Source organism: Enterobacter sp. EC_64, assembly GCF_019584165.1.
GTDB lineage: Bacteria > Pseudomonadota > Gammaproteobacteria > Enterobacterales > Enterobacteriaceae > Enterobacter > Enterobacter roggenkampii.
The window spans coordinates 172,669-229,903 of record NZ_VDAS01000001.1 but is presented as its reverse complement, the minus strand read 5'-3'; the positions used below and the strand labels follow the sequence as shown (position 1 = coordinate 229,903).

Here is a 57,235-nt window from a genome sequence, read left to right as displayed (position 1 = left end):
CGGGTGACAGCGAAGAGTAATGTCGTGATATCCCCCTCTGTCCGGAGGGGGAATTTCAATAAAATTTCCCGTAAAATCGTTGTTAATTCGTGCGTTGCGATTAACAATACGCGCTCGTAATAAAGTCCTTACCTGGCCACAGGTGAAGTATAATTGTCAGCTGTCAGGGCTTCAGAGGTCGCTATGCTATATATTGTTCGTCTTATTCTTACCGTTATCTACTGTATTCTGGTCTGTATTTTCGGCTCTATTTACTGCCTGTTCAGCCCGCGTAATCCGAAGCATGTTGCCACCTTTGGCCATATGTTCGGGCGTCTTGCGCCGCTGTTTGGTCTGAAAGTTGAAAAACGCCTGCCGGAAGGAGCGGAGAATTTCGGTAACGCCATCTATATCGCCAACCATCAGAACAACTACGATATGGTGACGGCCTCCAATATCGTGCTTCCACCGACCGTGACGGTGGGCAAAAAAAGCCTGCTGTGGATCCCGTTTTTTGGTCAGCTGTACTGGCTTACCGGTAACCTGCTGATTGACCGTAATAACCGTGCAAAAGCGCACGGCACCATTGCAGAAGTGGTGAATCATTTTAAAAAGCGCAGGATCTCAATCTGGATGTTTCCGGAAGGGACGCGCAGCCGCGGCCGCGGCCTGCTGCCGTTTAAAACCGGTGCGTTTCATGCCGCAATTGCGGCAGGTGTTCCAATTATTCCTGTGTGCGTTTCCAATACTTCGAATAAGATTAATCTTAACCGCCTGAATAACGGGCTGGTGATTGTCGAAATGCTGCCACCCGTCGATACCAGCAAATACGGTAAAGATCAGGTGCGCGAGCTGGCAGCGCACTGCCGTGATCTGATGGCTGAGCATATTGCGCTGCTCGACAAAGAAGTCGCAGAGAGAGAAGCCGCCGGTAAGATCTAACCCGGCGTTGAAGGGAAAACGAATTCCCGCGTTGTTAGTCGTTTCAGATGGAGCTTATATGTCACTCAGTCGGCGTCAGTTTATTCAGGCTTCGGGGATCGCCCTTTGTGCGGGTGCGATGCCGCTGACAGCCAGCGCCGCCGGGCAGCAACAGCCGCTGCCTATTCCGCCACTCATTGAATCCCGTCGCGGCCAGCCGCTTTTCCTGACGCTGCAGCGCAGCCACTGGTCCTTTACCCAGGGGACGCGTGCGCCGGTCTGGGGCATTAACGGACGTTACCTTGGGCCGACCATACGCGTGTGGAATGGCGATGACGTAAAGCTCATCTACAGTAACCGTACCCCTGAAAATGTCGCCATGACCATCAGCGGCCTGCAGGTGCCTGGCCCGCTGATTGGCGGCGCGGCGCGCATGATGTCGCCCAGCGCCGACTGGGCGCCCGTTCTGCCAATTCGCCAGAGCGCGGCAACCCTGTGGTATCACGCCAACACCCCTAACCGCACGGCGCAGCAGGTCTATAACGGCCTGGCCGGCATGTGGCTGGTGGAAGATGAAGTCAGCAAATCCCTGCCGATCCCGAACCACTACGGCGTGGATGACTTCCCGATTATCATCCAGGACAAACGTCTGGATAATTTCGGTACGCCGGAATACAGCGAACCGGGGAGCGGTGGCTTCGTTGGCGATACGCTGCTGGTTAACGGCGCGCAGAGCCCGTATGTCGAAGTGTCCCGTGGCTGGGTGCGCCTGCGCCTGCTCAACGCGTCTAACTCGCGCCGCTATCAGCTGCAAATGAGCGATGGCCGTCCGCTGCACGTCATCTCCGGCGATCAGGGTTTTTTACCGGCACCGGTGTCCGTCAAACAGCTGGCGCTCGCGCCGGGTGAGCGTCGCGAAATTCTCATTGATATGACCAACGGGGATGAAGTCTCTGTGACCTGCGGCGAAGCGGCAAGCATTGTTGACCGTATTCGCGGGTTCTTTGAACCGTCGAGCATTCTTGTCTCGACCCTGGTGCTGACCCTGCGTCCAACCGGCCTGCTGCCGCTGGTGACCGATAGCCTGCCCATGCGCCTGCTGCCGCAGGAGATCATGAGCGGCTCCCCGGTGCGCAGCCGTGATATCAGCCTGGGCGACGATCCGGGCATCAACGGTGCGCTGTGGGACGTCAACCGTATCGACATCACCGCGCAGCAGGGCACCTGGGAGCGCTGGACGGTGCGTTCAGATATGCCGCAGTCCTTCCATATTGAAGGGGTAAGCTTCCTGATCCGCAACGTTAACGGCGCGATGCCGTTCCCGGAAGATCGCGGCTGGAAAGACACCGTCTGGGTGGACGGTCAGGTTGAACTGCTCGTCTACTACGGCCAGCCTTCGTGGCCGCACTTCCCGTTCCTGTTCCACAGCCAGACGCTGGAGATGATGGACAGGGGCTCCGTAGGGCAGATGCTGATCAACCCCGCGCCATAACCTCTGACATTCCCGGTTCGCCGGGAATGGTTTATGCCCGCCAGAAAAAGCGCGAGAACAGAATCAGCACCGGGTAAATTTCCAGACGCCCTAAGATCATTGCCGCGCACATCAACAGCTTAGCCCCTTCTGTTAACGTGCCGAACGTCGACGCCGTCTCGCCAAATCCCAGCCCCATGTTGTTGATACAGGCGGCGACCGTCGCGAATGACGTAAACAGATCGTAGCCCATCAGATTAAGCGCCCAGACAAAAAAGCCCGTGATCATCACGTAGAGAAAGAAGAAGCTCCAGACCGAGCGCAGGACGCGTTCATTCACCACGCTTTTGCCCACCTTAATGCTCAGCAGCGCGCGCGGATGCGCCAGCTGGTTCATCTCCTGAATACTCTGCTTGAACATAATCAAAAAACGCAGGGCTTTGATCCCGCCGCAGGTCGAGCCTACGCAGCCGCCAAAAAAGCTGGCGCTCAACAGCAGGAAGATGGTGTGGGTGGGCCATTGGGCGTAGTCGGCGGTCGACAGGCCGTTATCGGTCATCATCGAACTGGCAAGGAAGAAGGCGTGCACCAGGCTATCCGTGGGGCTGTACATGCCTGCATGCCAGACCTGCCAGGCGGTGATGAGGATAATCGCCGCAGCGGCGCTCAGGAAGAATTTAACCTCCGGGCTGCGACGAATCGGCTTCAGGGTGCGTCGGACAATGGCGACGTACCAGAGGGTGAAGTTAAACGCGGAGAGCAGCGAAAACGCCCCGGCAACCAGCTCGATTGCGTGGCTGTCATAAAAACCAATGCTCTCGCTGCGGGTGGAGAAGCCGCCCAGTGACACGGTCGAAAGCCCGTGACAGACGGCGTCAAAAAAGGACATTCCCGCCAGCCAGTAGGCCAGAGTGCAGGCCACGCCCAGCGCGAAGTAGGTCACCCACAGCGTGCGCGCGGTATCGGCAAGGCGGGGCGTCAGACGCTCCTCCTTGAACGGCCCCGGCATCTCTGACTGATAGAGCTTCATGCCGCCAATGCCCAGCAGCGGCAGGACCGCGACGGCCAGCACGATGACGCCTAACCCGCCAATGAAATTCAGCTGAGCGCGGTAATAGAGGTACGACTTAGGCAGGGCGCTGACGTCCCCGATCACCGTCGCTCCGGTAGTGGTGATCCCGGAAACCCCTTCAAAGAGCGCGTCAGCAAAGGAGAGCTGAAGCCCGTCATCCATCCAGAGCGGCATGGCGCTAATCAATGAAAAAAGCAGCCAGAACAGCACGATAATCACGAAACCGTCGCGGGTGCGCAGCTGGATGCCGGCGTGGCGGGTTGCCCGCCAGGTTAAGCCTCCGAGACTAAAAAAGGTTAAAAAAGTGGTCAGGAAGGCAAAGTAGGTCCGCTCTTTGTTCAGCAGGGCGATAACCATCGGCGGAAGCATGGAAAGGCTGTACAGCAGCACAAGGAAACCGCAGAGGTGCAGGACAACCCGCAGCTGGGAGACATGTAACGAATCGTTGGGCTTCACAACTGAGCTCCGCACAAACACGCATTCCGGGGCAAATCACCGGAAAATAGAGTGAATATTATGATCCAAAATTATCAGGGCGGCGTATTTTAACGACTTCCGTGAATATCTGCCTGCTTCCTGCATCCTTTTCTTCAAATCTGGCAGATGAACAGCGTATAATCCCGCTCCTTTTGTTTATTTTTTCTTCGGAAGCATTATGAGCGCAATTTCCCTGATCCAGCCGGATCGTGACCTCTTCTCCTGGCCCCAGTACTGGGCGGCCTGCTTTGGACCGGCGCCGTTCCTGCCGATGTCCCGGGAAGAGATGGACCAACTGGGCTGGGACAGCTGCGATATCATTCTGGTCACGGGCGATGCCTACGTTGACCACCCGAGCTTCGGCATGGCCATCTGTGGCCGTATGCTTGAGGCGCAGGGCTTCCGCGTGGGGATCATCTCCCAGCCTGACTGGAACAGCAAAGACGACTTTATGCGTCTGGGTAAACCGAACCTGTTCTTCGGCGTGACCGCGGGCAACATGGACTCGATGATCAACCGTTATACCGCCGACCGTAAGCTGCGCCATGACGACGCCTACACGCCGGATAACGTGGCGGGCAAACGTCCGGACCGCGCAACCCTCGTCTATACCCAGCGCTGCAAAGAAGCCTGGAAAGACGTGCCGGTGATCCTGGGCGGCATCGAGGCGAGCCTGCGCCGTACCGCACACTACGACTACTGGTCAGATACCGTGCGCCGCTCGGTGCTGGTGGATTCCAAGGCCGACATGCTGATTTACGGAAACGGCGAGCGTCCGCTGGTGGAAGTGGCGCACCGCCTGTCGCAGGGCGAGCCGGTGAGCAGCATCCGCGACGTGCGCAATACCGCCATTATGGTGAAAGAGGCGCTGCCGGGCTGGCGCGGGGTAGATTCCCGCATCATCGATATGCCGGGCAAAATCGACCCGATCCCACATCCGTACGGCGACGATCTGCCGTGTGCCGATAACAAACCGGTAGAGCCAAAGAAGGCGGAAGCGAAGGCGATCGTCGTGCAGCCGCCGCGCCCGAAGCCGTGGGAAAAGACCTACGTACTGCTACCGTCCTACGAGAAGGTGAAAGCCGACAAGGTGCTCTACGCGCACGCGTCCCGTATTCTGCACCATGAAACCAACCCGGGCTGCGCCCGCGCGCTGATGCAGAAGCACGGCGAGCGCTTTATCTGGATCAACCCGCCGGCGATCCCGCTCTCCACCGAAGAGATGGACAGCGTCTTTGCGCTGCCGTACAAGCGCGTGCCGCACCCGGCGTACGGCAACGCCCGCATCCCGGCGTATGAGATGATCCGCTTCTCGATCAACATCATGCGCGGCTGCTTCGGTGGCTGTTCCTTCTGCTCCATTACCGAGCACGAAGGGCGCATTATTCAGAGCCGCTCTGAAGATTCGATCATCAATGAGATCGAAGCCATTCGCGACTCCGTGCCGGGCTTTACCGGCGTGATTTCCGATCTTGGCGGCCCAACCGCCAACATGTATATGCTGCGCTGCAAATCACCGCGCGCGGAACAAACCTGTCGTCGCCTCTCCTGCGTCTATCCGAGCATTTGTGAGCACATGGACACCAACCACGAGCCGACGATCAACCTCTACCGCCGCGCGCGCGATCTGAAGGGCATCAAGAAGATCCTCATCGCGTCCGGGGTGCGTTATGACATTGCCGTGGAAGATCCGCGCTACATCAAAGAGCTGGCGACGCACCACGTGGGTGGCTATCTGAAGATTGCGCCGGAGCACACCGAAGAAGGCCCGCTGTCGAAGATGATGAAGCCGGGCATGGGCAGCTACGATCGCTTTAAGCAGCTGTTCGACACCTACTCGAAGCAGGCGGGCAAAGAGCAGTATCTGATCCCGTACTTCATCTCCGCCCACCCGGGCACGCGTGATGAGGACATGGTGAACCTGGCGCTGTGGCTGAAGCAGCGCCGCTTCCGCCTGGATCAGGTGCAGAACTTCTATCCGTCACCGCTCGCCAACTCGACGACCATGTACTACACCGGCAAGAACCCGCTGAGTAAGATTGGCTATAAGAGTGAAGACGTGGTGGTGCCGAAAGGGGATAAACAGCGTCGTCTGCACAAAGCGCTGCTGCGCTACCACGATCCGGCCAACTGGCCGCTGATCCGCCAGGCGCTGGAAGAGATGGGCAAAAAGCATCTGATCGGCTCGCGCCGCGACTGTCTGGTACCGGCCCCGACGCTGGAGGAGATGCGCGAAGCGCGTCGCCAGAACCGCAATACGCGCCCGGCGCTGACGAAGCACACGCCGATTGTGCATCAGCGTTCGAACGGTGGAGCGGGAACGAAGAAGACCGTAAAACGTAAGATCGGTTAAACCTGTAACAAAGCCCGGTGGCGCTAGCGCTTACCGGGCCTACAGGTCAGCGCGTAGGCCGGGTAAGGTGAAGCCGCCACCCGGCTTTTTTACGCGATTATCCGCCAAACTGATCCGGGTCTGGCCCAAGCCGCTTGCCCTTATCCAGCTTCGCAATTTCCCCCAGCTCATCTTTGTCCAGACGGAAATCCCAGACGTCGAAGTTCTCGGCGATGCGCGATGGCGTGACCGATTTCGGGATCACCACCAGGCCGTTGTCCAGATGCCAGCGAATGACGATCTGCGCCGGGGTTTTGCCGTATTTATCCGCCAGGTCGCGGATAATTTTCTGATCGAATACCCCTTCACCGCCCTGAGCCAGCGGGCTCCAGGATTCGGTCTGAATCTTATGCGTGGCGTTCCAGGCGTGAAGCTGGCGCTGCTGCAACAGCGGGTGCAGTTCGATCTGGTTAATCACAGGCGCGACGCCCGTCTCGTCAATCAGCCGCTGCAGGTGATGAACCTGGAAGTTACAGACGCCGATGCTTTTCACCAGCCCCGCTTTTTGCAGTTCAATCATCCCTTTCCAGGCATCAACGTAATGGTCGATGGCCGGAACCGGCCAGTGCATGAGATACAGGTCGACGAAATCGAGCTGGAGCTTCTCCAGACTCTCCTGCAGGGCTTCGCGGGGACGTTTTTGATCGTCATTCCACAGTTTCGTGGTGATGAATAACTCATCGCGGGGGACACCGGCGCTGGCCAGTGCGGTCCCCACGCCGTCCTCGTTTTTGTACGCGGCGGCGGTGTCAATTGACCGGTAGCCGACTTCCAGGGCTTTATGAATGGCGGAGACGACCTCGTCGTTACCGGCTTTCCATACACCTAGCCCCAACTGGGGCATCACGTTGCCGTCCTGCAGCTTGATTACGGTTTGGTTTGCCATTTTTCCTCCTTCAGGTGCGCATCGCCGGAGGGAGACTCCGGCGATGGGGTGTGCATTAAGTCTGGACGAAATGTCAAAAAACGAAAGTCGGGGGGACAAAAACGCTTAGCGTGCCGCCTCGTAAATACGGCGGCTGACGTCCAGGGTGATGTCGCCGTGCTCGCCCAGATGGGTCATGCCGTGCTCTTCGAGTTTCGCCAGCAGGGCAGGGATAGAGCTGCCGTCCAGACCGTAGCCAGACAGACGCGTTGGCACGCCCAGACCTTCAAAGAAGCTGCGGGTCGCTTCGATAGCGGCATCAATACGCGCATCGTCAGAACCCTCGGTGATGTTCCACACGCGCTCAGCGTACTGCAGCAGTTTGGCGCGTTTGGTATCACGTTTTTCATTCCACAGCGCAGGCAGCACAACGGCCAGCGTCTGCGCATGATCCAGACCGTGCATCGCCGTCAGTTCGTGGCCCAGCATGTGGGTCGCCCAGTCCTGCGGCACGCCAGCACCGATCAGGCCATTCAGCGCCTGGGTGGCGGCCCACATCACGTTGGCGCGAACGTCATAGTTTTCCGGCTCTTTCAGCGCTTTCGGACCTTCTTCAATCAGCGTCAGCAGAATGCCTTCCGCAAAACGATCCTGGATTTTGGCATTCACCGGATACGTGACGTACTGCTCAACGGTATGAACAAAGGCATCGACCACGCCGTTCGCGACCTGACGCGCAGGCAGGGTGTAGGTGTAGACCGGGTCCAGGATGGCGAAGACAGGCTGAACGTGTTCGTTCATGAAGGCCTGCTTGTCGCCGGTGGTTTTACGGGAGATCACCGCGCCCTTGTTGGATTCAGAACCGGTGGCCGGGAGGGTCAGCACGGAGCCCATCGGGATGGCGCTTTTGATGTCGCTGCCGCGGGTTTCCAGAATGTGCCACGGATCGATGCCGTCAGCATAGTGCGCTGCCGCCGCGATGAATTTGGTGCCGTCCAGCACGGAGCCGCCGCCGACGGCCAGCAGGAAGGTGATGTTTTCTTCGCGGGCGATTTTCACCGCGTTCATCAGCGTTTCGTAGGACGGGTTTGGCTCAATGCCGCCGAACTCACGCACGTCCAGACCGTCCAGCGCGCTGTAAACCTGATCCAGCACGCCGGTTTTTTTCACGCTGCCGCCACCGTAGGTGATCAGCACGCGGGCGTCAGCAGGGATCTGTGCGCGCAGGTCAGCGATAGCGTCTTTACCAAACAGAATGCGGGTTGGGGTGTGAAGATTAAAGTTGTTCATTGCTCGTTCCCTTTAGTGGGTGAAAAACCGTGGTGCGCAGAGGGCGACCTGATGCTGCTCATTGTGGCCGTCCGGGGCTACGCCCTCAATGCACATTCCTGCCGATGTCTTGCCCATTTCTACAGAGCGCTGGAGAAAGCGCGGAAAACAACGCACACTGTCAACGTCGAAAACCGCACCCGGAGTAACGCAAGATGAACCGTGAGGCTATCTGCCAGCAGCTCACTGCGCAGATTAAGAGATTGATAGATAATGAAAATCGTGCCAGCGATCTGCTGCCGGACATTCGCCTGCTCTACGGCACGCAGCCCGGAACGCGCACGCCGGTCATGTACCAGCCGGGCATCGTTTTTCTCTTTTCAGGCCATAAAATTGGCTATATCAACGAGCGCGTGTTCCGCTACGACACTAATGAATATCTGCTGCTGACAGTACCTTTACCCTTCGAATGTGAAACCTTCGCGACAGAGGCGGTTCCGCTGGCAGGGATCCGCGTCAATGTTGATATCCTCCAGCTGCAGGAGCTGCTGATGGAGATTGGCGAAGACGAACTCTTCCAGCCTTCGATGGCCTCAAGTGGGATCAACTCGGCGACGCTGTCGGAAGAGATCCTTTGCGCCATTGAGCGTCTGCTGGACGTCATGGAGAGGCCGCTGGATGCGCGCATACTGGGCAAGCAGATTATCCGAGAAATTATGTTCCACGTGCTGCTGGGCCCGGGCGGCGGCGCGTTACTTGCCCTGGTGAGCCGACAGACCCACTTCAGCCTGATAAGCCGCGTGCTGAAGCGTATCGAAAGCCAGTACACGGAAAACCTCAGCGTCGACCAGCTGGCGGCGGAAGCCAATATGAGCGTCTCGGCGTTTCACCATAACTTTAAATCGGTGACCAGCACCTCGCCGCTGCAGTACCTCAAAACCTACCGGCTGCATAAGGCGCGGATGCTGATGATCCACGACGGCATGAAGGCCAGCGCGGCGGCGATGCGGGTGGGCTATGAAAGTGCGTCGCAGTTCAGTCGGGAGTTTAAGCGCTATTTCGGCGTCACGCCGGGAGAGGATGCGTCGCGTATAAGAACGATGCAGGGAGCCTGAGGGGAAACGTAGGCCGGGTAAGGCGTAGCCGCCACCCGGCAATTTTTTATCACGCGCTGCAGTACTTCTTCTTAATCACTACCGCGATGGTTCCCACCAGACCCGCCACCAGCAGGAACATCGGCAGCACCATCAGGAAGGTCATCACCTGATCTTCGTGGTGTTTCACGAAGGGGATCATATTCAGCGCGTAGCCGAATGTCGTCACCACGCCAACCCAAAGCAGGGCGCTCAGCCAGTTGAAGAACTGGAAGCGGCGGTTCGACAAACCGGAAATGCCCGCCATCGTCGGCAGAAGGGTGCGAACGAACGCCAGAAAACGTCCGGCCAGCAGCGCAAGCAGGCCGTGTCGGTCAAACATGCAGGTTGCACGCTGATGGTATTTATGGGGTAACTGCGCCAGCCAGCTTTTGACCACGCGCGTGTTGCCGAGCCAGCGGCCCTGCAGATAGCTCAGCCAGCAGCCCAGGCTGGCTGCGGAAGTGAGGATAACCATCGTGGGCGTAAAGTCCATGACGCCTTTGCCGATCAACGCCCCGGCAAGCAAAAGCAGACTGTCACCGGGTAAAAACGAGGCTGGCAGTAATCCATTTTCCAGAAACAGCGTTGCGAACATCACGAAATAGACGACGCCTATGACGTGAGGATCCGCCAGGGCGGCAAAATCATGTTGCCAGAGCGCCGCGATAATATCTTGAATAACAGCCATGGACTTTCCTGTGGAACAGCAGATATAGCGCTATTGTACTCCCTAATTCGCCCGTCGGGTTTGATCCCGGGCGCAACTCATGCAGACTTTTCTGCTTGCGGTGTCCACAAAAGCGTCCAGAGAGTACATTTTCAGCCAGCACTCTACACGATACGCTCGAACCCTGCTGCTAAATCCGCAATCAGATCGTCAACATTTTCTAAACCGATATGCAGTCGTATTAGGGTACCGCTGAAGTCCACTTCACCACCTGGGCGCAGGGCCGCGATCTGCTCCGGCTGGTTAGCCAGGATCAGGGATTCAAAACCGCCCCAGGAGTAGGCCATGCTGAAGAGGCTAAAATTATCCAGATAGCTTGCCAGCTCGTCATTATTCAGCCGTTTTTTCAGCACAAACGAGAACAAACCGCTGCTGCCCGTAAAGTCACGTTGCCAGAATTCATGCCCCTTACTGCCCGGCAGCGCCGGATGGTTTACGCGCTCAACCTGCGGATGCTGCGCCAGCCATTCGGCCACCTTCAGGCTGCTTTCGTGGTGCTGACGCAGGCGAACGCCCAGCGTGCGGATTCCGCGGCTGGTCATGTACGCCGTGTCGGCATCCACCATCTGGCCCATCAGATAGGCGTTTTCACGCAGCTGATCCCAGCAGCGCGCGTTGGAAACCGCAGTACCAATCATGCCGTCAGAGTGGCCAATCAGGTATTTCGTCGCCGCCTGGATGGAAATATCAATGTCGAATTCCAGCGCTTTGAACAGCACGCCTGCCGCCCAGGTGTTGTCGATCATAATGATCGCCTCTGGCGCTTTGCTGCGCACGGCCTTGACGATAGCCGGCACGTCGTGAACTTCCATGGTGAGCGACCCCGGCGATTCCAGGAACACAATGCGCGTGTTTGGCTGAATAAGTTCGGCAATACCTTCACCAATCAGCGGGTCGAACCAGCCGGTCGTCACGCCGAGCTTGCTGAGGATTTTGGTACAGAAGTCCTGGCTGGGTTCATAGGCGGTGTTGGTCATCAGGATATGGTCGCCCTGTTCCACAAACGCCAGAATGGTGTTGGCGACCGCCGCCGCGCCGCACGGGAACAGCGCGCAGCCTGCGCCGCCTTCCAGCTCGCACATCGCTTCCTGTAAAGAAAAATGGGTTAGCGTGCCGCGACGGCCATAAAACAGCCCGCCTTTTGCGCGGTTGCGCGTGGCGTTTTTTTTCTCCTCAACGGTGTCAAACACCAGCGAGGAGGCGCGTTGAATCACGCTGTTGACCGATCCCTGAGTATATTTTTTGCTGCGTCCTGCCTGTACCAGCGTGGTATCAAGATGCTTCGTTGTCATGTTCGCTAACCCTGTTTTTATACGTCTGGACGTCCAGACTACCACGATTGGAAAAAACTGCACCCGCAGGCTTATCGAATAAGCAGAAAATATTAGCAAAAAAGCGCATAAGAAATTTTTACTGCGTAAGCGCAAGGAAAGTGAACGAAAATTGCGGCACTATGCAAATACTAATGAGAACTACTATCAATTCGACGATGTTTTGATATTATTACGTTCAGATTTTGTGATTTGCGTCCTGGAGATACAGAGTGGGTAATAATTTGATGCAGGCGGATCTCTCCGTTTGGGGCATGTATCAGCATGCTGACATCGTGGTTAAGATTGTGATGATCGGCCTGATTCTGGCGTCCGTTGTCACCTGGGCTATCTTCTTCAGCAAGAGCGCCGAGCTGCTTTCGCAGAAGCGTCGCCTCAAGCGGGAACAGCAGCAGTTGGCAGAAGCCCGCTCTCTGGATCAGGCCTTAGATATGACCTCATCCTTCCACGCGAAAAGCCTGACTACCCTGCTCGTGAATGAAGCACAGAACGAGCTGGAACTCTCCGCGGGCAGTGAAGATAACGAAGGCATCAAGGAGCGTACCGGTTTCCGTCTGGAACGTCGCGTGGCGGCCGTTGGCCGACACATGGGGCGCGGCAATGGTTATCTGGCCACCATCGGCGCGATTTCGCCGTTCATCGGTCTTTTCGGTACGGTCTGGGGCATCATGAACAGCTTTATCGGTATCGCGCAGACCCAAACCACCAACCTGGCGGTCGTTGCGCCGGGTATCGCAGAAGCGCTGCTGGCGACGGCGATTGGTCTGGTCGCGGCGATTCCGGCGGTGGTTATCTACAACATCTTCGCGCGGATGATTGGCAGCTACAAAGCCACCCTCGGTGACGTTGCCGCGCAGGTTCTGCTGCTGCAGAGCCGCGATCTCGACCTGAATGCCAGCGCCGTTAAGCCGGTGCACGCGGCGTCCAAACTGCGCGTGGGTTGATATTATGGCGATGCGTCTAAACGAAAATCTGGACGATAACGGCGAAATGCATGAGATCAACGTGACGCCGTTTATCGACGTCATGCTGGTTCTGCTGATCATCTTCATGGTGGCCGCGCCGCTGGCGACGGTGGACGTGAAGGTGAATCTGCCAGCCTCGTCCAGCCAGCCGCAGCCGCGCCCGGAAAAGCCTGTCTATCTGTCCGTGAAGGCCGATAAATCGATGTTCCTCGGGAACGACCCGGTAACGGCCGACTCTGTTATCCCGGCGCTGGATCAGCTTACCGGCGGTAAAAAAGATACCACGGTCTTCTTCCGTGCGGATAAAACCGTGGATTATGAAACCATGATGAAGGTAATGGACACGCTGCATCAGGCGGGTTATCTGAAGATTGGGCTGGTCGGCGAAGAGAAAGCGGCCGCGAAGTGATAAAGAAGCTGGCGAAAGCCGGCTTTTTTTATGCCTGTTGGGTTTATGCGTTCTTATTTTCCGTCGGTGCGGTAGAGGGGGTTGCCAGCGCGTCCTCATCAAGCGCAACGCAGGTGACGTTTGAGGTACGGTACTCGCCGTCTGACAGTTTGCGCGTCAGACGCAGGGTGGCGATCTCTCTGGCAAGCAGATACTGGTAGTTGGCCTCAAGGCGTCCCAGAAGCTTCTCTTTTAGCTCTGGCCGCTGTTCCATGATGGCGTTCATCACGGCACCGTAAATTTCTTCTTTGACCTGCAGCGGATAAATCTCACGGCGATTCTGCCATTTCAGCCGCACCAGCGTCGCCGGAATCGATACCAGGTCCTGTGTAATGCGCGTCATCCCGTCATTTTTTGTGTTTCGCAGCGCGTCGAGATTTTGCTTTAAGATAAATTCATCACTTTTTTTATCATCCAAAGTCAAATAAACGTCGTTATTTTTAACTTCCTTCACGTTAATCCTCCCCCAGGCTATAAAAAATTGGGTTGTTTTTTTCGCGCGTAATTAAGTTAAGCCAAATTTCATTGCCCGCTTCGTTAATTTCTTTGGTTTTTTCGGCCAATATTTGACTTAGTTTCTGGGCATCTATTTCACCTTCGGCCTGCAGATCATTCAGCAGGTGGACAAAGGCTTCAATTTTTATGGCGCGAAATAAGCGGTCTTTTATATGACGATCGTGCTCTTCCAGCAACATATTACGGGATTTGCCGGTACGGGAAACACCAATTAATATATCAGGCTCGAAATCAGAGAGCTTTCTTTTCCCCTGAGTGAAACTGACCTCTTTTTCTGCTTCCGTCGGTTGCTGTTCCACAGGCGTAATGTGGTACTTAGCCGGGACGAGATAGTCGGGCAGCATTTTTAATTTCCTTTAATTTCAACAGGGTGGGGTTGGTAAAGGCGTGAGATTCGTTGACAATATCATGAGGCAAATTTAAAATCAAAAAAAATGGAGCCTACCCATGAACAGCATCTTTTTTACGGTCATCACATTACTATTACTGACCGCTGGTGTGCTTTTATTGATGCAGGAGTTCAATAAAACGAAAGTGTCGAAAGACACCAGTGAACCGCCGCAACCGGAACTCATGACAAAAGAGGAAGGGGAAGACCATTTCTCTGTATTGATGAACTCCGTTACGCCTGTCTGGTACTGGCGGGTGAACCATGAATATATCGACTTTTTACACGCGACAATTAAGCGCATGAAAATGTCGGAAATTAATGACACGCCCGGACTGTTTGAAGCGCAGCGTCGCTGTAGCGATCTCAATTCAGCCGTGTATAAATATTATGACAATATCAAAAAACGCTGCCTTAACGGCGAGAAGGTCTCTTATTCCGATCTGGACGTATTAAATTTGCGTCAGTGTTTTCGTGAGTTCAGCCTGGAAGCCTACCCGGAGCTGGTGGTGCTGGTCTGGCCGGAATACGCCCGTCCCGAGGTTAACCCCGACAACGTCTGAGTGACCATACTGGTGAGCTATTGCAAACAGTCAGCGCCATTGGGATATACTGGGCGCTGGTTTCTTTTGCAAACAGGACTTTATGGAACGCTTTTTTGAAAATGCCATGTACGCCTCTCGCTGGATACTGGCCCCCGTCTATTTTGGCCTTTCGCTGGCGCTTATCGCGCTGACGATTAAGTTCTTTCAGGAAATCCTGCACGTTCTGCCGAATATCTTTTCCATTGCCGAGGCGGATTTGATTCTGGTTCTGCTGTCGCTGGTGGATATGACCCTGGTGGGCGGGCTGCTGGTAATGGTGATGTTCTCCGGCTACGAGAATTTCGTCTCTCAGCTGGATATCGACGAGCGCAAAGAGAAGCTCAGCTGGTTGGGCAAAATGGATGCCTCGTCGCTGAAGAATAAAGTGGCCGCGTCGATTGTGGCGATCTCTTCTATCCACCTGCTACGCGTGTTTATGGACGCGAAGAACGTGCCGGATAACAAACTGATGTGGTACGTCATTATCCATCTGACGTTTGTGCTGTCTGCGTTTGTGATGGGGTATCTGGATAAGATCAGTAAGAAGTAAAGTACGCCTTACCCCTCACCCTAACCCTCTCCCCAAAGGGGAGAGGGGACTGCTCGGTGCGGCCTTATTTATCAGACGACGCCTGCCACAGGTTCAACTCCCCATCCGCAACATGCTGCTCAATCCGCTTGAGTTCGTCCTCACTGAAGTACACGTTATCCAGCGCCCGAACGTTCTCCTCAATCTGTTCCGGGCGGCTTGCGCCAATCAGCACTGACGTCACGCGCGCGTCTTTCAGCAGCCAGCTCAACGCCATCTGCGCCATAGTCTGACCCCGCGCCTGCGCCATTTCACTCAGCAAACGCAGGCTGTTCAGGTTGGCTTCGGTCAGCATTTTTTCGTTCAGACCGCGGACTTTCTTGCCTTCACGCTGCATGCGTGAATCTTCAGGAATACCGTTCAGGTATTTTCCGGTCAGCAGCCCCTGCGCCAGCGGGGTAAAGGCGATGCACCCGGTACCGTTGGCCGCCAGCGCATCCAGCAAACCGGTCTTATCGACCCAGCGGTTGAGCAGGTTATAGGACGGCTGGTGGATCAGCAGGGGGATCTTCCACTCGCGCAGCAGCTCGGCCATTTTTTGCGTGCGCTCGGTTGAATAGGAGGAAATGCCTACATACAGCGCTTTGCCGCTCTGCACGGCGTGGGCAAGCGCAGAGGCCGTCTCTTCCATCGGCGTGGTTTCATCCACGCGGTGGGAATAGAAAATATCCACGTATTCGACGCCCAGGCGTTTCAGGCTCTGATCGAGGCTGGCGAGCAGATATTTGCGCGATCCGCCTGAGCCGTATGGCCCGGCCCACATGTCGTAACCCGCCTTGGTGGAGATAACCAGCTCGTCGCGATACGCGGCAAAGTCCTCCCGCAGCAGACGGCCAAAATTCTCTTCTGCGCTGCCTGCTGGCGGGCCGTAGTTGTTGGCAAGGTCGAAATGGGTAATGCCGAGGTCAAAGGCTTTACGCAGCAGCGCCCGCTGGGCATCAAGAGGCTGAATATGGCCGAAGCTATGCCACAGGCCAAGCGACAGCGCGGGCAGGCGAAGGCCGCTTTTGCCACAGTGGCGGTACTGCATATTCTCGTAGCGGTCAGGGGCAGGGTACCAGGACATGATGTCTCCTTTTCTTATCGATGAATTTTTGAAACGGCGTTTTCATTCTGTCCTTATCAAAACACAAATCCCGGGGAGAAGCGATGGCAGAACTCCCTGCCAGCAATTTTCCCCGGGATGCGTCAGACGTTGAGTCCCGCACTGCCCGGTACACGCAGGTCACCGGGCAATCAGACGACAATCAGAAGCTATAGCTCATCCCCGCCTGTACGCTGGCATCGTTATCCACATCGCCAGTACCGACATAGACGCCGGTAGTCAGGGTGAAGTTATGGGCGATGGTGGCGTTGATACCTGCCCCAAAGATGCCCATGGTGTTGTTGTGACCGGAGGTGTTGTGATAATCCGCCGCCTGAATGTCGGTGTCATCGCTGAACTCTTTCTGGAAGCGAGCGTCGATCCACGGCATCACCTTCACGTTCTTGTTCAAATCGCGAAGGGTGGTGGTGAGCCTCACGCCCGCACCGCCGTTCCAGGAAGAGACCTGGCTGTCGGCAAAGGTGACTTCGCTGTCAGAGAAGCCGTTCGCTTTGGTCTGATCCCAGCCAAGAGTGGCGTAGGGTTGCAGCAGCGTTTCGCCTGGCAGCAACACGTTCACCCCGGTGCGGGCCTGCGCCAGATACAGACTGCCATCGGTGGAGCCGTGCAGCGCTTCCGTCATGCCGCTGGTATCGCCCGTCACGTTGTTGGCAGACAGCGAGTAACGCATATCGCCGTAGCTGAAGCTGCCGTCAGCAAACAGACCCCAGGTTCGGCCGTTCAGCGCCTGCTGCCAGCCGCCATACAGGCTGTAGTAGTTACCGTAAACGCTGTCTTTGAAGCTATCCGCGCCGTCGCTGGTGTCCTGCACGCGGCTGCGCGTCCACGCCAGCGCGATACCGCCGGTGACGCTGTCGCCGTTGTCCAGATGTGCCGTCCAGTCTACGCCGCCCTGCGCACCCTGAGTGATGCTTTTATAGTCGACGTCGTTGCTGAAATTACCGTTCTGATAAAGGAAATCGCCCCAGACCTGCGCACCGTCCTGCTGTTCTCCCAGCAGGTTTGCCAGATGCACCTGGTTCATGTGGTTGCTGATGTCATCCGCTACCTGATGCCCGGCCTGTTCCGCTGCATCCAGGCCGGCTACCAGCCCCTGAACGTCGCTCGCAAGGTTGCCCTTCTGGCTGTTAAATTCAATATTCCAGCTCTGGCTATTATCTGCAGTCAGCTGAGCCTGAGGCGCGCTGTCGGCCGCAACAATATTCAGACTGTTGTTGTAGTTATACGCGCCGCTACGGTTCTCCACGGTCTGGTCGCCGTTGGTAAACGTGGCTGCTGCATAATTCTGCGGCGCACTGCTGCCCGACGTGGTGAAGGTCCCCAGGACTATTCCCTGCTGATTTTGCGCTGACGGCGTAATGCTGTTCACCACCACGGCGTTATTGGCGCCGGTAATATTACCGAAATTCACGTAGCTGTCGGTGCTCATGGTAACCAGCGCATTGCTGCCGGTGGTGTTGGCAATCAGGGTTGAACCGTTTTGCAAACTCCAGCTGGTTGCATCGTTAATTTTATCAATGGCAATGCTGTTATCACTGGTGGTATTTACCGTTTCAAACTGGCTTATTTGTCCGGATATAGAACTGCCCGCATCCATTGACAGGGTATCGCTGCCGTCACCACCGTTAACATTGCCATTGACATGTGAATCATTGGTCAGCACGACCGTATCATCACCTGCACCCGTTGTAATATCACCGTTGACGGTCGCGTTGTTCTGCAGCGTAATTGTGCTATTGCCCGTACTCTGGCTGGTATTTATCTCGCCATTCACGGTGCTGTTATCCACCAGAACGGAATTTGCGGCGTTACCATCGACGGTCACATTGCCATTTACCACGCTGTTATTGGTCAATGAAATCAGCGTGGTGCCGTTTTCGTTAAAGGCCCCAATGTCGCCGGTGACCGTACTGTTATCCAGCGCCAGCGAATCAGCCTTCGTTCCGTACATCGCGATGGCGACATCGCCAAAGGCATCCAGGTTGATGTCGCTGAATGGCTTGTATCCGCTCAGTTTTACCGCCAGCGTGTCGATGTTCTGCGCGATTTCGCTCTGCGAGGCATCCACGGAAGCGTTAGTCAGCGTAATATTGGTATCAGATTTATCGCTACCCGCGTAAATACCGCCTTTATCCATCGTGCTGTTGCTGATGGCAATATTTTGTGCACCGGCTCCCGCACTGAGAATACTGCCGTGCAGCATGCTGCCGTCCTCAACGTTGACGGTGTGGTAACCTTTATCCATGGGGTCGAGATAAATGGCGGAACCCATCATATAGGCTTTCTTGCCCTCGTAGCTTCCGGCGTCATTTTCGCCATTCAGCGTGGCGTCATCGATGGTCACCGTCGTATTGGTGGTTGCACCGGTATTGCCCACTTCGATCATATCGACGGTGGCGCCGTTATTCACCGTAATATTAGCCGTCCCCCCGTTGCTGCCCTGAATATAATGGCCGGACATGTCGGTACCAGAAACGGTTAATGACTGGGTATCCCCTGATTCACGGCTTCCATCCATAAAGATATTATTTGCGGTGGTGTCGGCCATAATGGCATTAGTCACGCCGGGATCTTCATAAAAACTATTATCTACATATTTCGTTAAGCCGCAGGTCTGCGATGTCACGCCCGGCTGGCAGGGCGTAGCGGGTGTTACGTTAGCCTGGGCGCCAAATGACGTTAAAGCCACTAATACACATTGCGAAAGCAATGTACGATTCATTAATTTGCGCATTTGAAGTTCTCTGGATGAGTCGAAAATTGTCCGGCTCTTTTTAAATGAATTTATTTAAAATAAGAACTTCCTCAGCAGGTAAGGATGTAATGAAATCTAAAAAAATATCCTGCACAATAATTAGCGTTTAAATAATTAAATCTGATTAATAAATTTAATTTAATTCATGAGCTAAATGCTTTGGAATGATTTGCATACAAATTAAAGGGTTTCTTGACCGGTCGTGCGGTTCTTTGACCGGCTCATTCATCAGGGTATTCATCCTTTCGGGTTGTGAGGTTAATTAACTGTTTGTCTGTTTTACATTTCGACGGCTGCTGAAATATGAAAACATGTATTGAGCAGTAAGATTTTCCCCGCAGTGATTATCCTTTTCCGGCGAACGGCAGGGTAGCGAAGATTTTTATAAAATTACGCGCGAAATAGTATAACTTCGTCAGTTTCTGCCGATAACGAGGGTAAGACTCGCCTCTGGGCGAATTCACCCTCACGGCAAGGAAGACTTATGAATATGCTCCGTAATTTCACGATCCGTTTCGTCATGCTGGCGATTCTCGGGATCTTTTGTTTAATGTGGGCGGGTGTTGGGCTGTACAGCTCCTGGTCTCTGTCTCGCGTTTCAGATGGCAACGAGGTGGACCGCCAGCTGGTCAAGCAGATGACGGTGCTCAGCCAGGGCAACGATCAGTATTTCCGCTTTGTGACCCGTCTGAGCCGCGCAATGGAAGTCAAAGCCGCAGGCGGCACGCCGGATCTGGCCTCTGCCCAGCAGGCGCTGGATAACATGGGCAAGAAGCTGGCAGAGATGAAAGCGATCTCCCCAGGCCCAATGGACCCCCAGGTCTCTTCCCGGGTGATCGGTGCCTGGCAGGCGCTGCTCGAACAGGGCGTGACGCCGCAAATGCAGCAGGCGAAACTGGGCGCGCTGGACGGCTATCGTCAGCAGGCTAATAACGTCACGCCAACGCTGAGCCGCGCGTTCGGCGCGGCGGCTGAAGAGTTCAACAATGCTGCCGCGAAGTCGCTCGACAGCACCCGCGTGGTGGTGGACGGCCTGACCAGCATGACCCGTACGGTGATTATCGTCGCCACGATCGTCGGTCTGCTGATCCTGCTCTTCACCGACCGTTACCTGGTCGCGATGCTGGTCAAACCGCTCGACCGCATTCGCCAGCAGTTCCGCCAGATTGCTCAGGGCGATCTCAGCCAGCCCATTGAACCGTTCGGCCGCAACTGCGTGGGACAGCTGGTGCCGCTGCTGAGCGCCATGCAGGACAGCCTGCGCGAGGCGGTCAGCACGATCCGCTCCGGCAGTGAAAATATCTGGCGCGGGGCGACGGAGATTTCCAGCGGTAACAACGATCTCTCCTCCCGTACCGAAGAGCAGGCGGCGGCGCTGGAAGAGACGGCAGCCAGCATGGAACAGCTGACCGCTACGGTGAAACTGAACGCGGAGAGCGCCCGTCAGGCAAGCCAGCTGGCCGATGTGGCCTCAACCACCGCCAGCCGCGGCGGTTCGCTGGTGGAAGAGGTGGTAAGCACCATGAGCGGTATTTCGGAAAGCTCGAAGAAAATTGCTGAAATCACCAACGTCATTAACAGCATTGCCTTCCAGACCAATATTCTGGCACTTAACGCGGCGGTTGAAGCAGCGCGCGCGGGCGAACAGGGGCGCGGCTTCGCCGTCGTCGCGGGCGAGGTCCGCAACCTGGCAAGCCGCAGCGCCAACGCGGCGAAAGAGATTGAGGGGCTGATTACCGATTCCGTTTCGCGCGTCGAGCAGGGGGCAAAGCTGGTAAGCGACACGGGTACGACCATGGATGCGATTTTGCGGGACGTGACGGAAGTGACGACCATTATGAAGCAAATCGCCTCTGCCTCTGAGGAGCAGAGTAAGGGCATTTCGCAGGTCGGTATCGCCATTACCCAGATGGACGGCGTCACCCAGCAAAACGCCTCGCTGGTGGAGGAGGTTTCCGCGGCGGCTTCGGCGCTGGAGCGTCAGACCGAAGATCTTCAGCGCTCGGTGCAGAAGTTCCGCCTGACGGCATAACGCAACGTGATAAGGCCGCCTTGAGCGGCCTTACATTATTAACGCCTTCCCCATTCCGCGTGCTCTGAAACTGCTATTCTTTTGCTAACCCCTGACGTTCTGGACTCTCTTCTACGAGGTGTTGCTATGAACAGATCGTTATCTTTTATCCCTGTCCTTTCTCTCATTTTTCTGACGCTTTTCTCGGTTTCCACCAGTGCGACCCAGCAGGCGCAGGAGCGGCGCGTGGCGCGTGATGTCAGGCAGGAAACCCGCGACGCGTCACGGCAGGTGAAACAGACCTGCGTGGCGAACAATAACCAGAGTAATCACGACTGCCGCCAGGACAAGCGTCAGATGAAACAGGCCGGACGGCAAAAAGCGCGGAATATAAAGTATTAACATAACAGGCGAGGCGGCATGCGAGCATGTTTCTTGCCGCCTTTCTAAAAAGCGTAAGTCAATATATTTCAAATATTAAAATATTCGCTTGTAACAATATATTTGGCATTTTCTGCACATTTCAGAACATGAAAATTAATATTGTCTTAAGATTCAGTCGACATAATGAATTATCTTCTTGATACAGGAAATAATTCAATTTATGAAAAACCGTATTATTTTATTTGCTGCCCTGGCAGGTTTTGCCGTGGTCAATACAGCGATGGCCCAGAGCGTCACGGTCGATGTTCCTGCCGGGTATAAGGTCGTGATTGTTCCGCAGTCAGCCACGGTTCCTGAGGCGGTAAGCGTTGCGCCTGCACCTGTACAAACAACGTATGCCGCCCCTGCTCCGGTCTATCATCCGCGTGCACGCCATGTGGCGAGCGTGGCGGAAGGAATGGTGATTGAGCATCAGTATGACGATCACCATTGATGTATTGCCCGGGTCGCATATCCGGGCCTATTTTGGAGTGGCTCTCACGCTGTTGTGTTTAATCCTGCTGTTGCAATTCGGGATATTGGGTATCCCGTTGCAGATGCCACTTCGGCGATACGCTTAAATGAGGGATTACCGTTTGGTGAAAGTGATTTGTAGAGTGATTCGCGAGAAATGCCTGCGCGTTTTGCAATGACAGTCATCCCGCCGGAGGCTTCTATAACATGTCGTAAAGCCAGCATGAATGCCTCATAGCCTCCGGGCTCGTCAATTTCAATGAAAGCCTGATGAAGATATACGGGCGCGAAATCCGGAGAATCTTTCAGGAGTTGTACCATTGCGTCATCATGGAGTACTGATTTAGCCATTGCGATTTCCTTTTATATCCTGCGCTTGTAGTCGTTGAGGTACTCAACGGCTCTTTCAATATCTGCACTTTGCTTTTTTTTCGTTCCAGTCAGTAGCACCAGACTCACTGCGCCATCTGCCGGATCGGAGACTTCGCTGAAATAGACACGGTAACCCGGCCCCTGGTTAATTCTGAGCTCTGAAACGCTCTCTCTGCATGGTTTACAATCACCATAGTTACCCGTTGACATTCTGGCGACACGCGTGGCAATCATGGCTTTTGCTATGGGATCTTTCACACTTCTTAGATATGCATCAAAAGGGTCATACCCATCAGCTGTGATGTAGTGTTTAACCTTAGCCATTATTGTAGCCTGTAGTTTACGATAAGCAAATGCATTGTAATCTTCAGGCTACGACTGGCAATTGTTAACATCGCTGCGACAGAGGGGAAATGCTATTTCGAAAAGCGGCTCGCAAAAATGCGAGATTGGGTGCGGGGTTATTACTGAACAGCCATGAGGCCGGGCACGCGCTGCGACGCCCGGCGAAGTTTATCAGTGCGTCGCTTCACCAATCAGCGCGCCCGTACCCGCGCCAACGGCTGCACCTTTCAGCACGCTCTTGCCGGTAACCGCCGCGGCGCCTGCACCCACGGCAGCCCCTACGGCGCCGCCTTTACGCGCGGCTTTACCTTTGTCGCCGTTTTTGAACATGGCACCCGTGCCTGCGCCAACAACGGCACCGCCAACAGTGGATTTCAGATCTTTGCCCGTGGCCGCGCCAATGGCAGCGCCTGCTACCGCGCCAGCGGCGGTTTTATCGATGGCCATTCCCGAGGTGGAAAAAATGAGGGCGCTGATAACCAGCGTTGTTTTAATCAGTTTCATAACAGATCCTTTGTGACTGCTGTCGGTTGATACGTCGCTTCTCACTCTGAGGTGAGAAAAACGCACAGATAGTGCCAGCAATACCGGCTCAACCTTTAGGCCAATCATGCCCTGCGAAAGGATCTCGGTTGCCGGGCGGCGATCCGCCCGGCAGAACATTACGCCTGACGCTTATCTTCCGTATTGGTCTCGAAGTCGCTCGCCGCGTGGCGTTCGTGAAGCTGCTCGTTCAGCTCGCCGCTGGTGCGGTTAACGATGCGTCCGCGCTTAACGGCATGGCGGTTCGCCACGTCTTTCGCCCAGCGCTGCACGTTGGTGTACTTTTCTGCGTCGAGGAACTCAGCGGCGTTGTACACGTTGCCCAGCGCCACGCAGCCGAACCATGGCCAGATGGCGATATCGGCAATGGTGTACTCCTCACCCGCCACGTAGCGACCGCGCGCCAGCTGTTTATCCAGCACGTCGAACAGGCGTTTGGCTTCCATGGTAAAGCGGTCAATCGCGTACTCAATTTTCACCGGGGCATAGTTATAGAAGTGGCCAAAGCCGCCGCCGAGGAACGGCGCCGCGCCCTGCAGCCAGAACAGCCAGTTCAGCGTCTCGGTGCGTCCCGCCGGATCTTTCGGCAGGAAGTGGCCGAATTTCTCCGCCAGATAGAGCAGGATATTGCCGGATTCAAAGACGCGCGTTGGCGGGTTCGTGGAGTGGTCACGCAGCGCCGGGATTTTCGAGTTCGGGTTCACCTCAACGAAGCCGCTGGAGAACTGGTCGCCCTCGCCGATGCGGATCAACCACGCGTCGTACTCCGCGCCCGTTACGCCCAGCGCCAGCAGCTCTTCGAGCATGATCGTCACTTTCTGTCCGTTCGGTGTGCCCAGCGAGTAGAGCTGCAGCGGGTGCGAACCGACAGGAAGATCTTTCTCATGGGTCGCGCCGGAAATGGGGCGGTTGATGTTGGCAAACGCGCCGCCGTTGTTCTTTTTCCATTCCCACACTTTGGGTGGCTGATACGTGTTGTCTGACATGTTGGCCTGCCTTTTGAGTGATGTGTTGAGGCAGTGTAGCAGGAGATTTGTGAAGCGTTTAACGAACTGAGCGTAATCGATCTGCCGCTATTCCTTCCGGCGCTTATATATATCAAATCAGGTATAAGCTTAATCGAAAATCGCATTTTCATAATTAATGCGTAAACGGATAAAGCTGCATATGATGCTTCAACATAAATAAAAGATGCAGTCATAAACACTTTATAAGGCAAGGAGTTAGTGAGATGCGCAAGCTTCTGTTATCGGCAGTGGTTGTTTCGCTCGCGTTAGGCCTGGCGGGCTGTGATGATGCGAAAAATAAAGAGACAAATACGCCCTCAGCGGCAAAAAGCGATGCGCCAAAAGCGGGCGGTTCGCTGATTATCGGTATTACCTCCGGCGACCCGTTAGCTGTAAATCCGCTCTACGCCAGCGACCGTACCACGTTGACGATCATGCAGGCGCTCTATGCCCCGCTCTATAGCTTCAACAACGGTAAGATCGAATGGGGCCTGGCGGAAAGCCTGACGCCCTCCGCCGACAACCTGAGCTACACCCTGACGTTAAAACCCAACCTGAAATGGCAGGACGGCCAGCCGCTGACGGCGGACGACGTGGTCTTTACGTTCAACAAGCTGCTCGATGCCAAACAGCACAGCTTCTTCCGCAGCATGTTCACCTACGGCGATAAGCCGGTACAGGTAAGCAAGGTTGACGACCGCACCGTTAAGTTCACCTTACCGCAGGTCAGCGCGGCCTTTACCGGCACGCTGGTACAGATCTACCCGATCCCGCAGCACGTGTTCGCCGGCGAAGGCGACCTGGAAAAGAGCAGCAAAAACGATGCACCGGTCGGCTCCGGGCCGTTCAAATTTAAAGAGTACCGCGCCGGACAATATTATGCCCTGACCCGTTTTGACGATTACTGGAACGGCAAAGCGAAGCTAGATTCGGTGACCTACCGTTTCGCCAAAGACAGTAACGCCGCCAACCTTGCGCTGCAAAACGGTGAAATCAACCTCAAGATGGTTGACCCGCAGGATGTGAACCGCCTGAAAAATACCGGTAAGTTTGACTTCGTGGTCTATCCGGAAGGCCGTCTGGCCTATATGACGTTCAACCAGAACGTGCCGGTAATGAAGAGCAAAGAATTGCGTCAGGCCATTGCTTACGCCATCAACAAAGACGAGCTGACCCAGACCGCCTTTACCTCGCTGGACTACGCCAAACCCGCGACGTCCTTCCTGACGCCCGATACGCTTTACAAGACGGATGACGTCGAGCAATACAATTTCGACCTGCAAAAAGCTAAAGAGCGGCTTAAAGCGTCCGGCGCCCCGGACAACCTCAAGCTGCGCCTGGCGTATGTGAATACCAACAAAACCCAGGAGAGCATGGCGCTCTACATTCAGCAGGCGCTGAAGGGCATTGGGGTGAACGTGGAGCTGATGCCGCTGGACTCCAACGCCATGTCTCAGCGCAGCCTCGATATGAACAACACCGCGTGGGAGCTGAACCTGGGCGGCTACATCATGGGCTCAGAGCCGGACGGCTACAAATCGCTGTTCATGAGCAACGAAGCCTATAACTACGCGCACTACAAAAATCCGCAGTTTGATGCCCTGTGGGATAAAGGCGCCGTGGAAACCGACGCCGCAAAACGTGCCGATATCTACAAGCAAATTCAGCAGACCGTGGCGAACGACATGACGTACTACCCGATCGCCTATACCAATGCGACCGTCGCGGTAGACAAGCGTTTCGGCGGTACCGAGGAAGCGGAGCCGAAACCGGTCTATCTGTTCCAGGATCTGTCAAAAATCTATCAGAAATAAGCGATTGCCCCGGCCGTTGGGTCGGGGCCTTGGTAAGGGCACGTCGTGAACACACTCCTCACGCGTCGGCTGCTGCAGCTGCTGCCGATGCTTTTCTTCATTTCGCTGGTGGCGTTTTTGCTGGTCAAGCTCGCGCCCGGCGATCCGGTGGCGGCGTACATCACACCGCGCATGGCTCCGGAAGATATCGAACGTATTCGCCAGAGCCTGGGGCTGGATAAGCCGCTGGTCACGCAGTACGTCCTGTGGCTGAAAAACGTCCTGCAGGGCGATCTCGGCTATTCGCTGATTTACCACCGCCCGGTGCTGGAGATGATCGGCGAACGCATTCCGGCCACCCTGGGGCTGATGGGCGCGTCGCTGCTGCTGGCGATCGTGCTGGCCATCCCGCTGGGCCTGCTGGCCGGGGCATTTAAGCACCGCGGGCTGGATCACCTGCTGAACCTGTTCGCCTATATCGGCATCTCGGTGCCGATTTTCTGGTTCGGCATTTTGCTCATTACGGTCTTTGCCGTGCAGCTTAACTGGTTCCCCAGCATGGGAATGCGCACCATCGGCATGGAGGATAATGTGCTGGACGTGCTGCGCCACGGCGTGCTGCCGTGCATTGCCCTCACGTTCTACAACCTCTCCAGCTACGTGCGCTACATCCGCTCCAACACCATCTCGCAGCTCTCTGCCGACTATGTGCAGACCCAGCTGGCCTACGGCGCCACGCGTTCCAGCATTCTGTTCCGCCACGTGCTGAAAAACGTGCTGCTGCCGGTGATCACCCTGTTCGGATTGTCGTTCGGTGAGCTGATTGTGGGGGCCTACGTGACGGAAAGCGTCTTCTCCTGGCCGGGGATGGGGCTGCTCGGGATCCAGTCGATCGCCTCGCTGGACTACCCGCTGATCATGGCGATCATCATGCTCTCGTCGATGATGCTGATCGTCGGTAACCTGATCGCCGATCTGCTTTATCGCTTCGCCGATCCCCGCATTCGTACGCTGAGGTAACCCGCATGAGCAGACGCTGGCAGCAGGTTCGTCACCAGCTGCGCCGCAACCGTCCGGCGCAGTTCTCCCTGTTTGTGCTTTTTATATTTGTTATCGCCGCGCTCTGTGCGGGCTTGAGTCCGTACGATCCGGATCGGATGGCGCTCGGCGCACGCACGCTGCCGCCGGATGCCGCACACTGGTTCGGCACCGACGAGTACGGGCGCGACTACTTCACCCGCGCGCTGTATGGCGGGCAGATCTCCCTGATGGTCGGTTTTCTCGCCATGCTCTTTTCCACGCTTATCGGTACGGTGGTGGGAACGGTGAGCGGCTACTTTGGCGGTTGGCTGGACAACCTGATGATGCGCGCCGTGGATATCCTGATGGCCATTCCGGCCTTCTTCCTGCTGCTGGTGGTGAATGCGTACCTCAAGCCGGGCGTGGATAACATCATTCTGATCATCAGCCTGCTGACGTGGATGAACATGTCGCGGCTGGTGCGCGCAGAAACCCTGTCGGTGAAAGAGCGCGAGTATGTGCTTTATGCCCGCGCGTCGGGGGAACACCCGCTGCGCATTATCGTGCGCCACATTATTCCCGGCGTGCTGCCGACCATTATCGTGGCCGCCACGCTCAATATCGCCTCGGCCATTCTGATGGAGTCGACGCTCAGCTTCTTAGGGCTGGGCGTACAGGCACCGGCGGCGTCGTGGGGAAGCATGCTCAACAACGCCCAGTCTTATATTGGCGAAGCGTCGTGGCTGGCGATGTTCCCCGGCATTCTGATCCTGCTGACGGTGTTCAGCTTTAACGTGCTGGGCGATGTGTTCCGTACCGCCTTTGAGCCAGGAGCGAATCGCGATGAGTAGCTTATTAGCGCTGGAGAATCTGCAAACCACCTTCCGCACCCGCGAGGGCGAGGTTCACGCGGTGCGCGGCGTGAGCTTTCAGGTGCAGCCGGGGGAACTCGTCGGCATCGTCGGCGAGTCGGGCTGCGGGAAAAGCGTCACCTGTAAGTCGATCATTCAGCTTCTGGGGAGCAACGGACGGATAACCGGCGGCAGCATTCGCTTCCAGAATGACGATCTGGCGCAGAAAACGCCCGCGCAGATGCGCGCCATTCGCGGCAACGAGATCGCGATGATTTTCCAGGATCCAATGACCGCCCTGAATCCGGTGCTGACCATCGGTAAACAGATGGCAGAGATCCTGATGCGCAATAAAGGGCTCACCAAAAGAGCGGCCAAAGCGGCGGCGATCGCCATGCTGGAACAGGTGGGGATTGCCGAGGCGGAACGCCGATACGACCAGTATCTCCACGAGTTCAGCGGCGGGATGCGCCAGCGGGTGATGATCGCCATTGCGCTCTCCTGCAACCCGAAGCTGCTTATTGCCGATGAGCCGACCACCGCGCTGGACGTCACCATTCAGGCGCAGATCCTGCGTCTGCTGAAAAGCCTGCAACAGCAGACCCAAACCGCGATTCTGCTGATCACCCACGATCTCGGCGTGGTGGCGCAGGTCTGCAGCCGCGTGGTGGTGATGTACGGCGGGCTGGTGATGGAGGAGGGGAGCGTGGAAGACATTTTTTATCGCCCTGCGCATCCTTATACCCAGGGGCTGCTGGCCTCGCTGCCGCGCCCGGATGAGGTCAACCAACGTTTATCGCCCATTGAGGGCGCGCCGCCTGGCCTGCTTAACCCGCCGCCGGGCTGTCCGTTCGCCGAACGCTGCCCGAAACGCATGCCCCAGTGTGAGCGGCAGCCCGCTTTTTACGCCATGGGTGAAGGCCATCGCGCCGCCTGCTGGCTAGGGGCCGATAAGGAGATTCAGGCATGAGTGAACAACAGGCCCCTTTAGTAAGCGTGCGCGATCTGCGCAAACACTATGCGCTTAACGGCGGTTTGCTGCGTAAAGGCGCGGCGGTGAAGGCGGTTGATGGCGTGAGCTTTGATATCCAGCCCGGCGAGACGTTTGGCCTGGTGGGTGAGTCCGGCTGCGGGAAATCCACCCTCGGGCGCGCCATCCTGCGCCTTTTCGATATCACCGCGGGCGAGATCCACTTTGCCGGACAGGCGATTGCCCACGCCCGCGAAAAAGAGCTCAAGCCGCTGCGTAAGCGGATGCAGGCGATTTTTCAGGATCCTTACTCCTCGCTCAACCCCGGTATGACCGTGCGACAGCTGGTGGCCGAGCCGATGCAGATCCACGGCTACAGCCGTGAAGAACAGCGCGAACGAACGGAAACGCTGCTCTACAAAGTGGGGCTCAAGCAGGAGCACCTTGAGCGGTTCCCGCATGAGTTCAGCGGCGGGCAGCGCCAGCGCATCAGTATTGCCCGCGCGTTGTCCGTGCGTCCCGAATTTGTGCTGTGCGATGAGCCGCTCTCGGCGCTGGACGTCTCGGTGCAGGCGCAGGTGGTGAATATTCTGCAGGACCTGCAGCAGGAGCTGGGGCTGACCTATCTGTTCATCGCCCACGATCTCTCGATGGTGCGCCATATCTCCAGCCGCATTGGGGTGATGTACCTCGGTAAGCTGGTGGAGGTGGCCCCGGCGAATGAGCTGTATCAGCGTCCGGCGCACCCTTATACCCGCGCGCTGCTGGCGGCGGTTCCCCAGCCCGACCCGCGGATTCGCAACCTCGAAGACGCAACCCTGCGCGGCGAAATGCCCGTCCCTACGTCCGCGCTGCCGGGCTGTAAGTTCTGCAGCCGCTGCCCGCACGCCATGCCGGTTTGCCAGACGCAGGAGCCTGCCATGCAGGAGATCGCGCCAGGGCATTTCGCGGCGTGCTGGCTGTTTAAGATGTGAGCCTTAAACGTGTCGGGTGGCGCTTCGCTTACCCGACCTACAGGGTTTTGCGTTTTGTCGGCCGGGTAAGGCGAATTATTTACCACGCAGGTGTATGATAAACGCTCCTCTGTCAGGTTAATTACAACGTGCAGACGACGACAACCCATAAAAATTGCCGCCTGCCTGTTTTAGGTTGGATACATGCGTAAAGGAACGTTAAGCAGTGATGCGCCATTCGGGACATTGTTAGGCTATGCGCCCGGTGGCGTGGCGATTTACTCTTCAAATTACGGCAGTCTGGACCCGCGAAACTATCCGGAAGATGCGGATTTCCGCAGCTATATCGGCAACGAATACATGGGCCACAAGTGGCAGTGCGTTGAGTTTGCCCGCCGTTTCCTGTTCCTCAACTATGGCTTCGTGTTTACCGACGTCGGTATGGCGTGGGAAATTTTCTCTCTGCGCTTTTTGCGTCAGGTGGTGAACGATAACATTCTGCCCCTTCAGGCGTTTGCCAACGGCTCAAAACGCGCGCCGCGCGCCGGGGCGCTGCTGATCTGGCAAAAGGGCGGCGAGTTTCACGAGACCGGGCACGTGGCGGTGATCACCCAGCTTCTGGACGATAAGGTGCGTATCGCCGAGCAGAACGTGATTCACTCCCCGCTGCCGCTCGGGCAGCAGTGGACGCGCGAGCTGCGTCTGAGCGTGGAGAACGGGCGTTATACGATCCATGACACCTTCAGCGACACGGAGATCCTCGGCTGGATGATCCAGACCGACGACACGGAACACAGCATTCCGCAGCCGGAAATCGACGGCGAACTGCTGAAAATCAGCGGCGCGCGGCTGAAAAACACACGTCAGTTCGACGGGAAATGGCTCAACGAAAATGACGCATTGCAGCAGGCGTATATTCGCGCCAACGGTCACGTGATCAACAAAGATCCCTGCCAGTACTTCACCATTACCGAAAGCGCCGAACAGGAGCTGATCAAAGCCACCAACGAGCTGCACCTGATGTACCTGCACGCCACGGACAAGGTGCTGAAAGACGACAGCCTGCTGGCGCTTTTCGACATCCCGAAAATCCTCTGGCCGCGCCTGCGCCTCTCCTGGCAGTGGCGTCGTCACCATATGATCACCGGTCGTATGGATTTCTGCATGGATGAGCGCGGCATCAAGGTCTACGAGTACAATGCCGACTCCGCCTCCTGCCATACCGAGGGCGGGCTGATTCTCGAAGAGTGGGTCAAAAACGGCTATCGCGGCAACGGGCATAACCCGGCAGAAGGCCTGCTGGAAGAGCTGACCGGCGCCTGGAAGCACAGCCACGCGCGGCCGTTCGTCCACATCATGCAGGACAACGATGTCGAAGAGGATTATCACGCGCTCTTTATCCAGCGTTCTCTGCTGCAGGCCGGGTTCGAGACCAAAATCCTCCACGGGCTGGGGGCGCTCAGCTGGGATGCCGCCGGACAGCTAATTGACGACGAAGGCCGCCACGTCAACTGCGTGTGGAAAACCTGGGCGTGGGAGACGGCGATTGAGCAGATCCGCGAGGTCAGCGAAACCGAATACGCGGCGGTGCCGATCCGCACCGGGCATCCTGAAGGCGAAGTGCGCCTGATTGACGTCCTGCTGCGCCCGGAGGTGCTGGTCTTTGAACCCCTGTGGACCGTTATTCCCGGCAACAAGGCGATTCTTCCGGTGCTGTGGCAACTGTTCCCGAATCACCGTTACCTGCTCGACACCGATTTTGAGGTCAACGATCTGCTGAAGCAGACCGGATACGCCGTCAAGCCGATTGCCGGACGCTGCGGCAGCAATATCGACCTGATTAGCGCCCAGGACGAACTGCTGGATAAATCCAGCGGCAAGTTTGTCGACCGTAAAAACATCTACCAGCAGCTGTGGTGCCTGCCGAAGGTCGACGGCAAGTACATACAGGTCTGTACCTTTACCGTGGGCGGGAACTACGGTGGGACCTGCCTGCGCGGCGATGACTCGCTGGTGGTGAAGAAAGAGAGCGATATTGAGCCGCTGATCGTGGTTAAAGATAAGTAGCTCTTACCCGCAATAAAAACGCCCCCGCAGGGTATCCTGCGGGGGCTTTTTGTTACTGTTCTTCCTCTTCCTGCCCGTTGATCTTCAGATCGATGATGCGGCCAATCTGGTCATGATAGACCGTCAGCAGGTTGTACTGGCTCATCTCAGAGATGATCTGCGGTGAAACATTAAAGCTGCGGGCCAGCTCTTCCTGGTGAATATAGCCCGGCTGACGCCGCCTCGCGTGGGCCCGACGGCGATTGTACTGATACCACAAAATCAGCAGCCAGCCGTTGAGCGCGGCGAACAGCAGGTAGAGCAACACCGTATTAAAGGACGCAATAATCACGCTCCAGCGGTGGTCGCTCTCCTCGGTGAGCTGCATCCAGAGCCGGGCATACAGGAAAAACAGAAAGCCTCCCCACGCCACCAGCGTTAACGCGGCATCGAAAAGACGTGGCAACAGCCGATGTTCGGTCAGAATTAAGGTATTTTCGTTCATTAAATGCGTCCTTTTCCCCGGTCCGGACTGATCCAGCGCGCGCGGGCGCGCTGGCGTTTAAGCATGACTTTTGGAAACGCGACGAGGGTGGTGAACAGGCCGATCATCCAGTACACCATCGGGAACCAGATCACCCAGAAAAGCGAGCTGGCCACCTTCCGTTCATAGCGCCGCTCAATGAACAGGCTGACCAGGAACTGCAGCAGGCACATCACGCCCAGCAGCAGCCCGGTAAACTCCGGTGGAAAGAGGCTCTCCACGGTCAGCCTGGCGGGAATCGGCGTGATATGGCTGAGGATAAATAACAGCACCGTCATGGCGTAGGCGAAGGCCCACAGCGTTGACAGGGCATACTCAAGAAACAGGGGCCACATGCGGTGATGCTCCCAGCGCACAATCCTACGCAGGTTGACCAGAAACACCTCCGCGCCGCCCTGGGCCCAGCGCAGACGCTGTTTCCACAGGCCCTTGAGCGTCTCCGGCATCAGGATCCAGCACAGCGCCCGCGGCTCGAAAAAGATATCCCAGTGGCGCAACTGGAGCTTCCAGCTGATGTCAATGTCTTCGGTGATCATGTCCGGGCTCCAGTACCCGACGTCCGCCAGCGCCTGTCGGCGAAAGGCGGCGATAACGCCCGAGACGGTAAAGACTCGGCCATAGATCCGCTGCGTCCGCTTGATGAGCCCGATAATCGATGAGAACTCGCCCACCTGAATGCGGCCGATCAGCGTGGAGCGCGTGCGAATACGCGGATTCCCGGTGACCGCCCCGACGTGGGGATACTGAATCAGCGGCGCCACCAGATACGCTGCCGTATCGCGGTCGAGCAGGGCGTCGCCGTCAATGCAGACCAGCAGATCGCCCCGGGCCGCCGCTGCCCCGGCTTTGAGCGCCAGCGCTTTCCCCTGGTTTTCCGCAAGATTAATCACCCGCAGGCGCGGCTGCTCCTGCGCCAGCGCCTGCAGCACCTGCGCGGTGTTGTCAGACGAGCCGTCGTTGATGGCGATAACTTCGATATTTTCATACCGCTGATCCAGCGCGGCGCTGATGGTCTCCCGGGCATTCCTTCCCTCGTTGAAGCAGGGGATAAGAATGGAGATGAGCGGCTCACCGGCGAGCGTCGGGGCGGGCGTCTCTTTCTCCCACGACCAGTGGCGTTCAAGCTGAAACCAGAAATAGAGCCCGCCGGTTATCCAGAGCACGGACATGAACAGCGGCCAGAAGAACACAAAATCCAGAATCAGCTCGCCGGTAAAGAGGGCGGCCACGCCTAACGGCAACCCGAATACCAGACATAAAATGGAAAAGGCGATAATGCGATCAGTCATTGTCAGGGTACCAGTACGAAGAAAATACAGGCCTGATGCGTGAGATATCAGGTTGGTTGTTGATGAAATCGTCGGGGTAGTAGCCGTAGTTTTTGACGCCGTTCAGCTGGAGCACGCGCATCCACTGTGCCAGCTGGCTGTCGGAAACGGCGCGCTGCGGTTTCCCATCCCAGTCCCTGGCCTGCAGCTCGAAAATGGTTTTATCGAGCGCGCCGGGGCGCGCGGCGACCGCTTTAACCAGACGCGTCAGCCAGGCATCACTTTCGTCTGCCGGGACGGACTCCATCAGCGGCATAGCCATCGGCACCGTCCAGTCGTACTCCGCCAGAAAGTCATCAAGATTCTGGGCGAACCACGCTTCGCTTTCGGGCTGCAGTATGGGCAAGGCGAACATGTTGCGCGCGGTTTTTATCTGCGGGCCACGGATATGCTTCACCGCGAGGCTCAGGGCGTGGGTAAACCCGATAAGCGTCTGGCTTTTCTGACGTGTTGTGCTCTGAGGGCCATCGTCCACGTCCGTCAGCACCGCATCGTCATGGAATAAGATCCCGTTGAAGCTGGCATAGAGGGCCAGATCTTCATAGATGTCCGTCACCTGCTGGCGCACCTGCGGGTCCCACGGGGAGAGCCGGATATAGGGATCGGTGGCTTCGCGCAGCTGGCCTGACGAGCGGTCCCGACGCTGCACGCGCGGCAGGGCAGGAGCGAGATCGAACGAGAGCACCGGCATCCACGCGAAGACTTTCACGCCCGCCCGGGTTTGCAGCTGCCAGGAGACAAAATTAAAGAGATCGGCCCGGACCGGCAGCTGGCGGTTGGGGAAATAGAGCGCCCTGATCCTGCCGTCGCCCTGCGGGTCGGCAAACGCCTGCAGGAAAACATGGCTAATTTTCATGTCGTAGACCCGCTGGATCAGCCTGTTGATATTTTGCGTCTGCTGGGCTGGATTGGGATCGTAAACGTAGTCGAGATCGACGTGCATGACGCGCACGGGCTCGCGCTCCTGAACCTGGCTGACCGTACTGGCAAACGCCTTGAGCGAGGGATTGCCAGCAATCAGCAGACGGGGGATGTTTCCCAGCTCCTGCACGTTCCCCAGCCCGTCCTCAAGGGTAAAGGCCAGCTGATAACCCTGCTGTCTGGCGATGGCGAGCGACGTGCCGTTGGCGGCGCCATAGGGCCAGACCCAGGCGCGCGGCGCCTTGCCCGTCACCTGCGTGATTTTTTCAGTCACTTTGCGAACGTCATCGCCGATCCGCTGGTTGAACTGCCGATCGGTTTCATAGCGGCCCGTCGCTTTATCGTAAAAGCGGTTGGCGATGGCGGGTTCGCGGCTGCCCTGCGGGTTGGCAACAATGCCGTAATGCGAGGCCCAGGTGTGCGAACCGATCTCAATCAGTGGAGACCGGCTGAGCTCGCGCACCATGTCCCACGTCGCGAAACGATCGCGGGCCGTCATCAGACCGCCGAAGTTAACTTTTTGATTTTCCGGCGTATCCACCCAGCTGCCCACCGGCGCCCAGAGCGCAGGGACGTTCCACGCCTGAAGCAGTGGCCAGACGCGGGTGTAAAAGCTGCTGTAGCCGTCGTCAAAGCTGAGCAGAACGGCTTTGGGCGGCAGCGTTTTTTTTCCGTCATGGGCATCCAGAATGTCCTGCACGCTGATGACGTGATAACCGTTGTGCAGCAGCCAGCCGATCTGCTCGTTTAGCGCGCTGGTGCGCACGGAGAGGTAGCGCTGATCGGCGGCATCGTCTTCGACGTCGTGGTAGGCCAGCACCAGAAACTGGTTCTGCGGCCAGGGTTTGCTCGCCTCCAGCTGTGGCCGCGCGCTGGGCGCAATAAACGAGAGTGCCTGCGCGCAGACGCTCGCGCTGAGGCAGAGCCAGCCGATGAGTATCAGGCTCGCGGAAAAACGTGTGTTCATCTTCATCATCCTTAAAAGCGTAAAGTCGCATCAAACGTGACGGAGAGGTTGCTCTCGCGTTTGCCGTCGTAAGGGCGCTTGTCCCAGTTCAGCATCACGCCGGCGTCCATGACGTTGTTCCACTGAACGCGTTGTCCGTAACCCAGCAGGGTGATGGCACCAGCGGACTGATTTTTCTGCCAGTAGCGGCCGCCTCCCGCCGCGAACTGCTGGCTCCAGAGGGTGTCGTAATGGCGATACATCTCATGGTCGACGGACAGGGCGGCCGTCACGGAGAGATCCCGCGCCGGGTTGTAATAGAGGGTGTCCCGCAGGCTGTTTTTGCTGGCGGCGATCCCCGGCTCGAGATCCAGCGTCAGGGACGGGGTCTGCCAGAGACGCTCCTTACCCGTGAGGGTGTATTCCTGTCGGCGGTTATGGTCCGAGAAGCGGCTGACGGCGGCGCTGAACTGGTACTCACGGCGCTCGTTTTGATACCAGCGCACCCCGCCTTCCCCCCGGTTGGCGCTGATCCCGTTGCGTAACGCCCGCAGGGGCGTGGTGCGCGACAGGCGCTCAAGGCTGCCGCTGACCTGCCAGCTATCGGTGAGGCTGTACGTCGTTGAGAGGCGAGCCCCCGGTTTGTTTGCCCCGTGATAGCGGTTGCTGGAGAGCTCGGCTTCGAGCTGGAGATCGCGTGGCCGCCATTCGATGCCGCCCAACAGGTGACGGCTGGAGCCTTTGCCTTCATCGAAATTGCCCTCTGCATAGCGGGTGCCGGCAAACAGCCGCCAGTTATCCGCTACGGGCGGGCCATAGAGCGTGGCGTCCCAGTTGAGGTCGTGCGTCCCGCTGACGGGGTTATCGGAGTGCAAACCCTTGCTCGCGTTGAGGCGCAGCTCGGACATATGGTGGACGGTGCGGAGCCTGTCCAGACGCCTGGCGCTGCGATCGCGCGGCGCGCGGGCAACGACGTCGTCGGCCAGTAAATCCATCTGCCGCCACTCCTGCAGATCCATGGCGACGTAAGCCTGCTGCTGCTCAAGCTCCAGATTCGAGGGCTCCAGCGCCTCCGCCATTTTCAGCGTTTGCTCGGCCGCGCGCGGCAGGCCTCGCGCCTGAAGCAGGGTGGCGTAGTCAATCTGCAATCCCTGATTGCCCGGCGCGGTTGCTGCCAGACGTCGCGCCAGCTTTTCGGCTTCCGGCAGGGCATTCGTCGCCAGCAAATAGTTAAAACGGAGCGACTGACCGGTAAGCCACCGATCGTTCGGCTGAGGGGTAGGGGAACCGAAATCGTAACGGGTCCAGGGAACGTTGCGGGTGTGGCGCTCTACATACCGGCGGGCGGACGGATACTCTCCCGTATCCAGCCAGGCGTAGAAAAGCGCGTGCTCCTCGTCCTGCGGATCGGATGCGTACTGCGGATAGCGTTGCAGAAGCGCGAAGGCGGCGGCAGCGTTTTTCTCCTGCAGATATGCGGAGATCACCCAGCCGATTGCCCAGCCCGGCACCGGATGCCGGGCTGCCGTCAGATCCTGATATTCGCTGATGACCTGTGGGTAATCGGCATGGGCATACAGCGCGCCGAGCCGGTCGATACGCGCAAGCACGACGTCTTCCGCGGCCTGCGGCTCGCTCTGCCAGCGAGACAGCAGCGCGTCGTAACGATTCAGCGCGGATTGCGCAAGCTGCAGGCGCTCCTTTTCTGTTCTGCCCGGCACGTCTGCAAGGCGAACGCTTTCGGCGGCGGCATTCAGCTCAAGACGACGACGCTCCGCGGGGGCTAGCGCCACCTTTTGTGAAAGCAGGAGCGCGGGGGTATTGACCCGGTTATCCGTTAGCGCGTCGACCCGCTCGCGGAGAAGCGCGTGATTTTCTGGCGTGACATACAGCGCGCGCGTGTCGGCTAAAAGCCGATCCCAGCTTTTTCCCAGGCGTAACCAGACATACGCCAGCGTCTGAAGATGCGCCTGAGAGGGATCCTCCGCGACCAGCCGTCGGGCTTCCTGCAGGGCAAGCGTATCTTTACGGGCATCGGCCAGGGTTTTGATATAGCCGATACGATAATCGTCGTTATCCGGCGCAAGGCTGCGCGCTTCTTTCCAGAGCGCCAGAGCGGGCTGCCACGCTTTCTGATTTCGTCTGGCCTGCGCAACAGCCGCAACGCCGCGGGCGGGCAGCGGCATATAAATGCTGTAGCGCTGCCAGACCTGAATAACCTCGTCATCATGGCCTGCCCAGGCCGCCACCTGTAACCAGTCCGCAACGTGCTCAGGCGTCAGGGCATGCTGCTGCTGATAACGCTGAAGATAATCGAGAAACGACGTGTAATTACCGTTACGCGCCTGTTGAATCTGTTGCTCATAAACGGATTCCGTCGCCTGAACCAGAACAGGAAAGAGTAATAACAGAAACAATAATGTTGGGGTGCGATAAAAGAATAATGTACTGAAGCGAAGCGATCTTTCCATATCTATTTGCCATTTGTTTATCATGAATCCATTGCATAACACGGCTGCCTTTTAACTCTGCGTTAAAGGCCATAAATGAGAACATTAAATCTGAATGCAGTAACGTTACGGGGTACTTACTTAAAGGTAATTATGGCGCCTCATCTTAGTGGACTGGATGGGAGGTAATGTACACCCGATATGTTGCCCGATAAATATGCTGAAAAGCGGCTGTGTCGTTTTGAGATAATTCTGTAATGAGCAGTTTTTTGAGTTTGTTTTGAATTGAGTGATTAATTACAACTAATTGAAATATAATGATTTTATTTTTATTGTGACAGTTTTGTATATATTTTTAATGACGCTTGTCAGCCTCAATTAAAGTACTTTCTGGTGCATGTTTGGGAAGTTTCATGACAAAAATTCTTAATGTTTAGAGAAGTGACTTTTCTGCGATTGTTTTTTATTTATAATTAAAGACAGACATTGAATGATAGTCTACAGGAAGTCTTACTCATCAATGTGTGTATTGAGGGATGTCTAAAGCCAGAATACATCTATCGTTAATATAACAGCGCTATAAAACGAAGGCGGTCTTCTTTTCGCAGGATCGTTCTTGCTTTAATCTAAAAGGGATGGTTAGTGGCAACTTCAATAGTGTTAGTGACTCAGGATCGCTACCTTGTCAGGGGGATGCGGATATTTTTTCCGGATATTATCCTGCTCGATTCGATTGACAGAAACATATTTGATAACGGTGCAGATGAATATTCTGTATTGATTGATAGTCGTGCGCCGCTCCGTTTATATGATTACCTGATACGCCATCCGGCCAGAACGAAAAAAACGATTTGCTGCGTTATGCTTGATATGCGCCACCGCGAGGAGAATCTGCTCAGTATGAAGCTGTTTATGAATACGTCGCTGACGGCGCCGGACATGGCCTCGCTGTTTAACCTGGTGCTCAATATGAAGGGCCGTCGCCTGACCACGAAGTGGCTGCTGAATTTACGGCTGAGCACGCATGAAACGATCATGTTGCGGTTGCTGAGAGCAGGGATGTCAATGGAGGAGATTGCAGGCGAGCTGAATACGTCGGTGAAAAGTCTCTATCGCAAACGAATGGCGCTCTCGGAACGACTGGGGGCGGAGAACTTCAACGAGGCGTGTTTGTTTATCTTCAAAAACAAACTGCTGGGCGCAGGTGGGAACGATCCCTAAAGTTGTCAGGAATTCAAAAGCAAAAACCCGCCACGAGGGCGGGTTTTCTAAATAGTGGTGCCCGGACTCGGAATCGAACCAAGGACACGGGGATTTTCAATCCCCTGCTCTACCGACTGAGCTATCCGGGCAACGGGGCGCATTAAACCCGATCTGCCCGGTGTCGTCAACGAAAAATGTTGTTTTCGTTACGGACTGCGCAATCTCTCACCATTTCGCCGCATCCTTAAGCGAAAAAGTGCGTCCAGAGCGCGGAGAGGGGCATGGCGAGCAGCAGCGCGGGCAGCATGTTCACCACGGCAAACATCTTGATCCCACAGATGCGCAGCCCTGTTGCCAGCAGCAGCAGGCCGCCGACGGCGGTAAAGTCTGCCATCATCGCCGGCGTAGTGAGCGGGAGAATTAACGTGGCGCAGGTAGCCAGTGCCAGCTGGATAAGCAGCATCGGCACGCAAATCGCCGCGACGGCAATGCCGAGCGTGGTGGCAAAAATAGTGGCGGTGAAGAAATCCAGAAACGCTTTTGCAATCAAAATGCTCGGGTCGCCCGTCATCCCTTCCTGCATCGAACCGAAAATTCCGGTGCCGCTGGCGCAAAACAGAATAATGATGGCGACGTAGTTCTGAATAAACGTCTCGTGCGTGCCGTGCTTCGCCTTGCCCGGTCGGGCTATCAGGTTTTTGGCTTTGCCTACCGCATTATTGATGCCTTTTTCCAGATAGCAAAACTCGCCAATCAGCGCGCCGAGCAGGGTGGCCAACACCATCACCGGCAGGTTGGCGCATTTGACCACTAGCAGAATACCGATCCCTAACGAGGCCAGGCCGAATATCGAGGGCATGGATGAGCGGATACGCTCCGGCAGCCGCTGGCTCAGCACTGCGCCGAGTACGCCGCCCAGCAATACGGCTCCTGCGTTGATAAATGGCCCGATAACCACGCTTAACTCCTGTTATTTAATCATTGATATTGCATTATTATGGCACGTCAGCGCTGCGCGGGCCTTAGCTTTGGGTGATATTAGTGCATACTGATTCCTTCTTGCACCTCAAAATAAAAGGTGACATTATTGCGCGAATTTTCTCCTCCCTGTCTCACCGTTCGGTGAGGGTAATTGCGCTTATGAAAACCATGAAAATCGCCGTCAGCCGCGAGCTGCTCTCAACGGTGTCTACGCATCGCGAAAAGGTGACGCTGGACAGCACGGATTTCACCGATGTGGCAGCCGTCGTCATGACGACGACAGAGAGTCGCAGCGGCATCCTTGCCTTGCTGAAACGCACGGGCTTTCATTTACCGGTGTTTATTTTCTCTCAGGAGCCGACGGAGGTGCCTGACGGCGCCACCGCGGTCATCTCGGGTAAAGCTCAGGAGTTCCTGGAACTGGAGACTGCTGCCAGCCGTTACGAAGAGAACCTGCTGCCGCCGTTTTTCGACACCCTGAGTCAGTATGTGGAGATGGGCAACAGCACTTTCGCCTGTCCGGGCCACCAGCACGGCGCGTTTTTCAAAAAGCATCCGGCAGGGCGGCAGTTCTATGATTTCTTCGGTGAGAACGTGTTCCGCGCCGACATGTGCAATGCCGACGTGAAGCTGGGCGATCTGCTGATCCACGAAGGGTCCGCCAAGCACGCACAAAAATTCGCCGCGAAAGTCTTCAACGCGGATAAAACCTACTTCGTGCTGAACGGCACGTCGGCGGCCAACAAGGTGGTGACCAACGCGCTGCTCACCCGCGGCGATCTGGTGCTGTTCGACCGCAACAACCATAAATCTAACCACCACGGGGCGCTGATCCAGGCGGGCGCCACGCCGGTTTACCTTGAGGCCGCACGTAACCCGTTTGGCTTTATTGGCGGGATTGACGACCACTGCTTTGACGACGCGTATCTGCGGGACCTGATCCGCGAGGCGGCGCCGGAGAAGGCCGACGAGCCGCGTCCGTTCCGCCTGGCGATCATTCAGCTTGGCACCTACGACGGGACGATCTACAACGCCCGTCAGGTGATCGACAAGATCGGCCATCTGTGCGACTACATTCTCTTTGACTCCGCCTGGGTAGGCTACGAGCAGTTTATTCCGATGATGGCGGAAACGTCCCCGCTGTTGCTGGAACTGAACGAGAACGATCCGGGCATTTTCGTGACCCAGTCGGTGCACAAACAGCAGGCCGGGTTCTCGCAAACCTCGCAGATCCATAAAAAGGATAACCATATCCGCGGCCAGGCGCGTTTCTGCCCGCACAAGCGGCTGAACAACGCCTTTATGCTGCATGCCTCCACCAGCCCGTTTTACCCGCTGTTCGCGGCGCTGGATGTGAATGCCAAGATCCACGAAGGGGAAAGCGGGCGCAGGCTGTGGGCCGAGTGTGTGGAGCTGGGCATTGAGGCGCGCAAGGCCATCATCGCCAACTGTCATAAGATCAAGCCGTTTATCCCACCGGTGGTGGCGGGGCGGCCGTGGCAGGATCATCCGACGCACGCCATTGCCAGCGAGCTGCGCTTCTTCAGCTTCGAGCCGGGGGCCAAATGGCACGGATTTGAGGGCTATGCGAGCGAGCAGTACTTTGTTGACCCGTGCAAGCTGCTGCTGACCACGCCGGGCATTGATGCCGAAACCGGGGAGTACACCGATTTCGGGATCCCGGCGACGATTCTGGCGCACTACCTGCGTGAAAACGGCATCGTGCCGGAAAAATGCGACCTTAACTCGATCCTGTTCCTGCTGACGCCTGCCGAAAGCAGCGAGAAGCTGGCGCAGCTGGTGGCAATGCTGGGACAGTTTGAACAACATATTGAAGACGACACCCCGCTGGCCGACGTGCTGCCGACGATCTTCCAGAAATACCCGGTGCGCTATCGGGATTATACCCTTCGCCAGCTGTGTCAGGAGATGCACGATCTCTACGTCAGCTTCGACGTGAAGGATTTGCAGAAGGCGATGTTCCGCAAGGAGAGCCTGCCTGAGGTGGTGATGAACCCGCAGGATGCCAATCAGGCGTATATTCGCGGGAACGTGGAGCTGGTTCGCATACGGGATGCCGAAGGGCGTATAGCTGCCGAAGGGGCGCTGCCCTATCCGCCGGGCGTGCTGTGCGTGGTGCCGGGTGAAGTCTGGGGCGGGGCGGTACAGCGTTACTTCCTGGCGCTGGAGGAGGGCATCAACCTGCTGCCGGGCTTCTCGCCGGAGCTGCAGGGCGTTTACAGCGAGAAGGATGCCGACGGGATTAAGCGGCTATATGGATATGTGTTGAAGTAGACTCTCCCCCGAACGTAGGCCGGGTAAGCGTTAGCGCCACCCGGCGATTTGCCCGGTGGCGCAAGCTTACCGGGCCAACAATATCGCTTCAGGCTTCTGCGCGGCGGTACATCCTCCTTGGATGCCCAATCTTGCCGTACAGCATCTCCACCGTCAGAAAACCCGCCTCCACGCAGTGCTCCAGATAGCGACGGGTGGTGGTTTTACTCAATCCCGTCTCGCTCACCACCTCATCCACGGTAAAGCAGTGCGTTGCCTTGTCGTTAAACAGCGACTGCACCCGCGCCAGCGTGTTTTCCTCAATGCCCTTGCTGCCGTTGTCCTGGCGGTAGTTTTTCGCCTGAAGCTGATAGAGCGAATCGACGTTCTGCTGGTCGACAATCTTCCAGACGCGCTGCTGTTCGGCAAACTGCACAAACCGCTCCAGCGACTGGCTGAGCCGCTTCCAGGAGACGGGTTTGAGGATGTAGTCGAACGCGCCGTTGCGGATCGCCTGGCTGCAGGTGTCCATATCGCTGGCGGCAGTAATAAAAATGACCGAGCAGTTGGCGCGGGCCAGCATGGGGTTATTGATCAGCGAGATCCCTTTGCCGTCCGGCAGATAGTTATCCAGCAGCACCAGCTGCGGCTGTTTGCTTGCAAGCTCTGCCTGGGCCGCAGCCAGCGACGAGGCAATGCCCACCAGCCTCAGACGCGGATGCTTGCTTATCAGCTCCGCGTGCAGTTGCGCCAGCTCGTTCTCGTCTTCAACAATCAGTACGTCGATAAGTTCATGTTGCATAGTCGGTGTCTTCCAGTTGCCGGGCGGTTCCCGTGGCCGGGATAAACAGGGAGAAAATGGCGCCGCGCGGGATATTATCGGCAACTTCTATCGCGCCGCCAGCCTGTGTGACATAGCTTTCGATCAGATACAGACCAATCCCATGATCGCCGCGCGTTTTGGTGGTGATGCCGCGCTCAAAGATCCGCTCACGGATCTCCGGCTTGATGCCAACGCCCTGGTCGGCCACTTCAATAATCAGCTCCTGGTCGCTGAGCTTTATCAGCACCTCCACCGGCGCGTGGGGAAGCGGCGACCGCTGCGTCGCTTCGATAGCGTTATCCAGCAGGTTGCCAATAATCGAAATCAGCTCTTGCTCCCCCAACGGCAGGAACGGCCTGTCCAGCCGACAGGCCGGGTCGAAACTCAGCTCGACCCCTTTCTCCCGCGCGCGGGCGGCTTTCCCCAGCAGCAGGCCGCACAGGGTCGGGGAGCTGAAGCGCGAAGAGATAAAGTCCAGCAGCTCCTGAGCGTGTTCAGACTGCGCCTGAATGTAGCCAATCGCCTCCTCATAGCGGCCCATATGCAGCAGACCGGAGAGGGTGGTCATCCGGTTTAACTGCTCATGACGCATGATGCGAAGGTTATCGACGTAGCGTTTGACCTGGCTGAGCTGGGCGCTCAGCGAGTCGATCTCGTTGCGATCGCGGAAGGTGATCACCCAGCCCTGCAGCGATCCCTCAAGCATGATGTGGACCCGGCTGGCAATCACCGTGAGATCGTTAAAACGGCAAATCTCATCATGGGTATCTTTCGCCAGCATCGTCTGCGTGTCGAAGAACGGGACCGGATCGATCACCTGGCTTATCAGCTGCCCGCGAAGCTCGCGGGCCGGCTGGCTCAGCCCCAGCAGCTTGCGCGCCGCCTGGTTGATGACTTCAATCCGCCTTTGATCGTCAATGGCAATTACGCCTTCATAAATAGACTCCATCAACGCCTTCTGCTGGCGCACCAGCAGGCCGATCTCTCGCGGCTCGAGGGAGAAGATCTGCTTCTTAATACTGCGGGTAAAGAACCAGGAGAAGATAAAGAGAGCAATCAGCAGCAGCACCGCGGCAATCAGGATATTGACCACTTTACTGACGGTAATGGTGTCCAGGTAGCTGGTGAGATAGCCGACCGAAACAATGCCGACCACCTGTCCGGCAGCGTTGAAGATGGGGGCCTTACTGCGCAGCGAAATACCCAACCCGCCTTTGCGGATGGTGGTGGTGCTTTTACCCTGCAATACGGCTTCGTTGTCACCGCCTACCAGCGTGGTGCCCACTCTGTCGGCGAAGACGGAGTGAAAAAGATGCTGGCCCTTATTATCACCAATCACAATAAAGCTGGCGTCACTGTGCGCAGAAATCTTCTGCATAAAATCATGGATGGCGGCGATATTCTTTTGTTCAACTTCATGTCGCAATGTTGGAATAAGCGCAATCTCTTCAGCCTGTATTTTGGCGCGCGTACTCATTTCCTGATAAAGCTGTTTCCCGACATCGGCATAATAATATCCGCCCAGTAACGCAAAAAGCACTGAGAAAAAGGCAACCAGCGAAATAAACAGCTTTATCTGAAAAGAGACTTTCATAACTCTCACGCAAGGTAGCGACAAAGAACGCCAATATATCATCTTTTTTCGCGCGGACGTCCGCTTTGCAGAAAACTTGTGATCCCTTGCACAGCGGGCGTTGTAAAAGCGTTATCCCAAAGACGGGTGGCCTCTGGCTGCACGAATAAATGTTATTTGTTTGTTCAATTCAGAAAAGAAACCATAAAAACCACGGCCATAAATAAGGCGTAAATCACATTAAATAAAAGGAACCATTAAAACCATAGCTGCCATTAAAACTTCGCTTTTAATATGCCATTCCTCACATAAAGTAAGCCTTTGTGACTCTAAGCTGAACGCACAAAATAACCAAGGGGCTTATTATGAGCACAACTGACGATTCTTTCTCTGTTACCCACGACCCGATTGAAATTCAGCGACCTTCGCTTAAAGAGCGCTGGTGGCATATTATGGATACCTGGAAAATCGGGATTATTCCTCTGCCGCTGTTCGTTCTGGCGGGCGCGCTGATCGCCATTGATTGCCTGGGCGGAAAACTGCCGAGCGATATCGTGGTGATGGTGGCGACGCTGGCCTTCTTCGGCTTTGCCTGCGGTGAGTTTGGCAAACGCCTGCCGATTGTCGGCAAGCTCGGCGCGGCGGCGATTTGCGCCACCTTTATCCCTTCCGCGCTGGTCTATTATGGCCTGCTGCCGGACGTGGTGGTCGAGTCTACGACCAAGTTCTACAAATCCACCAACATTCTCTACCTCTATATCTGCTGCATTATTGTCGGCAGCATCATGAGCATGAACCGCACGGTGCTGATTCAGGGCTTCCTGCGCATCTTCTTCCCGATGCTGTGCGGCGAAATCGTCGGCATGCTGGTGGGGATGGGCGTCGGCCTGGCGCTGGGTCTTGAGCCATTCCAGATCTTCTTCTTTATCATCCTGCCGATCATGGCGGGCGGCGTCGGGGAAGGGGCAATCCCGCTTTCCATCGGCTATGCCACCCTGCTGCATATGGACCAGGGCGTGGCGCTCGGACGCGTGCTGCCGATGGTCATGCTCGGCGGTCTGACTGCCATCATCATCTCCGGCTGCCTGAACCAGCTGGGCAAGCGTTATCCGCACCTGACCGGTGAAGGCCAGCTGATGCCTAACCGCGCCAATGCCGATGCCACCGTCTCTCAGCCTGCGTTCTCCGGCAAAGCGGATGTGACCACCATCGCCTCCGGCGCGCTGCTGGCGGTGCTGCTCTACATGCTGGGCATGCTCGGCCACAAGCTGATTGGCCTGCCTGCGCCGGTCGGCATGCTGTTTATGGCGGTGCTGGTGAAGCTTTGCAACGGTGCTTCTCCACGTCTGCTGGAAGGCTCGCAGGTGGTGTACAAATTCTTCCAGACCTCTGTGACCTACCCGATTCTCTTTGCCGTTGGCGTGGCCATCACCCCATGGCATGAACTGGTGGCCGCCTTCACGCTGACCAACCTGCTGGTGATTATCAGCACCGTCTCCGCGCTCGTGGCGACCGGGTTCTTCGTCGGCAAAAAGATTGGCATGCACCCGATTGATGTCGCCATCGTCTCCTGCTGCCAGAGCGGCCAGGGCGGTACCGGCGACGTGGCGATCCTGACCGCAGGCAACCGCATGAGCCTGATGCCGTTCGCCCAGATTGCTACCCGTATCGGCGGGGCGATTAACGTCTCCATCTCACTGCTGATTCTGGGCAACTTCCTCGTTTAAGTTTTCAGGAAAGAACAATGAAACTCGCAAGCTTTTTATACCAGGGAAAACGCAGCTACGGCATCGTCCAGGCCGACGGCGTGATTGATTTGGGCCGCCGTCTGGGCGACCGCTACAGCGACCTTAAGGCGCTGCTGCAGGGCAACGGGCTGGCGCAGGCCACCCGCTACCTGAACGATGCCGTGGACGTGCCGATGAGCGCCATCACCTTCTTACCGGTGATTGAGCAGCCGGAAAAAATCCTCTGTGTGGGCATGAACTACGCCGACAAGCGCAAGGAGTTTGACCAGCACAACCCGGCCCCGACGCTGTTTGTCCGCTTCCCGGACTCACAGACCGGCCACAACGAGCCGGTGCTGAAGCCGCGCCACTCCAGCGAATTCGACTACGAAGGCGAGCTGGCGGTGATCATCGGTAAAGGCGGGGAGAACATCAGCCGCGACGACGCCCTGCGCCACGTGGCCGGCTACAGCTGCTACATGGACGGCTCCGCCCGCGACTGGCAGCACACCTGGTTTACCGCCGGTAAAAACTGGCGCAAAACCGGCGCGTTTGGCCCGTGGATGGCGACGGCGGACGAGATCCCGGATCCGCACCAACTGGCAATCCGCACCTGGCTGAATGGCCGCATGGTGCAGGAAGACAACACCAGCAGCATGATCCACAAGGTGGCGGAGCTGATCGAGTACATCAGCACCTTCACCCGCTTAAGTCCTGGTGATGTGATCATCACCGGATCCCCGGGCGGGGTGGGTAAAAAGCGCAATCCGCCGCTGTTTATGAAAGAGGGCGATCGCATTGAGGTGGAGATCGAGCATATCGGTCATCTCAGCAACGTGATCGTGGAAGCGCCAGCCGTCGGGCTTGCGGCAGCACATTAAGTAAGGCGGCAGCATGCATTCGCAACCCATCGATTTTCGCCACACGCTGGTGGCGAAACACCCGGAACGCTTGAGTCAGATCCGTTATCTGCTGGCAGACAGCGGCCTTGGCCTGGACAACGACATCACGCTGTTCGTCGAAGCCTGGTCCGGCTCGCAGCTGGTGGGGTGCGCAGGGCTTGCCGCCAACGTCATCAAGTGCGTGGCGGTCAACGAGCAGCTTCGCGGCGAGAACCTCAGCGCGCGGCTGCTGGCGGAGGTGCAAAATGCGGCGCTGGAGCGCGGCCATTTTCACCTCTTCCTCTGCACCCGGCCGTGCAACCGGGAGCGCTTTGCCCGCAGCGGCTTCTGGCCTATCGCCCAGAGCGGGAACAACGCGGTGCTGATGGAGAACACCCCGCAGGGGATCGCGCGCTACTGCCGTTCTCTTCGCGCGAGCCGCAAATGTGGGGAGAAGATTGGCGCCATCGTGATGAACGCCAATCCGTTTACCCTCGGCCACCGCCATCTGGTGGAGCAGGCGGCGGCGCGGTGTGACGCCCTGCATCTGTTCGTGGTGCGTGAAGACGCGTCGTTCTTCCCGTTCAGCGCGCGTCTCGAGATGGTGCGCGCGGGGGTGGCGCATCTGCCGAACGTGGTGGTGCATGAAGGCTCGCAGTACATCATTTCCCGCGCCACGTTTCCGGCCTACTTCCTGAAGGAGACCGGCAAGGTGCAGCAGGCGTGGAGCGAGATCGACGTGCTGATCTTCCGGGACTTCATCGCCCCGGCGCTCGGCATCACGCACCGCTTCATCGGCTCGGAGCCGTTCTGCGACATCACCCGCCAGTACAACCAGACGCTGCACGACCTGCTGGCCTCGCATATCGAGGTGGTGGAAATGCCGCGCATCAAGGCCACCGGTAACGCCATATCGGCGTCCGAAGTGCGCCGATTACTGAAGACACAGCAGTTTTCCCGGATCCGGGAGATTGTCCCGGACTCCACCTTCGCGCACCTCGAAACGCATTACCGTGCGAGTGCCGAAGTCGCTTAACTACCAGGAATTTATCATGAAAATTGTAAGGGAGGCGCTGGCCGGAACGCAGGAGTCCAGCGACCTGATGGTGAAAATTGCTCCCGCTCACGGCGAGCTGGAGATCGTCATCCACAGCGAAGTGATTAAGCAGTTTGGCGAGCAGATTCGCCAGGTGGTCAACGACACATTGCGCGCCATGAACGTGCACCAGGGATTAATCATTATTGAAGACAAAGGGGCGCTGGACTGTGTGATCCGCGCCCGCCTGCAAAGCGCGCTGATGCGTGCCGCCGATGAACAGGCCATCAACTGGGGAGCGCTGAAATGAGCAAACTCCGCCGCAGTATGCTGTTCCTGCCGGGCGCTAACGCCGCCATGCTCTCCACCGCCTTTATCTACCGTCCCGACGCCATCATGTTTGACCTTGAGGACGCCGTTGCCCTGCGTGAGAAGGATACGGCGCGCATGCTGGTGTTCCACGCGCTGCAGCACCCGATGTATCAGGATATCGAAACCGTGGTGCGCATTAACCCGCTGAGCACGCCGTTTGGTCTGCTGGATCTGGAAGCCGCCGTGCGGGCCGGCGTGGACGTGATCCGTCTGCCGAAAACCGATACCCCGGACGACATTTACGAGCTGGAGGGTCACCTCGAGCGCATCGAGCAGGCGTGCGGCCGCGAGGTCGGCTCCACCCGCGTGATGGCGGCGATTGAATCGGCCATTGGCGTCATCAACGCCGTGGCGATTGCCCGCAGCTCTCCGCGCCTCATCGGCATTGCGCTGGCCGCCTTTGACTACGTGATGGATATGCAGACCGAGCGTGGCGACGGCACCGAGCTGTTCTACGCCCGCTGCGCCGTGCTGCACGCCGCCCGCGCGGCAGGCATCGACGCCTTCGACGTGGTGTGGTCAGACGTTAACGACGAGGCCGGGTTCCTGCGCGAGGTCGATCTGATCCGCAAGATGGGCTTTAACGGCAAATCGCTGATCAACCCGCGCCAGATAGACCTGCTGCATAACGCCTATGCGCCAACCCAGGAAGAGGTGGATCACGCCAGAAGGGTGATTGAGGCGGCAGAAGAGGGCGAGCGTAACGGCCTGGGCGTGGTGTCGCTCAACGGCAAAATGGTGGATGCACCGATTATTAACCACGCGCAGGTGGTGCTGGAGCGCGCGGCGGCCTCCGGCGTGCGTCGGTAAGGATAAGACAATGAATCAGACTGAACTTCTTCACGTGAATTTTCCCCATCTGCGGGACTTAAAACCGTTTGATACCGCCCACAGCGCCACGCCGTGGCTGGCGGACAGCGATGCGAAGCACAGCCGCAAGCTCTGCGCCTCCATTGAAGAGGCGGTTAAGCGCTGCGGCCTGCAGGACGGGATGACCATCTCCTTCCACCACGCGTTTCGCGAAGGCGACCGGGTGATTAATACCGTCGTGGCGCTGCTGGCGCGGATGGGCTTCAAAAACCTGACGCTGGCCTCCAGCTCGCTGATGACCTGCAACGACGCGCTGATCGAGCATATTGAAAGCGGCGTCATCACCCGGATTTACACCTCGGGCATGCGCGGCAGGCTGGCAGACGCCATCTCCCACGGGCTGATGGACGAGCCGGTGCAAATTCACTCCCACGGTGGGCGCGTGAAGCTGCTCCAGGACGGCGAGCTGAATATCGACGTGGCGTTTCTCGGCGTGCCGTGCAGCGATGAGTTTGGCAACGCCAACGGGACGCACGGCAAATCGTGCTGCGGCTCGCTGGGCTACGCCATGGTGGACGCCCACTTTGCCCGCAAGGTGGTGCTGCTGACCGAAGAGCTGGTGCCGTTCCCCAATATGCCCGCCAGCCTGGTGCAGGACCAGGTGGACTACATCGTGCAGGTGGAGAGCGTAGGCGACCCGGCGAAAATCAGCGTCGGCGCAGCGCGCGTCACCAGCAACCCGCGCGAGCTGATGATCGCCCGCTATGCGGCGGACGTGATTGAACACTCCGGCTACTTCAAGCCGGGCTTCTCGATGCAGACCGGCTCCGGCGCGGCGGCAACGGCCTGCACCCGCTTTATGGAAGAGAAGATGGAGCGCAGCGGCGTGAAGGCGCGCTTTGCTCTCGGCGGCATCACCGGAAGCCTGGTGGATCTGCACGAGAAGGGGCTCATCGAAAAGCTGCTCGATACCCAGTGCTTTGACGGTCAGGCGGCGGCCTCGCTGGCGCGTAACCCGAACCACGTGGAGATCTCCACCAACGTCTACGCCAACCCCGGCAGCAAGGCGGCAAGCTGCGACCAGCTCGACGTGGTGATCCTCAGCGCCCTGGAAATTGACGTCGAGTTCAACGTCAACGTCATCACCGGCTCCGACGGCGTGATGCGCGGCGCGTCCGGCGGGCACTGTGACGTGGCCGCCGCGGCGAACCTGACCATTGTGGTCGCGCCGCTGCTGCGCAGCCGCATTCCGACGGTGGTGAAGCGCGTTACCACGCGCCTCACGCCGGGCGAAAGCATCGACGTGCTGGTCACCGATCACGGTATTGCAGTCAACCCGGCGCGCCCGGAGATCCGCGAGCGGCTGCTGGAAGCCGGGCTGAAGGTTGTGGATATCAACGCGCTGTACGAGCGAGCGATCTCCCTGACCGGTGTCCCGAAACCGATTGAATTTACGGACAAAATCGTCGGGGTTATCCGCTACCGCGACGGCAGCGTGATCGACACCGTGCGACAGGTGAAGGAGGACGTATGACTTTAGCGACACCCGTGCGGGCGGGTGTCAGCCTTGACGAACTGCTGGCGGCGAAAGAGCGCCGCGCAGCGCGCCAGGCTGACATGCTTGAGCACTATCAACAACCGGTGATCTCCCTCACGCTGGTCACGCCGGGGGAAATCAAGGACAGCCTGCGCTACCGCAATACCATGGGCGTAGCGCTGCAGATGTGCGACCAGCTGCTGTGGGAAAACCGCTGGCAGGTGCTGGACCGCCAGGTACTGTGGCTCCCGACCGGACCTGAAGCCCTCTGGTGCGTGGCCCATCCGGCGGTGGAAATCAAAGCGCACTGTGCGGATCTGGAGCAGACGCACCCGCTCGGCAGGCTGTGGGATCTGGACGTGATTTGCCCTCAGCACGGCCACGTCGGGCGTCAGTCGCTGGGGGGGAATCTCAGGCGCTGCCTGATCTGCGACGCGCCCGCCCACGCCTGTTCCCGTTCGCGCAATCACCCCGTTGAGCAGGTGGTTTCCCGCGTGGAGAAGACGATCGATGACTGGTTTGCTCGCGACTAAACCGCGCCCGGCTGACGTGCCCGCGCTTGCCGAAGCGGCGCTGTGGCAGGAGCTGGATCTCACGCCCAAGCCGGGGCTGGTGGATAAGCTCAACAACGGTTCCCATCGCGATATGGACCACGCGCTGTTTGTCCGCAGCATCGTGGCGATTACGCCGTGGTTTTCGCGCTTTGCCGAGCTGGGCAGCGCGCATGCGGATAAACCGGCTGGGGAACAGCTACGGCTTCTCCGCCCGATGGGGCTGGCCTGCGAGCAGGCGATGTATGCTGCGACGAACGGAGTAAACACCCACAAGGGCGGCATTTTTGCCCTGGGGTTACTGTGCTTCGCCGCCGGGCGTGTGAAAAATGTCTCCGCAGAGAGCCTCTGCTGTGAGGTGAGTAACATCTGCCGCGGGCTGGTGTCGCGGGAGCTGGCCGCACGCAGCGGACAGGCGACGGCGGGCGAGCGGCAGTTTAAGCAGTACGGCTTAACCGGCGCGCGCGGTGAGGCGGAGAGCGGCTTTGCGACGGCGCGTAAGGCGCTGGCGCAGTGGAACGGACGGTCGCTTTACGGCCTGCTGTTACGCCTGATGGCGGTCAATCAGGACAGTAATCTCGTGTCGCGCGGCGGCATGGAAGGTTTGCGCTATGTTCAGGGCTACGCGCGGGAACTGCTGGATAACGGCTGGGACCGCGAGGCGTTGATCAGAATGGATAACGCACTGATTGAACGAAATCTGAGCCCGGGCGGCAGCGCGGATTTGCTGTCGGTGGGGTGGGTGCTCTCTGCAATAAAATAGCCGGGTGGCGGCTTCGCCTTACCCGGCCTACGGTCTGGTTTTGTAGGCCCGGTAAGCGCAGCGCCACCGGGCACAACAATCAATGCGCTATTGGCTGCGCACCGTGCGGCTCACGCACGTGCTTGTACTTGAACAGCGCGATGAACGCGAAGAACAGCACCAGCGAGTACGCCGCGAAGATCAGCCACACCGGCTGCCAGTTGGTGATGCCGTTAGTGGTGTACATCTCAACCACTTTACCGCTCACCACGCCGCCCAGAATACAGCCGAAGCCGTTGGTCATCATCAGGAACATACCCTGCGCGCTGGCGCGGATTTCAGGTTTAACCTCTTTTTCCACAAACACCGAGCCGGAGATGTTGAAGAAGTCGAAGGCGCAGCCGTAAACAATCATCGACAGCACCAGCAGCACGGTGCCGAACGGGCTTGGGTCGCCGTAGGCGAACAGACCGAAGCGCAGCATCCACGCCGCGATACTGATCAGCATGACGTTCTTGATGCCGTAGCGGCTCAGGAAGAACGGGATGGTCAGGATGAACAGCGTCTCAGAGATCTGAGAGATGGACATCATCACCGACGCATGCTCAACGATAAAGCTGCCGGAGAACAGCGGGTTGTTATCGAAGCTGTGCAGGAAGGTGTTGCCGAACATGTTGGTGATCTGCAGCTCCGCGCCCAGCAGCATGGAGAAGATGAAGAAGATCGCCATGCGTTTGTTTTTGAACAGCGCGAAGGCATCCAGGCCGAGCATGGTGCTCCAGCTCTGGTTTTTCTGCTGGTTAGACACCGGAATGGTTGGCAGCGTCAGGGTGAAGATCGCCAGCAATACGGAGAGCGCCGCACCGATATAGAGCTGCATATGGCTCAGTTCGAAGCCCGCGAAGCTTACGCCCCACATCGCCATGATAAAGCCGATGGTGCCCCAGATACGGATTGGCGGGAAATCGGTCACGATATCCATATCCGCGGACTTCAGGCGGTAGTAGGAGATGGTGTTGATCAGCCCAAGCGTTGGCATATAGGCCAGCGAGTTGAGCAGAATCACCATGAACATCGCCCCCGGCGTGGTCACCTGGGCTGCCATAAACAGCGTCCCCGCGCCCACCAGGTGGCAAAGCATGTACAGCCATTTGGCGCTTAACCATTTATCCGCCACGATCCCCAGCAGCGTTGGCATGAAGACAGCCGCAATACCGAGCGAGCTGTAGACGGCACCGATTGACGCACCATCGAACTTGAGCGTCACAAACATATAGGAGCCGAGTGTAGTCAGCCAGCTACCCCACAGGCAGAACTGCAGAAACGACAATATTTTAAGCTGCAGCTTAAGGTTCATGTTACTTTCCTCACAAGTGAGCGGGAGATATGTTGTTATAGAAACATTCAGGGTTGTTATTTGATGCAATTCTATCAGTTGGCAACGATATGTTTTGTTACCTCCCGCAAAAAAATGCAATCCACATTAATTTGCAGTTTGGATTGTGATGCAAATAACATTTTCGTATGGGTGGGGAGAAGCAGAACACCTTCTCCTTGCAGGAGAAGGTGTGCGGATCACCGGCGACGGTAGTTCTTCTGCGCCGTATTCACCTTATACAGATAACGACGGGATTCCGCGGACGGGTGGCGGGTGGTCAGGGTGGCGTAGACATCCCCTGGCGCCATGCTGTTGATGATGTTTGCGGCCTGCACTTTGTCATTTGAGAAGACGCGCAGCACGCTGCCCGCGCCGCCGTTATAGGCGGTGATCACCGCATAGCGACGCGACGTCGGGTTGTCGATGCCGCCGAGGTAGACATTGTTCAGCATCGCCAGATAGGCCGTGCCGGTATCAATGTTGCTCTGCGGGTCGAACAGATAGCTGCGGCTCGGCGTGCCGGATTTGCCCTGCGCGCGGAACACGTCTTTACCGGCGCTGTGCTGCACCACCTGCATCAGCCCCAGGGCGTCGGAACGGCTTACCGCATACGGGTTAAACGAGGATTCGGTCTGCATAATCGCCAGGATCAGCGACTCATCCACGCCGTATTTACGCGAGGCCTGACGCACCATGCCCAGATACTTATGCGCACGCTTGTCGAGGTGGTTCGGGACGAGGTTGATGGTGACGCTGTAGATAATCTTCAGACCGTTAGAGCGGCTCTTCAGGCGCGTTTGCAGCAGGTAGTCGGCAAATTTCGTGGCGCGACCTTCCCAGCGGATCGGCTGGCCGGTCTGATCGACGACCTGACCGTACAGGAACGGCTCTTTCGAGATGGTGATATCGTCGGCATCGGAGTAGAGATCGATTGAGCCCGGATCGTCACCCATCAGCAGGGTTTTGATAATGGCCTGACGGAGTCGAGCCGCAGGGTCTGTGCCTGCGATGGTCTCAATCGTGATCGTCCCCTCATCAAAGTTGATGTGGCTACGGGTCAGATAGGCGTCGGTGTACTTAACGTAGTCCTTAGGTCCGGCAATAAGAACTTCGTTAAATCCCCATATGTTCTCGATGTTGTGGGCAAACTGCCCCATCAAAATGTCAAAACCGTTGGTGTCCTTGATCCAGGCTTCGTTGTAATCATCGCCTTTTTTTGACGAACACGAGACAAGCAACGGCGCAACAAGGGCTAGCGCTAAAAGTTTTTTCATCATTCCGGGAGTGCGTGTTGTGTTTGCTTAGTCGTTGCTTTCGCCGGGTGGCGCTGCGCTTACCCGGCCTACAAAACCGTAGGCCCGTGCAAGCGAAGCGCCGCCGGGCAACAGCCGCTCGATGTTATTTTTCCGGTGGCGTATAGCCTTCGATGTGTACGTCTTTACCTTCGAACAGGAAGCTCACCATCTCCTGCTCCAGCAGCTTGCGGTGTTCCGGGTTCATCATGCTGAGTTTCTTCTCGTTGATCAGCATGGTCTGCTTTTTCTGCCACTGTCCCCAGGCTTCTTTGGAGATTTCATTGTAGATGCGTTTACCCAGCTCGCCCGGATAAAGCTGGAAATCCTGGCCCTCAGCGTCACGCTGCAGGAAAGTACAAAAAATCGTTCTGGCCATACTCATTCCTCTTTTTCTTGTCGATGCTAAACCATTGCACCGGCACGTAATTGCTGTAACAGGCGCTCCACGGGAGCCGCCAGTCCGACTGATGGCGGTTGCGCTAAGTTATACCAGAGAGCGGTGCCTTCATCCATGCACGAGGCGACGGAGGACACGGGAAGCCACATCGGCACAATATCCAGATGGAAATGGCTGAAGGTATGGCGAAACGCGGTCAGCTGCGTCAGGTTATCGGCAGCAATCCCGCGCTGTTTAAGCCATTCACGCAGCAAGTCTTCATCTTCAAACTGTGGGAAGCAGTATAGACCACCCCACAGACCGCTCGGCGGACGCTGGGCGAGGAAGACCTCATCGCCGTGCTGCATCAGCAGCATATAGCCGGTGCGCTCCGGCAGCGTCTGTTTGGGTTTCTTGCCCGGATACTGCGCCCAGGAATGGTTGGCATACGCCACGCAAAGATTATTCACCGGGCAGAGCTCGCATTTAGGTTTTGAGCGCGTGCAGACCATGGCGCCGAGATCCATCATCGCCTGGTTGAAACGCTCGACGCCGTTGGCTGGGGTAACCGCTTCAGTGATTTCCCAAAGGCGTTTTTCAACATCCTTCTTCCCCGGCCAGCCGTCAACGGCATAGCAGCGTGCCAGCACGCGCTTCACGTTGCCGTCGAGGATCGGGAAATGCTTGCCTAAAGACAGGGAGAGAATAGCGCCTGCGGTTGAGCGTCCCACGCCGGGGAGATCGGCCACCTCATCGAAGGTTTCCGGGAATTTCCCGTTGTGGCGCGTCGCGACCTGCTGTGCGGCCTTGTGCAAGTTGCGCGCGCGGGCGTAATAGCCCAGCCCGGTCCACAGGTGCAGCACCTCGTCAAGCGGGGCGTTCGCCAGATCGGTGACCGTCGGGAAGCGCGCCATAAAACGCTCGAAGTAAGGGATTACCGTGGCGACCTGCGTTTGTTGCAACATCACCTCGGAGAGCCATACTTTGTAAGGCGTTTTTTCAATTTGCCAGGGCAGGGTTTTACGCCCGTATTTGTCGTACCAGTCCAGCACCTGGGCTGAAAATTGAGAGGCTTGCATGGTCATCGATTCGCATAATCAGGGACGCAGATTGCAGCACAGCGTCAATCTGCTGTAAACCGGATCTTTCCCATGCTTGCATAGAAGCCTTAACTTTGGATAATGCCCGTTTCCCGAACATTCTCACAAGCAGACAACTCTTTTATGAAAAACGACGTCATTTCACCGGAATTTGATGAAAACGGTCGCCCGCTGCGCCGTATTCGCAGCTTTGTCCGTCGTCAGGGCCGCCTGACAAAAGGTCAGCAACACGCGCTGGACAACTACTGGCCGGTGATGGGCGTTGAGTTCAGCGAGCAGCCTCTGGATTTCAGCGAGCTGTTTGGCCGCGACGCGCCGGTCACGCTGGAAATTGGCTTCGGTATGGGCGCCTCGCTGGTGACCATGGCGAAAGCGCGCCCGGAGCAGAACTTCCTCGGTATCGAAGTCCACTCCCCGGGCGTCGGTGCGTGTCTGGCAACGGCCCATGAAGAGGGCGTTGAGAACCTGCGCGTGATGTGTCACGACGCGGTGGAAGTGCTGCACAAAATGATTCCTGACAATTCTTTAACCATGGTTCAGCTCTTTTTCCCTGACCCGTGGCATAAAGCGCGTCATAATAAACGCCGTA

At 57.2% G+C, this 57,235-nt stretch carries 53 protein-coding genes and 1 tRNA gene (2 of these 54 running past the window's edge); 29 read left to right on the top strand and 25 right to left on the bottom strand.

Going from position 1 to position 57,235, the window contains the following annotated elements:
- The 3 genes from parC to ftsP form a co-directional block, all read left to right on the top strand.
- Positions 1-20, top strand: the 3' end of a protein-coding gene (gene parC, locus FHC52_RS01075; protein ID WP_008502989.1) for a DNA topoisomerase IV subunit A. Its footprint begins 2,239 nt before the window's first position; 20 of the gene's 2,259 nt are visible here — the last part of the coding sequence; its start codon lies off the left edge, out of view; it ends in the stop codon at positions 18-20.
- 163 nt (positions 21-183) lie between these two features.
- The gene (plsC, locus tag FHC52_RS01070) at positions 184-921 is read left to right on the top strand and encodes a 1-acylglycerol-3-phosphate O-acyltransferase (RefSeq protein WP_008502990.1); all 738 of its coding nucleotides are present in this window, start codon (positions 184-186) and stop codon (positions 919-921) included.
- Between the two features lie 58 nt (positions 922-979).
- A complete protein-coding gene (gene ftsP, locus FHC52_RS01065; RefSeq protein WP_008502991.1) occupies positions 980-2,392 on the top strand; it encodes a cell division protein FtsP in 1,413 nt (470 codons plus the stop codon).
- Positions 2,393-2,423: 31 nt separating this feature from the next.
- Here ftsP and FHC52_RS01060 read toward each other — a convergent pair whose 3' ends face one another.
- Complete coding sequence (locus tag FHC52_RS01060) at positions 2,424-3,899, bottom strand: TrkH family potassium uptake protein (RefSeq protein ID WP_008502992.1); 1,476 nt, start codon at positions 3,897-3,899, stop codon at positions 2,424-2,426.
- A gap of 199 nt (positions 3,900-4,098) precedes the next feature.
- On the opposite strand from FHC52_RS01060, the gene FHC52_RS01055 reads away from it, so the two are divergent.
- A complete protein-coding gene (locus tag FHC52_RS01055) occupies positions 4,099-6,273 on the top strand; it encodes a YgiQ family radical SAM protein (RefSeq protein ID WP_023344923.1) in 2,175 nt (724 codons plus the stop codon).
- A gap of 97 nt (positions 6,274-6,370) precedes the next feature.
- On the opposite strand, the gene dkgA is transcribed toward FHC52_RS01055, so the two are convergent.
- On the bottom strand, positions 6,371-7,198 hold the full coding sequence (gene dkgA / locus FHC52_RS01050; protein WP_008502994.1) for a 2,5-didehydrogluconate reductase DkgA: 828 nt from the start codon (positions 7,196-7,198) through the stop codon (positions 6,371-6,373).
- 105 nt (positions 7,199-7,303) lie between these two features.
- Complete coding sequence (gene yqhD, locus FHC52_RS01045) at positions 7,304-8,467, bottom strand: alcohol dehydrogenase (RefSeq protein WP_008502995.1); 1,164 nt, start codon at positions 8,465-8,467, stop codon at positions 7,304-7,306.
- Positions 8,468-8,661: 194 nt separating this feature from the next.
- Between yqhD and FHC52_RS01040 the strand changes: the two genes are divergently transcribed.
- Positions 8,662-9,561 (top strand): AraC family transcriptional regulator, encoded by a 900-nt coding sequence (locus tag FHC52_RS01040; protein WP_126288395.1) that lies wholly within the window; start codon positions 8,662-8,664, stop codon positions 9,559-9,561.
- Positions 9,562-9,610: 49 nt separating this feature from the next.
- Here FHC52_RS01040 and yghB read toward each other — a convergent pair whose 3' ends face one another.
- Both yghB and metC read right to left on the bottom strand, forming a co-directional pair.
- Positions 9,611-10,270: a DedA family general envelope maintenance protein YghB gene (gene yghB, locus FHC52_RS01035; protein ID WP_008499812.1), complete on the bottom strand. Its 660-nt coding sequence runs from the start codon at positions 10,268-10,270 to the stop codon at positions 9,611-9,613.
- A 143-nt stretch (positions 10,271-10,413) separates the two neighbouring features.
- On the bottom strand, positions 10,414-11,601 hold the full coding sequence (gene metC, locus FHC52_RS01030; RefSeq protein WP_023344922.1) for a cystathionine beta-lyase: 1,188 nt from the start codon (positions 11,599-11,601) through the stop codon (positions 10,414-10,416).
- Between the two features lie 251 nt (positions 11,602-11,852).
- On the opposite strand from metC, the gene exbB reads away from it, so the two are divergent.
- Entirely contained in the window at positions 11,853-12,584 is a 732-nt protein-coding gene (gene exbB / locus FHC52_RS01025; RefSeq protein WP_126288397.1) for a tol-pal system-associated acyl-CoA thioesterase, read from the top strand.
- Positions 12,585-12,588: 4 nt separating this feature from the next.
- Positions 12,589-13,014, top strand: coding sequence for a TonB system transport protein ExbD (gene exbD, locus FHC52_RS01020; RefSeq protein WP_008499809.1), 426 nt, complete (start codon positions 12,589-12,591; stop codon positions 13,012-13,014).
- A gap of 43 nt (positions 13,015-13,057) precedes the next feature.
- Here the strand turns inward: exbD and FHC52_RS01015 are convergent, their stop codons facing one another.
- On the bottom strand, positions 13,058-13,507 hold the full coding sequence (locus tag FHC52_RS01015) for a cytoplasmic protein (protein WP_126288399.1): 450 nt from the start codon (positions 13,505-13,507) through the stop codon (positions 13,058-13,060).
- 1 nt (position 13,508) lies between these two features.
- Complete coding sequence (locus FHC52_RS01010) at positions 13,509-13,913, bottom strand: hypothetical protein (RefSeq protein ID WP_008499807.1); 405 nt, start codon at positions 13,911-13,913, stop codon at positions 13,509-13,511.
- A 103-nt stretch (positions 13,914-14,016) separates the two neighbouring features.
- On the opposite strand from FHC52_RS01010, the gene FHC52_RS01005 reads away from it, so the two are divergent.
- The gene (locus FHC52_RS01005; protein ID WP_008499806.1) at positions 14,017-14,520 is read left to right on the top strand and encodes an ESA_00282 family adhesion-associated protein; all 504 of its coding nucleotides are present in this window, start codon (positions 14,017-14,019) and stop codon (positions 14,518-14,520) included.
- A gap of 82 nt (positions 14,521-14,602) precedes the next feature.
- Positions 14,603-15,091 (top strand): TIGR00645 family protein, encoded by a 489-nt coding sequence (locus FHC52_RS01000; protein ID WP_008499805.1) that lies wholly within the window; start codon positions 14,603-14,605, stop codon positions 15,089-15,091.
- 64 nt (positions 15,092-15,155) lie between these two features.
- Here FHC52_RS01000 and FHC52_RS00995 read toward each other — a convergent pair whose 3' ends face one another.
- Together FHC52_RS00995 and FHC52_RS00990 are read right to left on the bottom strand one after the other, a co-directional pair.
- Positions 15,156-16,196: an aldo/keto reductase gene (locus FHC52_RS00995; RefSeq protein WP_126288401.1), complete on the bottom strand. Its 1,041-nt coding sequence runs from the start codon at positions 16,194-16,196 to the stop codon at positions 15,156-15,158.
- Positions 16,197-16,377: 181 nt separating this feature from the next.
- A complete protein-coding gene (locus tag FHC52_RS00990) occupies positions 16,378-18,924 on the bottom strand; it encodes an autotransporter outer membrane beta-barrel domain-containing protein (RefSeq protein WP_223825737.1) in 2,547 nt (848 codons plus the stop codon).
- Positions 18,925-19,474: 550 nt separating this feature from the next.
- Here FHC52_RS00990 and FHC52_RS00985 point away from each other — a divergent pair.
- The 3 genes from FHC52_RS00985 (at position 19,475) to FHC52_RS00975 (ending at position 21,878) form a co-directional block, all read left to right on the top strand.
- Complete coding sequence (locus FHC52_RS00985) at positions 19,475-21,022, top strand: methyl-accepting chemotaxis protein (RefSeq protein ID WP_023344920.1); 1,548 nt, start codon at positions 19,475-19,477, stop codon at positions 21,020-21,022.
- Between the two features lie 126 nt (positions 21,023-21,148).
- Positions 21,149-21,403 (top strand): hypothetical protein, encoded by a 255-nt coding sequence (locus tag FHC52_RS00980; RefSeq protein WP_023294551.1) that lies wholly within the window; start codon positions 21,149-21,151, stop codon positions 21,401-21,403.
- Positions 21,404-21,605: 202 nt separating this feature from the next.
- Positions 21,606-21,878 (top strand): hypothetical protein, encoded by a 273-nt coding sequence (locus tag FHC52_RS00975; protein ID WP_008499800.1) that lies wholly within the window; start codon positions 21,606-21,608, stop codon positions 21,876-21,878.
- A 44-nt stretch (positions 21,879-21,922) separates the two neighbouring features.
- Here the strand turns inward: FHC52_RS00975 and FHC52_RS00970 are convergent, their stop codons facing one another.
- The 4 genes from FHC52_RS00970 to yghU all read right to left on the bottom strand — a co-directional run bounded on the left by FHC52_RS00970 (position 21,923) and on the right by yghU (position 24,144).
- Entirely contained in the window at positions 21,923-22,249 is a 327-nt protein-coding gene (locus FHC52_RS00970; protein ID WP_008499799.1) for a DNA-binding protein, read from the bottom strand.
- Positions 22,250-22,261: 12 nt separating this feature from the next.
- Positions 22,262-22,594, bottom strand: a complete 333-nt coding sequence (locus FHC52_RS00965) for a type II toxin-antitoxin system RelE/ParE family toxin (RefSeq protein ID WP_008499798.1) — start codon at positions 22,592-22,594, stop codon at positions 22,262-22,264.
- Positions 22,595-22,786: 192 nt separating this feature from the next.
- Entirely contained in the window at positions 22,787-23,119 is a 333-nt protein-coding gene (locus FHC52_RS00960; RefSeq protein ID WP_008499797.1) for a glycine zipper domain-containing protein, read from the bottom strand.
- A 158-nt stretch (positions 23,120-23,277) separates the two neighbouring features.
- Positions 23,278-24,144 (bottom strand): glutathione-dependent disulfide-bond oxidoreductase, encoded by an 867-nt coding sequence (gene yghU, locus FHC52_RS00955; RefSeq protein WP_126288403.1) that lies wholly within the window; start codon positions 24,142-24,144, stop codon positions 23,278-23,280.
- Positions 24,145-24,389: 245 nt separating this feature from the next.
- Here yghU and FHC52_RS00950 point away from each other — a divergent pair, with 245 nt between their 5' ends.
- From FHC52_RS00950 to gss, 6 genes are all read left to right on the top strand, one after another.
- The gene (locus tag FHC52_RS00950; RefSeq protein WP_126288405.1) at positions 24,390-25,979 is read left to right on the top strand and encodes an ABC transporter substrate-binding protein; all 1,590 of its coding nucleotides are present in this window, start codon (positions 24,390-24,392) and stop codon (positions 25,977-25,979) included.
- Between the two features lie 45 nt (positions 25,980-26,024).
- On the top strand, positions 26,025-26,978 hold the full coding sequence (locus tag FHC52_RS00945) for an ABC transporter permease (RefSeq protein WP_023294547.1): 954 nt from the start codon (positions 26,025-26,027) through the stop codon (positions 26,976-26,978).
- 5 nt (positions 26,979-26,983) lie between these two features.
- Positions 26,984-27,829: an ABC transporter permease gene (locus FHC52_RS00940; RefSeq protein ID WP_008499793.1), complete on the top strand. Its 846-nt coding sequence runs from the start codon at positions 26,984-26,986 to the stop codon at positions 27,827-27,829.
- Positions 27,822-28,799, top strand: a complete 978-nt coding sequence (locus tag FHC52_RS00935; protein WP_220419860.1) for an ABC transporter ATP-binding protein — start codon at positions 27,822-27,824, stop codon at positions 28,797-28,799. Before FHC52_RS00940 ends, FHC52_RS00935 begins: the two co-directional genes overlap by 8 nt.
- Positions 28,796-29,773 carry an ABC transporter ATP-binding protein gene (locus FHC52_RS00930; RefSeq protein WP_126288409.1) on the top strand — a complete coding sequence of 326 codons (978 nt, stop codon included), beginning with the start codon at positions 28,796-28,798 and terminating at the stop codon, positions 29,771-29,773. The genes FHC52_RS00935 and FHC52_RS00930 overlap by 4 nt, the downstream gene beginning before the upstream one ends.
- Positions 29,774-29,956: 183 nt before the next feature.
- On the top strand, positions 29,957-31,819 hold the full coding sequence (gene gss / locus FHC52_RS00925; protein ID WP_126288411.1) for a bifunctional glutathionylspermidine amidase/synthase: 1,863 nt from the start codon (positions 29,957-29,959) through the stop codon (positions 31,817-31,819).
- Positions 31,820-31,871: 52 nt separating this feature from the next.
- On the opposite strand, the gene pgaD is transcribed toward gss, so the two are convergent.
- Genes pgaD through pgaA form a run of 4 tightly spaced genes read right to left on the bottom strand, consistent with a single transcriptional unit; the run spans position 31,872 to position 38,008 of the window.
- Positions 31,872-32,303 (bottom strand): poly-beta-1,6-N-acetyl-D-glucosamine biosynthesis protein PgaD, encoded by a 432-nt coding sequence (gene pgaD / locus FHC52_RS00920; protein ID WP_023294542.1) that lies wholly within the window; start codon positions 32,301-32,303, stop codon positions 31,872-31,874.
- Complete coding sequence (pgaC, locus tag FHC52_RS00915) at positions 32,303-33,631, bottom strand: poly-beta-1,6-N-acetyl-D-glucosamine synthase (protein ID WP_126288413.1); 1,329 nt, start codon at positions 33,629-33,631, stop codon at positions 32,303-32,305. The genes pgaD and pgaC overlap by 1 nt, the downstream gene beginning before the upstream one ends.
- Positions 33,624-35,567 carry a poly-beta-1,6-N-acetyl-D-glucosamine N-deacetylase PgaB gene (gene pgaB / locus FHC52_RS00910; protein WP_220419859.1) on the bottom strand — a complete coding sequence of 648 codons (1,944 nt, stop codon included), beginning with the start codon at positions 35,565-35,567 and terminating at the stop codon, positions 33,624-33,626. The genes pgaC and pgaB overlap by 8 nt, the downstream gene beginning before the upstream one ends.
- A 2-nt stretch (positions 35,568-35,569) precedes the next feature.
- Positions 35,570-38,008, bottom strand: coding sequence for a poly-beta-1,6 N-acetyl-D-glucosamine export porin PgaA (gene pgaA, locus FHC52_RS00905; RefSeq protein WP_220419858.1), 2,439 nt, complete (start codon positions 38,006-38,008; stop codon positions 35,570-35,572).
- A 672-nt stretch (positions 38,009-38,680) separates the two neighbouring features.
- Between pgaA and FHC52_RS00900 the strand changes: the two genes are divergently transcribed.
- Entirely contained in the window at positions 38,681-39,208 is a 528-nt protein-coding gene (locus FHC52_RS00900; protein ID WP_021242095.1) for a LuxR C-terminal-related transcriptional regulator, read from the top strand.
- Positions 39,209-39,263: 55 nt separating this feature from the next.
- On the opposite strand, the gene FHC52_RS00895 is transcribed toward FHC52_RS00900, so the two are convergent.
- Both FHC52_RS00895 and FHC52_RS00890 read right to left on the bottom strand, forming a co-directional pair.
- A tRNA-Phe gene (locus tag FHC52_RS00895) sits at positions 39,264-39,339 on the bottom strand.
- Positions 39,340-39,434: 95 nt separating this feature from the next.
- Complete coding sequence (locus tag FHC52_RS00890; protein WP_008499781.1) at positions 39,435-40,148, bottom strand: DUF554 domain-containing protein; 714 nt, start codon at positions 40,146-40,148, stop codon at positions 39,435-39,437.
- A 182-nt stretch (positions 40,149-40,330) separates the two neighbouring features.
- Between FHC52_RS00890 and FHC52_RS00885 the strand changes: the two genes are divergently transcribed.
- Entirely contained in the window at positions 40,331-42,466 is a 2,136-nt protein-coding gene (locus tag FHC52_RS00885; RefSeq protein ID WP_126288419.1) for an ornithine decarboxylase, read from the top strand.
- 88 nt (positions 42,467-42,554) lie between these two features.
- Here the strand turns inward: FHC52_RS00885 and FHC52_RS00880 are convergent, their stop codons facing one another.
- Positions 42,555-43,247: a response regulator gene (locus FHC52_RS00880; RefSeq protein WP_021242092.1), complete on the bottom strand. Its 693-nt coding sequence runs from the start codon at positions 43,245-43,247 to the stop codon at positions 42,555-42,557.
- A complete protein-coding gene (locus FHC52_RS00875; protein ID WP_023294533.1) occupies positions 43,237-44,862 on the bottom strand; it encodes a sensor histidine kinase in 1,626 nt (541 codons plus the stop codon). The genes FHC52_RS00880 and FHC52_RS00875 overlap by 11 nt, the downstream gene beginning before the upstream one ends.
- Positions 44,863-45,206: 344 nt before the next feature.
- Here FHC52_RS00875 and FHC52_RS00870 point away from each other — a divergent pair, with 344 nt between their 5' ends.
- Genes FHC52_RS00870 through citG form a run of 8 tightly spaced genes read left to right on the top strand, consistent with a single transcriptional unit; the run spans position 45,207 to position 52,518 of the window.
- Entirely contained in the window at positions 45,207-46,568 is a 1,362-nt protein-coding gene (locus FHC52_RS00870; protein ID WP_021242090.1) for a 2-hydroxycarboxylate transporter family protein, read from the top strand.
- Positions 46,569-46,585: 17 nt separating this feature from the next.
- Complete coding sequence (locus FHC52_RS00865; RefSeq protein ID WP_021242089.1) at positions 46,586-47,449, top strand: fumarylacetoacetate hydrolase family protein; 864 nt, start codon at positions 46,586-46,588, stop codon at positions 47,447-47,449.
- Positions 47,450-47,462: 13 nt separating this feature from the next.
- Entirely contained in the window at positions 47,463-48,485 is a 1,023-nt protein-coding gene (gene citC / locus FHC52_RS00860; RefSeq protein ID WP_070534399.1) for a [citrate (pro-3S)-lyase] ligase, read from the top strand.
- Between the two features lie 16 nt (positions 48,486-48,501).
- Complete coding sequence (gene citD, locus FHC52_RS00855; protein WP_008499773.1) at positions 48,502-48,795, top strand: citrate lyase acyl carrier protein; 294 nt, start codon at positions 48,502-48,504, stop codon at positions 48,793-48,795.
- Complete coding sequence (gene citE / locus FHC52_RS00850; RefSeq protein WP_023294530.1) at positions 48,792-49,667, top strand: citrate (pro-3S)-lyase subunit beta; 876 nt, start codon at positions 48,792-48,794, stop codon at positions 49,665-49,667. Before citD ends, citE begins: the two co-directional genes overlap by 4 nt.
- Before the next feature lie 10 nt (positions 49,668-49,677).
- Positions 49,678-51,201, top strand: a complete 1,524-nt coding sequence (gene citF, locus FHC52_RS00845; protein ID WP_045371292.1) for a citrate lyase subunit alpha — start codon at positions 49,678-49,680, stop codon at positions 51,199-51,201.
- Positions 51,198-51,737, top strand: coding sequence for a citrate lyase holo-[acyl-carrier protein] synthase (gene citX, locus FHC52_RS00840; protein ID WP_032664362.1), 540 nt, complete (start codon positions 51,198-51,200; stop codon positions 51,735-51,737). The genes citF and citX overlap by 4 nt, the downstream gene beginning before the upstream one ends.
- The gene (gene citG / locus FHC52_RS00835; protein WP_220419857.1) at positions 51,715-52,518 is read left to right on the top strand and encodes a triphosphoribosyl-dephospho-CoA synthase CitG; all 804 of its coding nucleotides are present in this window, start codon (positions 51,715-51,717) and stop codon (positions 52,516-52,518) included. The genes citX and citG overlap by 23 nt, the downstream gene beginning before the upstream one ends.
- A 79-nt stretch (positions 52,519-52,597) precedes the next feature.
- Here citG and FHC52_RS00830 read toward each other — a convergent pair whose 3' ends face one another.
- The 4 genes from FHC52_RS00830 to mutY all read right to left on the bottom strand — a co-directional run bounded on the left by FHC52_RS00830 (position 52,598) and on the right by mutY (position 56,625).
- Positions 52,598-53,854, bottom strand: coding sequence for a nucleoside permease (locus tag FHC52_RS00830; protein ID WP_008499767.1), 1,257 nt, complete (start codon positions 53,852-53,854; stop codon positions 52,598-52,600).
- A 218-nt stretch (positions 53,855-54,072) separates the two neighbouring features.
- Positions 54,073-55,149, bottom strand: a complete 1,077-nt coding sequence (mltC, locus tag FHC52_RS00825) for a membrane-bound lytic murein transglycosylase MltC (RefSeq protein ID WP_021242082.1) — start codon at positions 55,147-55,149, stop codon at positions 54,073-54,075.
- A gap of 124 nt (positions 55,150-55,273) precedes the next feature.
- Positions 55,274-55,546, bottom strand: a complete 273-nt coding sequence (locus FHC52_RS00820) for an oxidative damage protection protein (protein ID WP_008499765.1) — start codon at positions 55,544-55,546, stop codon at positions 55,274-55,276.
- Positions 55,547-55,572: 26 nt separating this feature from the next.
- Positions 55,573-56,625, bottom strand: a complete 1,053-nt coding sequence (gene mutY / locus FHC52_RS00815) for an A/G-specific adenine glycosylase (RefSeq protein ID WP_186436497.1) — start codon at positions 56,623-56,625, stop codon at positions 55,573-55,575.
- Positions 56,626-56,769: 144 nt separating this feature from the next.
- On the opposite strand from mutY, the gene trmB reads away from it, so the two are divergent.
- Positions 56,770-57,235: the 5' portion of a tRNA (guanosine(46)-N7)-methyltransferase TrmB gene (gene trmB, locus FHC52_RS00810; protein WP_023294526.1), read on the top strand. Its footprint extends 254 nt past the window's final position; the window shows 466 of its 720 coding nt (coding positions 1-466); its start codon is at positions 56,770-56,772; its stop codon lies off the right edge, out of view.

Coding starts and splice junctions, on each gene's coding strand:
- FHC52_RS00875 (WP_023294533.1), bottom strand. CDS start 44,862: ATGAAAGTCTCTTTTCAGATAAAGCTGTTTATTTCGCTGGTTGCCTTT.
- pgaD (WP_023294542.1), bottom strand. CDS start 32,303: ATGAACGAAAATACCTTAATTCTGACCGAACATCGGCTGTTGCCACGT.
- FHC52_RS00995 (WP_126288401.1), bottom strand. CDS start 16,196: ATGTCCTGGTACCCTGCCCCTGACCGCTACGAGAATATGCAGTACCGC.
- FHC52_RS00880 (WP_021242092.1), bottom strand. CDS start 43,247: ATGCAACATGAACTTATCGACGTACTGATTGTTGAAGACGAGAACGAG.
- FHC52_RS00950 (WP_126288405.1), top strand. CDS start 24,390: ATGCGCAAGCTTCTGTTATCGGCAGTGGTTGTTTCGCTCGCGTTAGGC.
- FHC52_RS00885 (WP_126288419.1), top strand. CDS start 40,331: ATGAAAACCATGAAAATCGCCGTCAGCCGCGAGCTGCTCTCAACGGTG.
- exbD (WP_008499809.1), top strand. CDS start 12,589: ATGGCGATGCGTCTAAACGAAAATCTGGACGATAACGGCGAAATGCAT.
- mltC (WP_021242082.1), bottom strand. CDS start 55,149: ATGAAAAAACTTTTAGCGCTAGCCCTTGTTGCGCCGTTGCTTGTCTCG.
- FHC52_RS00940 (WP_008499793.1), top strand. CDS start 26,984: ATGAGCAGACGCTGGCAGCAGGTTCGTCACCAGCTGCGCCGCAACCGT.
- citD (WP_008499773.1), top strand. CDS start 48,502: ATGAAAATTGTAAGGGAGGCGCTGGCCGGAACGCAGGAGTCCAGCGAC.
- ftsP (WP_008502991.1), top strand. CDS start 980: ATGTCACTCAGTCGGCGTCAGTTTATTCAGGCTTCGGGGATCGCCCTT.
- gss (WP_126288411.1), top strand. CDS start 29,957: ATGCGTAAAGGAACGTTAAGCAGTGATGCGCCATTCGGGACATTGTTA.
- plsC (WP_008502990.1), top strand. CDS start 184: ATGCTATATATTGTTCGTCTTATTCTTACCGTTATCTACTGTATTCTG.
- citC (WP_070534399.1), top strand. CDS start 47,463: ATGCATTCGCAACCCATCGATTTTCGCCACACGCTGGTGGCGAAACAC.
- FHC52_RS00985 (WP_023344920.1), top strand. CDS start 19,475: ATGAATATGCTCCGTAATTTCACGATCCGTTTCGTCATGCTGGCGATT.
- FHC52_RS00980 (WP_023294551.1), top strand. CDS start 21,149: ATGAACAGATCGTTATCTTTTATCCCTGTCCTTTCTCTCATTTTTCTG.
- FHC52_RS01005 (WP_008499806.1), top strand. CDS start 14,017: ATGAACAGCATCTTTTTTACGGTCATCACATTACTATTACTGACCGCT.
- FHC52_RS00970 (WP_008499799.1), bottom strand. CDS start 22,249: ATGGCTAAATCAGTACTCCATGATGACGCAATGGTACAACTCCTGAAA.
- FHC52_RS00975 (WP_008499800.1), top strand. CDS start 21,606: ATGAAAAACCGTATTATTTTATTTGCTGCCCTGGCAGGTTTTGCCGTG.
- metC (WP_023344922.1), bottom strand. CDS start 11,601: ATGACAACGAAGCATCTTGATACCACGCTGGTACAGGCAGGACGCAGC.
- FHC52_RS00820 (WP_008499765.1), bottom strand. CDS start 55,546: ATGGCCAGAACGATTTTTTGTACTTTCCTGCAGCGTGACGCTGAGGGC.
- citE (WP_023294530.1), top strand. CDS start 48,792: ATGAGCAAACTCCGCCGCAGTATGCTGTTCCTGCCGGGCGCTAACGCC.
- FHC52_RS00865 (WP_021242089.1), top strand. CDS start 46,586: ATGAAACTCGCAAGCTTTTTATACCAGGGAAAACGCAGCTACGGCATC.
- yghU (WP_126288403.1), bottom strand. CDS start 24,144: ATGTCAGACAACACGTATCAGCCACCCAAAGTGTGGGAATGGAAAAAG.
- citF (WP_045371292.1), top strand. CDS start 49,678: ATGAATCAGACTGAACTTCTTCACGTGAATTTTCCCCATCTGCGGGAC.
- FHC52_RS00870 (WP_021242090.1), top strand. CDS start 45,207: ATGAGCACAACTGACGATTCTTTCTCTGTTACCCACGACCCGATTGAA.
- FHC52_RS00960 (WP_008499797.1), bottom strand. CDS start 23,119: ATGAAACTGATTAAAACAACGCTGGTTATCAGCGCCCTCATTTTTTCC.
- pgaA (WP_220419858.1), bottom strand. CDS start 38,008: ATGGAAAGATCGCTTCGCTTCAGTACATTATTCTTTTATCGCACCCCA.
- FHC52_RS01040 (WP_126288395.1), top strand. CDS start 8,662: ATGAACCGTGAGGCTATCTGCCAGCAGCTCACTGCGCAGATTAAGAGA.
- dkgA (WP_008502994.1), bottom strand. CDS start 7,198: ATGGCAAACCAAACCGTAATCAAGCTGCAGGACGGCAACGTGATGCCC.
- FHC52_RS00900 (WP_021242095.1), top strand. CDS start 38,681: ATGCGGATATTTTTTCCGGATATTATCCTGCTCGATTCGATTGACAGA.
- FHC52_RS01000 (WP_008499805.1), top strand. CDS start 14,603: ATGGAACGCTTTTTTGAAAATGCCATGTACGCCTCTCGCTGGATACTG.
- FHC52_RS00930 (WP_126288409.1), top strand. CDS start 28,796: ATGAGTGAACAACAGGCCCCTTTAGTAAGCGTGCGCGATCTGCGCAAA.
- FHC52_RS00830 (WP_008499767.1), bottom strand. CDS start 53,854: ATGAACCTTAAGCTGCAGCTTAAAATATTGTCGTTTCTGCAGTTCTGC.
- FHC52_RS01055 (WP_023344923.1), top strand. CDS start 4,099: ATGAGCGCAATTTCCCTGATCCAGCCGGATCGTGACCTCTTCTCCTGG.
- yghB (WP_008499812.1), bottom strand. CDS start 10,270: ATGGCTGTTATTCAAGATATTATCGCGGCGCTCTGGCAACATGATTTT.
- pgaB (WP_220419859.1), bottom strand. CDS start 35,567: ATGATGAAGATGAACACACGTTTTTCCGCGAGCCTGATACTCATCGGC.
- mutY (WP_186436497.1), bottom strand. CDS start 56,625: ATGCAAGCCTCTCAATTTTCAGCCCAGGTGCTGGACTGGTACGACAAA.
- pgaC (WP_126288413.1), bottom strand. CDS start 33,631: ATGACTGATCGCATTATCGCCTTTTCCATTTTATGTCTGGTATTCGGG.
- citG (WP_220419857.1), top strand. CDS start 51,715: ATGACTGGTTTGCTCGCGACTAAACCGCGCCCGGCTGACGTGCCCGCG.
- FHC52_RS01010 (WP_008499807.1), bottom strand. CDS start 13,913: ATGCTGCCCGACTATCTCGTCCCGGCTAAGTACCACATTACGCCTGTG.
- FHC52_RS00935 (WP_220419860.1), top strand. CDS start 27,822: ATGAGTAGCTTATTAGCGCTGGAGAATCTGCAAACCACCTTCCGCACC.
- citX (WP_032664362.1), top strand. CDS start 51,198: ATGACTTTAGCGACACCCGTGCGGGCGGGTGTCAGCCTTGACGAACTG.
- FHC52_RS00965 (WP_008499798.1), bottom strand. CDS start 22,594: ATGGCTAAGGTTAAACACTACATCACAGCTGATGGGTATGACCCTTTT.
- yqhD (WP_008502995.1), bottom strand. CDS start 8,467: ATGAACAACTTTAATCTTCACACCCCAACCCGCATTCTGTTTGGTAAA.